Genomic DNA, 45,719 nt, shown 5'->3' with positions numbered 1-45,719 from the left:
TGCCGAATTGTTCTTATAGATGTCAAGGCGCGGCCTGACGGCCGCGCGGGCGGCAGAACGCCGCCCTCCCCTCGCCGGGCATGCGGCCTCCGGCCGGTCCCAGCGAGGAGCGGCAAGCCGCCCATGGCAGAGGATCAGGCACACAGTCACTATCAGATTTAGGGCATATCCGAAACGCCCAAAAATTCCGATCTCCCGCGCCAGGCGACTTTCACGTCTAGACTTGCTTCGATGTAGTCAGGAGGCGCTTTATCGTGTGGCGACGATATCGGGACTGGATATCTAAAATAATGGGAATCGGTCGCCAGAGCCGCGCGCCGATCCCATCCCATTTATTTTTAGAAGACAAGGGCAGAAAGAGGGCGATGGAGGTGATTATTCAATACGAGGAAAGAGTCCGCGCCCTTCTGGAGCAGCTCGATAGAATCGAGCACCAAATCGAAGCCGGTCCACCTCAGGTCGGCGAAGCATTGATAGCTCAAGCCAGTGAGCTTGAGAGGCAAATAAGAGTTTATAGAGATTACTACTGGGAAATTCCAGGAATATTTCCCCCCGAATCGCATGTCGGCCACAACGAACCGGACCGTCGATTGTTTACCAGGAGCATCGAAGATGCGATGCGCCACTCCGCCGATGATGCTCCCGCCCCAATAAATCTCACGGACGTTGGCGACAACGCTGATTCCGTCGCCGCCACCTCTGTTATCGCATCAGGTTTGGATCATCTATTCCAAAGGCTAGGCCCCCCGCCAGATGAAATCCGCTTCGAAGGAGATCCCGTTCCCGTCGCTGGTGATGGGGGGACAGCGCGATGACCTTACCTAAGCGAGATATGCCTCAGACCAGCCTTGAGATCGCTCTTGAGTGGAGCAAGCTACCCCCAAGGCATCTAGAAGTGGCCCTGAAAGCTCTGAATCCACAACTAGAGCGCGAGCATCAACTCCGCCTATTACAGCTTCAACTCGAAGCGCAAGAGAAGAAGGAATCACGCAAACACGCTATGCATATGGTGAGCATAGGGGTCGGCTGCCTAGTAGCTCTTGCAATGCTGGGCGCAGCTGTAGTGCTTGGGATCAATGACCAGCCGTGGTTGGCCGCAATTCTTGCGGGCCCTAGCGTGCTAGCGTTGGTTAAGGTCTTCGTACTACGCCGCACTGATCCGGTAGATATGGAGAAACTCTTTCGGAGCCAACGCGCAGTTCTCAGTGCGATGCCTCAGCAGGCTACTCCTGCTCCCGCACCCGCAGAACCCGGCCAGCCCGCCGCGCCCTAATGTTTCCTTCCCGGACGTCCCAGCGGGAGGGGCAAGGCGCGCTCCTCCTGCTAGAAATCGGCACCTTTACGTCACAATGACCAGGGCAGTTGAGGTTGCCGAACGCTTCCGCTGTCTGGCTAAACCCGTCGGGATCTACCGTCTTCCGTACCACCTTGATTGCCTCCTGCGGGCCCGTGGCAGCGCCGGCCGAACTCGCTCAACGCTCGCCCCTACGGGGTGACCTGCGGTCATTCCGCCGGCCCCGCCACTCCCAGCAAGCTCCAGGCCCGAACCACCATCGCCCGATACACAGCGCCCACATCGCAGCCACAGTTCGTCTGCGCGTCCCTGGCCCTGTCATCCACACCGGCCCAAGCGCGAACACCACACCCCCGCCAGCCCTACCCGCAGACCAGCGCATCCTCGATCAGGTCACCCAACCCCGCGATCACCCACGCGCCGTACGGCGAGACCTCTTCCGGCTCCAGCCCGAACGGGCGGATCAGCGCCGCATACATCCCGCGCAGAATCGGCCCCCGGCAATCCGCGAGCATGCTCGACCCCACCCACACGACCCGGACCGGGCTACACCGCACTGCCGCCGCGACCATCCCGTAAAAGACGTCCTCCGGCTTCCCCACCCCGACCTGACCCGACTGCACGACCACCGCGAACAGGTCCTCAACTCCCGCCGCCCGTAATGCCAACCGCTGATCACACCCCGGCTCACTGTCGTGAGGCCAGCACCAGCCGCACCCGCGCCGCATGCAGAACACGCAACACCTCTGCCTGCTCCGCCTCCACCGGCCGCACCCCCAGCGCCGGATCGACCCGAGTACCACCACCGCTCAACGCGGCATAGTCGAGCACCACACAGCCGACGCCCTCCAGCCAGTTGGCCAGCCGCACCCGCCCACCATCGCCGCGCGGCTCTACCTCCTCCACTCCAACGCCTCCTCTTCTCTCAACCGCGTGCCCAGGTCCTCCAGCGTGTTGCCACACCGGACGTTGGACAGCCCACGGTCCAGGGCCTCTTGCCGAACGAGCTGACGACGAACCGCCGTCCACCCCTCCACGTTGCTGCCGGTGATGTCCCAGCGTCGCCCGTACTTCTCCGCCAGCTCCGCCATCGTCACCACACGACGACCACCATCTGTCATGGCGGGAACCTCCTCCTGTGATCCGCACACACAGCGAAGGCGGGGTGAGGAGCGCCCGGACGCGCTACAACCCACCCCGCCCCCAACCGCCGAACCGATCGCGCATACGGGGGAAGTACGCGATAGGCCCGCCACCTCGGGTCCGCACCCAGTACCCGGAAGGAGAGCCCACCGGCCCGGCGGCCGTCTCAGCCAGCCCCGAGGACCCTCATTTCTCACCGCCGTACAACCGCTGCCGCCAGTAGTCCAACTCCGCTTGGAAGTCCGCCCACTCCTGCGACCAGCGCAGCGCCGTCAACGACGTCGGTCCGTATCCCGGCACCAGTTCCGCCGCCTCAAAGACATCCGAGGCCACCCCGACCGCGCCAGAGAACGCCCCCACGACGTACAGCCCACTCCGAGCGCCGTACATCGCCCACGCGCCAATCTCCCCATCCGAAGACCGGCGAATATGCGCCACCCCCGGAGCGCCGCCGTCGCCCAGGACATAGGTCCCGCGCTCTGCCAGCAAGTCCGCCAGCGCTCCGATCCCTGCCCGCGCCGCCGCACCGTCGATCCACTCAAGCACCTGCTCGACGTCATCCGCCGCGCGGACGGCCGCCGCCCGCAGCGACCTGCTCGACAGGCGAAGAGGCCCCCGCAGCGCCCTACTCAGCGACATCGCCAGCCCCGGGTTCCGCCGACGTACCGGCCAGAAGCGCCGAGACACCGGAGGCCGCCACGATCCTGGCCGCCGCATGTCTGGCATCCATCACCGGCACCACCCGCGAGGCATCCGAACCCGGTCCCAGGAGCTGGAGCATGTACGCCCCGCTACGCGGCCCCATGTAGACCCGGGCCGCCTCCCGCCGATCCCCGGTGAGCACCAGCAAGCCCGGAGTCCCGTTCCGCGCGGCAGCCGTCTCGCACATGTCCGGGATGAAGACCGTGGAGAAATCCCGCGCGTGAAGCAGCTGTCCCAGCGCCCGCAAGTCCGCCGCGTCATCCGGCCCGCCCGCGACCGTGACCTCTCCCGACGCGCTCACAGCTCGGCTCCGATGGTCGCGTATACGACTTTGCCGCCCGTCACCGGACGCCGGTAACCCCAGAGGCTCGCCGACAGCATGTGCACCAGGAGCAGGCCCCGCCCGCTCTCGGAGTCGTCATCTGCCTCCACCAGCCGGGGAGGTTCGGGCGAGCAGTCCCACACCTCTGTGACCACCCGATTGAACATGGGGTAGACGCTCAGACCGATCACCGGCACCGGCGAGCCGCCCCACATCTCCAGGTGCGCGCAGCCCGCCGCCGTCGCCTTGACCGCGTTGGACACCAGCTCACTCGCAACGAGCTGCGCCGTGTCCAGCAGGTCAGGACGCCCGTACATCGCCATCCGAACCTGAACGTACGCCCGCGCCGAAGACGCCGACTCCGGTAGCGCCCGCAAGCGGTAGAACCGCCCCGCTACAGCGCCGAGGGATCCGGTAGCCCCGAACATCTCCCCAATCGCCGGTCCAACGCCCGGTAAGGAGATGCCTTCTAGATCATCTCGCCGAACCCGTGTTGTAGCCCTATCGTGTGCCATGGATCAGGACGACCCTCCTGGTCAAGGGTTCGGCTGGTCGTTCGCAGCGCCAGCCGGACCCGCTACTTGTTGGCGTTCACCAGGCCATAAGGCCGTGGACGCTTCCCCGCATTTCTGGCGATGAGGACAATCCGCCGCTTCCTTCAGATCTGCCAGCAAGCATGTCTAGACTCGGAAGTGAGTTTCTACATGCGGCCTGTTCGCAGCTGTTCGCACCCGCGTTCGCGCCCATGCGAACGCATCACCGACCCGAGATCAGGAGACCCCGACTTGGAGACATTCGGTGCAGCATTACAGCGCCTACGCGGAAAGGTCTCGCTTCGTAGACTCGCGACTCTCGCCAATGTCTCCTACGGCCATATCGCGGACCTTCAATCAGGGCGACGTGCGCCCAGTGCTCAAGTAGCAGCATCACTCGATAAGGCGTTGAATGCCGGAGGGCAGCTAGTCGCCCTGCAAAAATTATCTGCGGAAGGCACCTTCAAAGCGATACAGCAGCAGGACCTCTATGGCCGAGATCTCCATGCCGAAATATCGGCGGGTCAGGACATCACATCGTTCGCCGCATGGATTGAGCAAACGAACGTCGGCAGTTCAACCATTTCGATGCTCGAACACACGGCGAACCTATTTGCAGAAGAGCACACCAAGGTGCCACCCGCCCAACTCCTGAAAGACGTCAACGGCCTGAACATGAAGATTCAGCGCCTACTGACGACAGGAAAGCAGCGTCCGAGAGAAGTTCGCGAGCTGCTGAGAATCGAAGCGCAAGTCCTGGCACAATCGTGTATTCTATTGGGCGATCTCCATGACAACCGCTCCGCAATCGTTCACGGAATCACGGCCGCCTTGTGTGCTGAAGAAGCCGGGATAAGCGTTGCGGCAAGTTTGAGCGCGCAGGCCAAAACCGAGAGATGGCGTGGCAACTATCTTGCATCCGCCGATATCGCGCGACGCGGGTACGAATGCAGCCCAGCCACACCTCTGCGAATCCTGCTGGCATGCCAGGAGGCGAACGCAGCCGGAATCATCAGCGATGCGGAACGAGCCCGCGATGCGTTGCAGCGAGCAGACGATGCGGCCGAAAGGATCGAACAAGACTCCGGCCTGTATCCCTGGTCGTGCCCTCGACCGCGCCAAGCTCTATTCGAGTTGGCCGTCGCCCTCCAGTTGGGCGAAGCCAGATCGGCGATCAAGGCAGCCACGAAAGCCGAGGAGGCATGGGCGTCGGGAGCTCCCTTCGCCCAGCCGACATGGGCACAGATCCGCCTCGGAGCGGCGAACGCTTTCGTGATGATGGGCGACCTGGCCGCAGCAGCGGAACAGATCACCCCCGTCATGGAAATCGAACCCGAGATGCGCATAGCGACCGTTACCAACTATCTCGTTGAGTTGAAAGAACGCCTAAAGGCCCGCAAGTATCAGAACTCGGAAATCGCGACAACTCTGACAAGGCAGATCGAGGACTTCAACTCCCGCGCCTTGTCCGCTTAGGAGAGAGCAGCATGAGCCCTTTGCCGGAGTACATGGTCAACCGCTGGGCGCGCCGGAAAACCTATGCGGCAGGTAAAGGGCAGTTATATTGGCATATGCTCCTAAGCGGAAATGCCCAGATCGACAAGTTGATCAGCGAAGCTCATCAACGGATCTCAGGAATCTCCGGGCTCGATCTGACGCCGCATAAGTATGTGCACCTGACTTTGCTCTTCTGTGGCCCGGCAGATGAGTTCACCGTTGAGCAGACTCAGGTCATGGCATCCCACGCGACAAACGCTCTTGGGGCAATAGCGCCGATCACTTTGGCGTTCGAGCGAGTTCTGTATCACCCTGAAGCGATTGCGGTCGAGGCGCGACCCGCGAGCCAGCTTGAACCCATTATTGCAGCGCTTCAAGAGGTGACATTCTCCGCCGCCGGAAGGCGTGGTGTTATGGCACAGCCCTGGGTTCCTCATGTAACGGTTGCCTACAGTGCGGCAGACGGGCCAGCAGCTCCCATTATCGATGCTCTGGGGAAAAGCCTTCCCGAAACTGTTGCGACCGTAGGGAACGTCAGTCTCGTCTTCCAAGAAGGATCGGAAGATGCGTGGAACTGGCATGAGCTCGCTTCTATCCAGCTAGGGCGCTAGTCATCGGCGGCTCTGCACCCGCCGCCGGATTGTCCGGGTCAGCCGGAACCCGTCAAGGACGGCCGTGCATGTAGGGCAACCAGCGTGCGAGGGAGGTCACGGGGCAATGGAGCACGCGGGGCCATCCTTGAACTGGAGAGTTTCAGGACGTACCCGAGGTTCGGGAACTGCTTCAGGAACGGCTGGCCTGACCGTCGTCGGCCCTTGCAAAAGGCATAGACAGGAAGGCTGAAGCATCACGGGAGAGCGAACATTCGCCCCCGTTGACAGTTCCTCTTTCTTATCAACCGTGCCCGGTTGGATCTCACCGCGTCAGCGACCACCGTTCCGCTTCGCTCCACATCCCAACCGGTCTCCCTGCCCCGCTGCCCAATTGTCCGGGGGCGCGGACGCGACCCTCAAGGGCTGCCGTGCACGACGCGCACTCAGCGCGAGTGGAAGAGGACGGGGCAATGCCACGAGGGGCAGCCCTTGACCGCCGCCGCCGCGCACAGTCCCCGGACCCTGGCAGCTATCCGGGAGCCGGGAGATGAGCGACCAGGCCGCCACGCGAAGGGTCGCGCCAGAGCTCGCCTCAAACCACAAACCGCGCGTGAGGGCAGACCTCCGCGCGCCCGGCTCAGAGCCTTGCAGTTCGACACCGGAGATAGCCAGCTTCAACGGCCCGGGGGTGGCACACAGGCCGAAAGTCCGGGAGCATCTGGATGAATCTTTCTCCGGATCACGCCCGGACCCGCAGACACCACACGAGGTCACGTTTTGGTCACGCTTCAGCATGGCCTATAAGACCAGGTCAGAAGGGGTGAATCTAGGTCACTCTACGAAGGTGCGTTTGTCCAGGCACGGACGCGGCCCCGCCTGTCTAGGCGCAGGCCTCGATGACCTTCTCGACGGCCTCCGACAGCGGGATCTCCGCGCGTTCGCCCGTGGCTCGGTCGCGGAGTTCGACCACGCCGCCGGCCACTCCCCGGCCGACGATCAGGACCGTGGGGAGGCCGAGGAGTTCGCTGTCCTTGAACTTCACTCCCGGGGAGACCTGGGGGCGGTCGTCGAGGAGGACGCGGAGGCCGCGGGACTCCAGTTCTTCGGCGATCCTGGTCGCGATCTCGATCTGGTTCTCCTTGCCGGTGCCGACGATGTGGACGTCGGCGGGGGCCACCTCGCGGGGCCAGGCCAGGCCCATGGAGTCGTGGCGCTGTTCGGCGATCACGGCGACCGCGCGGGACACGCCCACGCCGTAGGAGCCCATCGTGATGCGGACCGGCTTGCCGTCGGGGCCGAGGGCGTCGAGGCCCGCCGCGTCGGCGTATTTGCGGCCGAGCTGGAAGATGTGGCCGATCTCGATGCCGCGGTCGATCGACAGGTCGTTGCCGCAGACGGGGCAGGAGTCGCCCGCGCGGATCTCGGCGGCCTCGATCGTGCCGTCGGCGACGAAGTCGCGGCCGGCGACCACGTGGGCGGCGTGCTTGCCGGGCTCGTTGGCGCCGGTCACCCACTCGCTGCCGTCGACCACGCGGGGGTCGACGAGGTAGCGGATGCCGAGCTCCTTGAGGACCTGCGGGCCGATGTAGCCGCGGACGAGACCGGGGTGTTTCGCGAAGTCGCCGGCCTCGAAGATGGCCGGTTCGCCGGGGGCCAGCGCGGCCTCCAGGCGCTTGAAGTCGACCTCGCGGTCGCCGGGGACGCCGATGACCAGGGTCTCGGCCTCCTTGGCGCCGGGGGTGACCACCTTGACGACGACGTTCTTGAGGGTGTCGGCGCCGGTGATCTGGAGACCGTGGTGCTCGTTCATGTAGGCGACGAGCGTGTCGATCGTGGGGGTGCCGGGGGTGTCGAGGACGACCATGGCCTCGCGCTCACCCGTGAACGCGGCGGGCGCGGGGGTGGTGACGGCCTCGGCGTTGGCGGCGTAGCCGCAGCTGCGGCAGGCCACGAACGTGTCTTCTCCGGTGGGCGCGGGGGCGAGGAACTCCTCGGAGGCCGAGCCGCCCATGGCGCCGGAGGTCGCGAAGCAGATCTTCACGTCGATGTTGAGCCGCTCGAAGATCCGGATGTAGGCCGCGCGGTGGTTCTCGTAGCTGCGCTTGAGGCCCTCGTCGTCGAGGTCGAAGGAGTAGGAGTCCTTCATGACGAACTCGCGGCCGCGCAGGATGCCGGCGCGGGGACGCGCCTCGTCGCGGTATTTGGTCTGGATCTGGTAGAGCGTGACGGGATAGTCCTTGTAGGAGGAGTATTCGCCCTTCACCATGTCGGTGAACATCTCCTCGTGGGTGGGACCGAGGAGGTAGTCGTTGCCCTTGCGGTCTTTCAGCCGGAACAGCGTGTCGCCGTATTCGGTCCAGCGGCCGGTGGCCTCGTAGAAGTCGCGGGGCAGCAGGGCGGGGAAGAGCACCTCCTGGCCGCCCATGGCGTTCATCTCCTCGCGGACGACCCGGGCGACGTTCTCCAGGACGATCTTGCCCAGGGGCAGCCATGAGTAGATGCCGGGGGCCACGCGGCGGACGTAACCGGCCCTGACCAGGAGCTTGTGGCTCGGGACCTCGGCGTCTGCCGGATCCTCACGCAGGGTGCGCAGGAACAGGTTCGACATCCGCAGAAGCACGGCTACTCCTCGATAGGGCTGCTGTAGTCGTAAAAGGCTATCGAGAATTACAGCGTCTGTAGCACCAACCCGTACCCGGCGCTGTAGGCGAGTCCGATCACGGCGCCGTATATGCGGTCGGCGAGGCGGCGGCGGAACAGCACCAGGAAGCCCGCCCACAGGATCGCCGAGGCGCTGAGGGCGTAGGGCCACTCCTGGGTCAGGCCCAGCACCTCCTCGGCGGTGACCGACAGCAGCACCCCCGCGGTGAGGCCGTAGCAGAGGCCGCCGACGCGGTCGCACCGCGTCGCGCCGTACCCCAGTGGGCCCAGCAGGGTGATGATGGCCAGGCCCACGACCAGGCCGCCCGGCGCGGAGCCGAGCCCGGCGAAGGGCGCGTCGTGGTGGATGGCCGAGCCCGCGGTGATCTGGCCGACGAGCGCGCCGAACGCGGCCATGGAGCTGTTGAGCAGCGCCCACCGGTATCCATCGGCACCGGCGCCGACGATCACGGCCAGCACCATGATCATGTACGGATCGTAAACGGCCATGAACCAGAAGGGCACGCTGCCGGAAAGCCCGGCTCCGACGAAGCCCACGAGGGCGCCGCCGACCAGCGCCACCAGCAGATACCACTGGCTGCGCCGGTCGCGCCGGTCAAGTGCGATGAAGTCCTGTTCAGGTCCTACCGGGCTGTGCTTGCGACTACTGAAAGCCCAGACCATCGATTCCCCCGAGCGATGTCCGCCTACAGCACACTCAGTCTATAAGCGGACAAAAAGGATCACCCGCCCAGGAGCTCCTCCCACGGCTGACGCGACCCCGTACGGCGTGCCGGGTCGAGCGCCTCCGACAGGCGCCACACGCCCGGACGGTGCCGCATCCGCTCCAGCCCCAGCGGGTCTATGGCCCGCAGGTCGAAGCTGACGCCCATCACGTCGAGGCGGGCGCAGAGAGGCGTCACGGGGGCCAGCGGGCCGACCAGCGGGCCGGGGAATCCGGGCTCGCGGACCCGCTCGATGAGCAGGTCGGCGACCTCGGTGGCGAAGGGGCCCTCGCGCCACTCGATCTCCCAGCCGTCGGTACCGGGCCACCAGCCCAGGTCGCGGCAGGTCTCCATCATCTCGGGCTCGGTCGCGAAGGCGGCCATCACGCGGCCGAAGGCCTCGTAGCGCCGTGCGCCGATCTCGTCGCGGTGGAATCTCATGTCGGGGAGCGTTTCATCTCCCGTACCGTTCGCACCCGCATTTTCCCCGGTGCGTCGCCGCCGTTTCCCCGATCCGCCCACGAGGTCCAACTGTGATCGCGTAACAGATGTGGCGCAAGCCCCAATATCGCCCCGTATCGCACTGGCTACCGGGCGCCGGATGGGTAAAGAATCGGGGAACGGCTTTCCCGCAAGGAGGCATGTGGTGGCGTTGCGCGTCGCGGTGGTGGGGTCCGGCCCGGCCGGGATCTACACGGCAGAGGCTCTGACCAAGCAGGCTCCCGGTCCCGTGGAGGTCGACGTCCTGGAGCGCCTGCCCACGCCCTACGGGCTGGTGCGTTACGGGGTGGCGCCCGACCACACCTCGATCAAGTCGATCGCGACCTACCTGCGCCGGGTCCTGGAGGCCCCGGGGGTGCGGTTCCTCGGCGGGGTCGAGCTGGGTCTCGATCTCTCTGTCGACGACCTGCTGAGCTGCTACGACGCGGTGGTCTACTGCACCGGCGCGATGGTCGACCGGAAGATGGGCGTACCGGGAGAGGATCTTCCCGGGAGCGTGGCGGCCACCGACTTCGTGAACTGGTACTGCGGCCACCCCGACGCCCCCGACTTCACCCTCGACGCCGAAGACGTCGTGGTGATCGGGGTCGGCAACGTCGCGGTCGACGTGGTCCGGATCCTGGCCAAGTCGGCCGAGGAGCTGCGCTCGACCGACGTTCCCCACAACGTGCTGACCACGCTGGCCTCCTCGAAGGTCAAGCGGGTCCACATGGTCGGCCGCCGGGGCGCCCAGCACGCCAAGTTCACCCTCAAGGAGCTGCGCGAGCTCGGCGACCTGCTGCACGCCGACATCCTCACCTTCCCCGACGAGGTGACCTGCGAAGACCTGACCGAGCTGACCCGCCAGATCAGGGGCAACGTCGACGTCCTCCAGTCGTGGTCGACCCGGGAGCTCCAGAACCGGCCGCGCAGGCTGGAGGTCCGCTTCTGGCTGCGGCCCGTGGAGATCCTCGGGGTCTCCCACGTCGAGGGTGTACGTCTGGAGCGCACCCGCCTCGACGGCAGGCGCGTCGTGGGAACGGGCGAGTTCGAGACGATCCCGGCCGACATGGTGCTGCGCTCGGTGGGCTACCAGAGCGTGGCGCTGCCGAGCGTGCCGTTCTCCGAGGAGACCATGACCGTGCCCAACGTGGCCGGGAGGGTCCGCGACCGCGAGTTCGTGGCGGGGTGGCTGAAGCGCGGCCCGACCGGGGTGATCGGCACCAACAAGTCCGACGCCGCCGAGACCGTCCGCACCCTGCTGGCGACCGTGACCGAGAGCCCCCGGCCCCACCGGGTCGACGCCCTGCTCGCCGAGCGCGGGGTCCGGCCGATCACCTATCCCGACTGGCTCGCGATCGAGCAGGCCGAGGAGAAGCTGGCCCGCACCCTCGACCGGGGCGAGCGGGTCAAGCTGGTGGGGCGGGCGGCCATGCTGGAGGCCATCGGCCGGGGTTAAGGTCGCTGTGTGGAGATCAGCGTCGCGGGTTTCGAAAGTGTCCACCGAATCCAGCAGGCTCGTTTCCCCGTACGGGAGCTCGCCTGGCAGCCGGTCCACACCGTCTACGTTCCGGCGAATCTGCTGACGGCCTCGACGGTCGCCGACTGGGGCGCCGAAGCCACGGCACTGCTCGACATGTTCTCCCGGGAGGAGTTCGCCGACCTCTTCGGAGGCGACGTTTACGACCGGGTGGCCGCGACGCTGGCCCGTGAGCCCGTCCAGGACCTCCGGGTCGATTTCGAAGACGGTTACACGGGTGCCGACGAGGACGCCGACATGGTGCGGGCGGCCGAGGCGGTGGCGGCCATGGAGGTGCTCCCCCGGCGCTGGGGGCTGCGGATCAAGTCGTTCGCCGACGGCGACCCCGGGCGCTCGCTCAGGACCCTGGAGGGCTTCCTCACGACGGTAATCGACCGCAGGGGCGGGCTTCCCGAGGGGTTCGTGATCACTTTTCCCAAGGTGCTGATGGAGTCGTACCTGGGGATGTTCGCGCGGTCGCTGGCCGAGCTGGAACACGACCTGGGGCTGCCGCCGCTGAGTTTCGAGATGCAGGTGGAGGCGCCGCAGACCGTGCTGTTCCTCCAGCGGTCGCCCGATCTGGTGGCCAATCTGCGCGGGCGGCTGAAAGCGGCCCATTTCGGGGTCTTCGACTACACCGCCGCCTGCGGGCTGCCGCCCCACGAGCAGCGGCTCGACCACCCGGCCTGCGACCACGCCCGCCACGTCATGCAGACGGTCCTGCTGCCGGAAGGGGTGGAGCTGTCCGACGGATCTCTGGCCGCCGCACCCGCGTCGACGTCCAGGGAAGACGTGCTGGCTCTGTGGCGGCGCCATGCCGAGACGGTGCGCCACTCGCTGGCCCACGGTTTCTACCAGGGCTGGGACATGCACCCCTCACACCTGGTCAGCCGCTACGCCGTCGTCTACGCCTTCCATCTGGCGACCTACGACGCCTATCGCGCCCGGGTCGACGCCTGGAGGGGGAAACGGCAGGAGGGCGGCGTGCTCGACGAACCCGCCACCATCAAGACGCTCGTCGCGGCCCTGCGCCGGGCCGATCTGGCCCTGGGCCTGGAAAGTTAGGCGTCGAGGAGGGCACGCCAGCGGGCCACCCGGCGCGGGTCGACCGCCGACAGCCACGACTCGCGGGCCGCGCTGCCGATGTGGAAGGCCTTGATCCCGTAGTCGAGCAGCACGGGCACGTGGTCGAACGACAGACCGCCCCCGGCCATGATCAACGCGGCGTCGCCGGCCTCGGCGCGGGTGCGCAGCACCGGAAGACCGTCGCCCACCCCGCGCGGCGAACCCGAGGTCAGGATCGTGGCCAGGTTGGGCAGCAGCCGCACCGCCCGCCAGCCCGCCTGGACGTCGGCCGCGTGGTCGACCGCGCGGTGGAACGTCCAGGGCAGCGGAGCGGCCGCGTGGATCAGCGCCTCGGTGGCCACCAGGTCGACGGCGCCCTCGCCGGTGAGGAAGCCGAAGACGAACCCGGCGGCCCCGGCCTCGGACATCTCCCGCACCTGGGCGCGCAACCGGGCCAGTTCCTCGTCGTTGGCGGTGAAACCGGCCTCCAGCCGGACCATCACCATCTGCGGCAACGTGCACTTCTCGGCGATCGCCGCGACCGTCTCCGCCGGCGGGGTGAGCCCACCGGCGGACATGTCGGCGACGACCTCAAGGCGATCCGCGCCGCCCTCTTCAGCGGCCACGGCGTCGCGCACGTCGAGCGCGATGACTTCAAGCAATGGTCCGGTCATGGGGGAACAGTAGCGGGTCCCATCGCCCCACTTCAGCGGGACTGCAGCACCTTGTTCGGCGCCGTCAGGTCGCGCACCCTGACGTCGGTCCGGCCGCCCCTCAGTCCGGCCGGACGTTCGAATAAGGCGCCCGACGCGCGGTGCGGGAGGTCGACCGTCCGGACGTGGCGGAAGCGCTGGCCCAGGTAGTAGCCCTGGAGGCGGGGGTTCTCCTTGGAGCAGTCGAGCCGCACGTGCCGGCGCCCTGCCGCCAGGGCCCGCAGGCCCGCCCAGTCGAGCATGACCTCGCCGAGGCCCTGACCCGAGCGGGTGCGGTCCACGGCGAGCTTGTGGACGTAGAAAGCCGATTCCGGACGGTCGGCGGGTGTCCAGAACTCGGCGTCGGCGTGGTCGTCGAGGGCCATCACGGCGGCCGTTTCGTCACCGTCGGTCAGAACGTAGAGGACTCCTTCGTCGATGAGCGGGGAGATGCGCGCGGCGGGGAATCCGCCGACCGGCCACTGGCGAACGCCGAGGCCGTTGAGCCACCGGGCCGTCTCCGCGAGAAGAGTGAGCACGTCGGGCAGGTCGCCGTCGCCCGCTCGCCGGAGCACAAGTTCTGCGGAGAGGTTGAGGGTGTCAGAGCGCATGGGGGATCCCTTCGTTGCTGCGGGTTTACATGTGATTACTGAGAGTGACCAATTAGTGCCGCAGGGCGTCCGTCGCCCCTAAAGCGCGACCTGATTGGACGAAATGGGGAGCTAACTGCCCGTAATGAACGGCCCCGGGCGGGCCAGCGTGCAGGCCTGATACCTGCGGTGGCGGCGCTTCCAGCACAAAGCGGCGCCACCCCGGGCACGGCTCGGGGGGCGCTCGCGGCGCGACCACGGAAAAGGCGGTCCTAGACGGACGGCCCGAGTTCGGTCAATGGCGTTCCAGCTCGTACCTGATCAGATGCTTGTCGGCCGGGAGGACCGACACGGCGACCCGGACGGGTGCTTCGTCGGGGTCGTACCCAACACGGACGTATACGACAACTGGTGTACCGGGTTCGAGCTGTAGACGTGAGGATTCATCCGGAGTTGGCATACGTGCCGAAATGTCATCGACAAAACGCACCTGAGCGTGCCCGAGCTCCTCCAGGACCCGATTGGCCCCGCGGGTGATGTTCCCGGGGCGCACGATCTCGGAGTCGGCGACCAGCCGGAGGGGGTAGAAGGAGTCGTTGGTGTTGTACGGCTGCCCGTCCACGTAACGCAGGCGGCGGCGCACGACGGTGAGGGCGTCGTCCTCGGCCAGCGCGAGGCGCGTGGCGACGTCAGGGGGCGGCTGCACGATCTGCACTTCTATGTTCTGGTCGGCCACCCGCCCCTCGGAGGTGACGGCGTGCACGAACGCGTCGAAGCGCGGGAAGTCGCCGCCCAGGGGTAACAGCTCGTCCTGCGGACGCATGAGCAGGGGGCGGCGTTCGCGGACGAACGTGCCACGCCGGCGCATGCGGAGGATGAGGCCCTCGTTCTCCAGTTCACCCAGGGCGAGCCGGACCGTGTTCCGGCTGACCTGATGGCCGTCCATGAGCTCGGTCTCGGTGGGGATCTGATCACCCGGACGGAACTCGCCCGAGTAGATGGCGCGGCGAAGTTCGGCGGCCACCTGCTGGTAGAGCGACGATCGTGCCATCTTTCCTCAATCCACCCTTTTGTGCCAACAAATCTAGACGATCTCGGTCTAACTTGGAACAACCACTTGACCTGGCGGAGCGCGCGCCGCATTATCCAAACGTTGGTACAAATCCATCCAATGGGGGTGGGCCGGTGTTGGCGGTCCGAGCGGGTAGGCCCTACCTGCCCTGGCGCGATCCCTGCGAAGCAACGCGACTCCTGAGGTACGCGCTGCATCGCCAGGGCTTCACCCACACCTACCAGAGCAACGGAAATGGCATGTCCGTTCTGTCGGTATCGGCCGATTTGACCGTTTGGTGCAAACACGGGTCGTTCGTCTGGAATGAGGATGGTCGCGAGATGACCCATCCGTCCGACGACCCGGTGGGCGCGGCCCGGTTGATCCAGCGCCACTACCGAGCACCGCTCGACGAAGACGACGGTGCCCCAGACGGTGCCCCAGTGACTCCGCGCGATTAGCGGCGCCTACGACCCCATCCCTCGCCGGGGTCGTCGGCATCCTCGCCGCGTCGCACGGAGCGGTGCGTGTCCTGGCGGGTCCCCCACGCCCGCCAGGACGCGCCACCGTTAATTTCGAACCTTGACCGAGCGGAATTCTGTAATGTCCGCTGACCTGCGGGACCGTTCCAAACGGCGCAGGGACACAAGGGGCCTTTGTCATCAGGCCGTGTCAGAGGTTCACAAACTTAACTTCTCTGTAGAGGTTATCGCTAGGTATAGTTCACGCCGCGATAACGTCGCCATTCCGCGCATGTCACTAAACTTCATGACGCTTGGCACGTACCAATCCGCGATCACCAGGCACAGCCGTGGGGGACGAGTGGCGATTGTTCCGGATTATCACTTACGTGTGGTGCGATTTCTCCTAGTGGGCGGTTTCTGCTTCGGAGTCCAGTACCTCGCGATGCAGGCAATGGCATCGGCCGGCACCCCCTGGGTCGCCGCCGATGCCATCGGTTTTCTCCTGTCAGCCCAGCTCAACTTCGTGTTGAGCTCGAAGTTCACCTGGGGGGACCGCCGTTTCCCGCTCACCGTCAGGCGATGGTCGAGCTACAACGGCACAGCACTACTCTCGCTCGCTGTCAACACGGGCGTTTTCGCCCTCGTACACCCGTACGTGCCCACTCTCATTTCTGCTGCGGCCGGTGTCCTAATCGGCACGATTGTCACCTATCTCATCTGTGACAAATTCGTATTCGCTACCCGTGAGAAGGCCCGAGAGAAGGCCGAGGCCCTCGCGTGACCCTCGAAATGCACGGCGCGCCACCCCGAGCCGCGCGCTTATACACCGAGGGCGTGACCGTCGTCATGCCCGCGTACAACGAAGAAGAGAACCTCCGGGCAACAGTTGAGGACTTCCTCACGACGCTGGCCGGCATGGAACACAAGGTGGTCGTCGTCAACGACGGCTCCCCCGACGGGACCGGACGGGTGCTCGACGAGCTCGCCGAGCTCTACCCCGGACGCGTCATCGCCGTGCACCACCAGGTCAACCAGGGATATGGCGGGGCGGTCCGCACCGGTATCGCGGCCGCGCTCGACCAGACCGACATGCGGCGGATCCTGCTCACCGACTCCGACGGTCAGTTCAAGGCCGAAGACCTGCTGACCTTCCTCCAGGTGCAGCGCGACGAGCGCGCCGACGGAGTGATCGGCTACCGCAAGCACCGCGCCGACCCGTTCATGCGCAAGGTCAACGCGTGGATCTGGACCCAGATGAACCGGGTGCTGCTGCGCACCCGCAGCCGTGACGTCGACTGCGCCTACAAGCTCCTCGACCGCAAGCTCCTGGACGACCTGACGCTGACCGGCGAAGCCGCCGCGATCTCGCCGGAGCTGCTCGCCAAGATCGGCGCCGGGTACACGCGCATCGTCGAACACCCGGTCAACCACTATCCGCGCCAGCACGGCCACCAGACCGGCGCGTCGATCAGGGTCATCCTGCGCTCGCTCACCAGCCTGGCCAGCGTCTACCGTGATCTGGTCAGGGACGGCCTCAAGTGGCGCCGCACCCGCCGGGCGCTCACCCCGGACGACCCGCTGCTGGCGGTGGTGACCGGTCTCGCCACCGTGCTCTCGGTCGTGGCGGCAATCTATTACTTCAACGAGGGCGTCGTCCTCAGCTATAAGGATGCGGTCTCGCACGTCCTGATCGCGGCGCGCGTGGTGGACAGCCCGACCGCCGGCGTCGCCCAGCTCGGTGGTGTGTGGCTTCCCCTGCCCCACGTCCTCGCGGTGCCGTTCGTGTGGATCGAGTGGTTCTACACGACCGGCATGGCGTCGAGCATCGTGTCGATGGCGTCGTACGTCATCACCGTGCGGTACCTGTACAAGATCGCCAACGGGATGGCCGGCACCCGCTGGGCCGGGGTCGCGGCGGCCGCGGTGTTCGCCCTGAACACCAACGCGCTCTACCTCCAGGCGACCCCGATGACCGAGTCGCTGCTGTTCGCCTGCATCGCGGGCGCGGTCTACCACCTCCAGGAGTGGTGCCAGACCGGACGGTACGGCCAGATCGCCCTCTCGTCGATGTGGACCGTTCTAGCGACCCTGACCAGGTACGAAGGCTGGATCCTCTGCGTCGCGGTGACCTGCGTGGTGGGCTACACCGCACTGCGGCGATGGCGGGGTTACACCCACATCGAGGCGAACCTGATCTTCTTCTCGGTGATCGCCTACAGCGGGATCGCGGCCTGGTGCGGCTGGAACTGGCTCATCTTCGGCAATCCGCTCTATTGGCAGACCGGTGAGTACGCCAAGCCGTCCCTCTGGGTGTCCTCGGGCGACCAGACGGTCGGCGACATCGTCGTTTCGGCCCAGACCTACCTGATCGCGATGGGCGACGACATCGGCTACGTGACCCTCGGTCTCGCGGCCCTGGGCGTGATCCTCTACTTCGTCCGCCACAAGATCCACGCGGCCACGCTGGCGCCGTACGCGCTGCTGGGGTTCCTGCCGTTCTACATCTTCACGCTGTACGCCGGGCAGCGCCCGCTGCACGTGACGGAGATCCACGGCGACCTCTACAACGTGCGGTTCGGCATGGTCATGGCGCTGGGCGCGGCGGTGTTCATGGGGTTCCTGGCCGCGTACATCAAGAAGGCGCAGCCGCTCGTCGCGGTGGCGCTGGCGGCGACGGTGCTCGCGGTGCCGGGCACCAAGACGCTGGAGGAGCCGATGGCCTACCTCGCCTCCCCCGGCGGCCGGATCGACGTCGGCTCGGCCACGTGGCTGAAGGAGAACTACGACGGCGGCCGGGTGCTCATGCAGAACTTCGGCAACGAGCTCGTCACCTTCCAGTCGCAGCTGCCCCTCGGGGAGATCATCTACGAGGGTTCGTTCCGGATGTGGGAACCGGCGCTGGAGGACCCCGTCGAGAGCAAGGTCCGCTGGATCTACATGCGCTCCTCCGACGGCTCGGAGGACGGCGTGTACAAGTCGCTGCACAACACCACGATCCTCAACGAGAACTACCAGCTCCTCTACCAGGACGCCGACCGCCTGATCTACCGCGCCATCCGAACGGAGACCGTGCGATGAACACCACCGCCGAAATTCCCGACGAACTGAGCGCGCGCCGCCTCCTCAGCCGGGGCCAGGCGGTCGCCGGCACCCTGGTGATCGCCCTGCTGGTGGGCGCCGTGGCCCTGCACGTCGCCACCGGCTGGGGCCCCGGCCCCATCTGGTACGGCCAGGCCGCCGTCGCCTTCGTGACCGCGATCTACGTCGCGGTCATCGCGTTCAAGCTGGCCATGGTGTTCGGGGCCTGGGGTTCCGCGGTGCTCCGCTTCGAACCACACGACATCGACACCATCCCGCGCGACGCGCTGCCCCTCTACACCGTCCTGGTGCCGCTGCACCGGGAGGCCGAGGTGCTGCCGTACCTGGTCAAGCGGCTGTCCCAGATGGACTACCCGCAGGACAAGCTGCAGATCCTCCTGCTCATCGAGGAGGACGACGACGCGACCCGGGGCGCCCTGGCCACCCTCGAACTGCTGCCGCAGTTCGAGGTCGTGCTGGTCCCGCACTCGATGCCCAAGACCAAGCCCAAGGCGTGCAACTACGGCCTGCAGATGGCGCGCGGCGAGTTCTGCGTCATCTACGACGCCGAAGACCGGCCCGACCCCGACCAGCTCCGCAAGTCGGTGCTGGCGTTCCGGCTGCTGGCCGACCGCGTGGTGTGCGTGCAGGCCGAACTGCAGTACTGGAACCCGTGGACGAACTGGCTCACCCAGTGCTTCGCGGCCGAGTACGCCACCAACTTCTCGCTGTCGCTGCGCGGCCTCGACCGGCACCGCCTGGCCATCCCGCTGGGCGGCACGTCCAACCACTTCCGCACCGACGCCCTGCGGGCGCTGGGCGGATGGGACCCGTACAACGTGACGGAGGACGCCGACCTCGGCATCCGCATCGCCCGGCGCGGCTGGGACGTGCGCATGATGGTGTCGGTCACCGAAGAGGAGGCCAACAGTCACCTGGGCAACTGGGTGCGCCAGCGGTCGCGGTGGATCAAGGGCTACATCCAGACGTGGCTGGTGCACACCCGCCACCCGGTCAAGCTGTGGCGTGAGCTCGGCACCCGCCGCTGGATCGCCTTCCACCTGACGCTCGGGTTCTCCACGTTCACCACGCTGGTCAACCCGTTCTTCTGGGTCATGACGCTGATCTACATCTTCACCGGTACGCAGTACATCGAGGCGCTCTTCCCGGCCGTCGTGCTCTATCTCGGCGTGCTGACGATGATCCTCGGCAACTTCCTGATGATGTACTGCCTCATGACCGGCTGCATGGAGCGGGGGCTCCATCGTGCCGTGCGGGCCATGCTGACGGTGCCCCTCTACTGGGGCCTCATGAGCGTCGCGGCCTACAAGGCCTTCTTCCAGCTCCTGCGCCCGTCGCGGCGCCACTACTGGGAGCTCACCGAACACGGTCTCGTCGACCACGCGTCGTCGCACGAGGAAGAGACCGTCGTCGACCAGCCCGCGAAGGCTCCCTTACCTGCCCTCACCGACTAGGTACCACCATGCGCATCCTCCCTCGTATTTTCACTGGGTTATTCGTCCTGGCCACCTTCCTCTTCATCCCCGCCACGGCGGCGCAGGCCGCGCCGCCCGTGGAGTTCGACAAGACGCTCATCGCCGACGGTCTCGACATCCCGACGGCCTTCCGGTTCGCGCCGGACGGCCGGATCATCATCGGCGAGAAGAACGGCGCCATCCGGCTGATCAAGAACGGTGTGCTCCAGACGGCGCCGATGATCACCGTGCCGACCGCCAACGCCGACGAGCGCGGCCTGCTCGGGCTCGAACTCGACCCCGACTTCGCCACCAACCACTACATCTATGTGGCCTACACCCGCAGCGACAACTTCAACCGGCTGAGCCGGTTCACCGTCACCGGCGACACCATCTCGGCCGCCTCCGAGCTGGTGCTCGTGCAGTCGAACCAGCAGTCGAACGTGTTCCACCACGGCGGCGAGCTGCGCTTCCTTCCCGACGGCAAGTTGTACTGGTCGCTGGGGATGAACACGTACAACCCGAACTCGCAGAACCTCGGCACGCCGCACGGCAAGATCCTGCGCGTCAACAAGGACGGCTCGATCCCGCCGGACAACCCGTTCGCGGGCACACCGGGCGCCGAGCGGTCGATCTGGGCCTACGGCCTGCGCAACCCGTTCCGCTGGGACTTCGTGCCCAACGGCCCGAACGCCGGGAAGATCCTCACCGGCGACGTGGGCGGCTCGGAGTGGGAGGAGATCAACCTCGTCGAGAAGGGCGGCAACTACGGCTGGCCGCTCGCCGAGGGGTTCTGCGCCGGATGCGGCTACGCCAACCCGGTCTACACCTACCCGCACACCGCTCCCCCGGCCGCGGCCGGGTCGGTGACCTCGCTGGAGGTCTACACCGGGAGCACGTTCCCGGCGGAGTATCAGAACGCGGTCTTCTTCGCCGACTACACGCTCGGGTTCATCAAGTACCTGAAGATGGACGCGGAGTACAAGAGCGTCATCTCGGTCAACGACTTCGACCTGAACGCCGGCACGCCGGTGCAGATCTCGACCGGGCCCGACGGGAACCTCTACCAGCTCAACATCTATCCGGGCGCCTTCTACAAGATCGCCCCCTCGGGCGGCAACCGCGCCCCGATCGCCAAGGCGACCGCCACACCGACCGACGGCCTCGGGCCGCTGGAGGTGCACTTCTCCTCCCTCGGTTCGGGCGACCCCGACCCGGGCCAGACGGTCACCTACCTGTGGGACTTCAAGGACGGCACGACCTCGACGCAGGCGAGCCCGACCAAGACGTACACGACCAACGGCACCTACAACGTGACGCTGACGGTCAGCGACGGCGCGAAATCCACGCAGGCCACGGTGAAGGTCACCGTCGGGAACCGAAGACCGACGGGCACGATCACCGCGCCGATCAACAACGCCAAGTACGACGCCGGTGACACCATCACCTACGCCGCCACCGGCACCGACCCCGAAGACGGCACCCTGCCGGCCTCGGCGTTCTCGTGGTCGGTGATCTTCCACCACGCCGACCACGTGCACCCGTTCCTCGGGCCGGTCAACGGCGTGCGCGGCGGGACGTTCACCATCCCGCGCGTCTCCGACAACGTGGCCACGACGTGGTACCGCGTGCAGCTGACGGTGACCGACGCGGGCGGGCTCCAGCACACGTCGTTCGTGGACGTGAAACCCAACCTGGTCGAGCTGACCTTCACCTCCGATCCGCTCGGGCCGACGTACACGGTCGACGGCGTGCCGTTCACCGGGACCAAGGTCGAGCAGGCGGTCGTGGGCGTCGAGCGGGTGCTGAGCGCGCCCGGCACCCAGTTCTGGAACGGCAAGCAGTACGCCTGGCAGGGCTGGTCGGACGACGGCGAGATCACCCACACGATCGTCACCCCCGACGAGGACACCACCTACGCGGCCGACTTCCTGGAGCTGACCCAGCCTCCGGCGCCGTGGGCCAGCGCCGACATCGGCCCGCGCACCGTCGCCGGGACGACGTTCTACGACGCCGGCTCGTTCACGATCAAGGGCGGCGGCAACGACGTCTGGGACCAGACGGACGAGTTCCGGTACGTCTTCCAGCCCCTCCAGGGCGACGGCACCATCATCGCCAAGCTCACCGAGCAGTCGAACACCCACCCGTGGGCCAAGGCGGGCGTCATGATCAAGGCGTCGGCGACCCCCATGGCCGCCTACGCGGCAGTGGCGCTGACGCCCGAGAACGGGATGCACTTCCAGTACGACTTCCAGGGCGACGGCGGCGGCTACGCCTCCCTCGGCGGCTGGATGAAGCTGACCAGGACCGGCAACGTCTTCACCGCCTACCGCTCCGCGGACGGCGTCGTGTGGACGGCGATCGGCACCACCACCCTGACGCTGCCCGCCCAGGCGACGATCGGGCTCTGGGTCAGCTCCCACGACATGACCGCGCTGAGCGAGGCGGTCTTCGAGAACGTCCAGGTAACGCAGGGTTCGACGGTCGGCCCGGTGCCGTCTCCGTGGAACCGGGTCGACGTCGACGGCGCCACCCCCGCGGGTTCGGCGACCTACGACACGGCGACCGGGACGTACACGGTCAACGGCGGCGGCACCGACGTGTGGGCCGACACCGAGGAGCACTCGTTCCTCAACCGCCCGCTGACCGGCGACGGCTCGATCACCGCCCGGATCACCTCGCAGTCGGAGACGGCGCCGTGGGCCAAGGCGGGTCTGATGATCAAGGGCCCGGCGTCGTACGCGGACCTGTTCGTCACCCCCGAGAACGGCATGCACTTCCAGACCTCCGACCCGTCGTCGGTGGTCGGCGGCCCGTTCACCTTCCCCGACGCGTGGGCCCGCCTCACGCGCGAGGGCGACGTGATCAAGGCCTACCGTTCACCCGACGGGACGAACTGGACGTTGGTCGGCCAGCACACGCTGCCCGGCCTGCCGGAGACGGTCGCGGCCGGCATGTTCGTGACCGCCCACCGGGACGGAACCGTCCTGGGCACGGCGACCTTCGACCACGTGGCCTTCGAGTCGGCCGACGACAACGGCCTCCCGGCCCTGTGGACGGGCGGCGACGTCGGCAACCCGGTTCTGGCCGGATCGTCCGGCGAACTGGGCGGGGTCTTCTCCATCTCGGCCGCCGGAGACGACGTCTGGGGCACCACCGACCAGATGCACTTCGTCCGCCGCTCGCTCACGGGCGACGGCACCATCGTCGCGAAGGTCAACTCGCTGACCCGCGCCGAGGCCTGGACGAAGGCCGGAGTCATGTTCAAGGAGACGACCATCTCGGGGTCTCCGTACGCCGCCCTGCTGGTGAGCGCCGACCACGGCGTCCACCTCCAGACGACGGGTGAGCAGGACGTAGCCGGATCGGACGTCGAAGCCCCGGTGTGGCTGAAACTGGTCCGCGCCGGGAACACGTTCACCGCCTTCGACTCCGACGACGGCGTGACCTGGACCCGTCTCGGCGCGCGGACGGTCGCCATGGCCTCTGCCGCGCAGGTCGGCCTGTTCGCGGTCTCCCACGACGGCAGCCAGCGCACGACGGCGACCTTCTCGGACGTGACGGTCACCCCGGCCAACACGACCGGGCTCCCCTCGGGATGGAACTCCGTCGACGTCGGCGGACCCGCCCTGGCGGGCACGGCGAGTGTGAACGGACGGACCTTCACGATCTCCGGCGCGGGCGGAGACGTGTGGGGGACGGCCGACCAGATGCACTACGTCTACCGGGACCTCCCGGCGAACGGGACGATCGTGGCCCGGGTGATCAGCCAGGAGAACACCGACGGCTGGGCCAAGTCGGGCCTGATGATCAAGTCTGCGGCGACGGCGCTGTCTCCGTATTCCGGGGTGTTCCTGACTCCGGCGAACGGGATCCACCAGCAGGCGAACTTCAACTCCGACGTCGACGGAGGCGCGGCGACGGCACCGGTGTGGCTGCGGGTGTCGCGGGTCGGGTCGACGGTGACGACCTATAGGTCGGCGAACGGCGAGGACTGGACGGCGATCGGGACGGCGACCATCGCGGGAGCGGCGACGATCGGGCTGTTCGTGTGTGCGCACGAGGCGGGACAACTCAACACGACGGTCTTCGACCAGGTGCTGGTGAGCTGAACCGCTTGTTGTATATGCCGGGCGTCTTCTCTTCGGGGAGGGCGCCCGGCCCCTTTTTCCGGCCACACAATGGCCAATTAGGAGCGGCATTTAGTTGTCGCCGAACTTCCCAAAAAGGGCGTATCCGACCCCTGACCTGCATAAGCACCGAATGCGATTCACGAAAATACGTGCGGATCGTCGTGCACGGCCGACATGAAAGGACAAACGGCCCCATCGGCATGCGTGGGAAAGCTAATCTCTTGGTGCCGAAGGAGCAGTCGACAGCGAGGGATCACGCATGCTGGACTCTCGCAACCACCAGGGCAAGTTCGGCCAGGACTACGTCCGCGCCATCGCGTCCGCCGCCGGCCTGCTCGTCTACCAGTACGACCTCGACTACGACGGCATCGACCTCGGCTTCCGCTACCCGGGACGGACCGGGGAGGTCGCCTCACCGGCGATCGAGGTCCAGGTGAAGTCCTGGTCGGTCCCCCGCGTCGACGGGCCCGACCTTCAATTTCGCGGGCTGAACGAGGTTCAGTACAACAAGCTCGTGCACGGCCCCTTTCTCGTCCCGCGATTCCTTTTCGTGGTCGTCGTCCCACGGGAGACCAGCCGGTACGTCCGGGTGGAGACCGAAGGCCTCATCCTGAGCCGACTCTGCTACTTCAGGGAATTCGAAGGCGAACAACCGATCGAATTCCCCGACGTCAAGAAGCACGTATCCGTCGACATCCCTCTGGGAAATGTCCTCACGGTCCGCGCCCTGCGTGAACTCGTCGGTGCACCGGCGGAGTCGCCCGCGTGAGCGAGCCACTCTCGGTCGCCGACATCAACACCTATCTCGCCGTGAGCGGATGGACGCGTCAGCCGGAGGCCTGGCGGGGGGCGGCCGTGTGGATCCATCGCGACGACCACGAGATCCTCGTACCGGGGTCCGACCACATGGGGGACGGTCCCCGCCGGATCAGGGAGATCGTCTCGCTGCTCGCCCGAGTGGAGGGACGGTCGGCCGAACACGTCGTCACCGACATCGCCACCCCCATGGCCGACATCCAGTGGTATCGGACGCCGATCGCCCCGAACCACGGCCGCGCCCGCCTCACGGACGCGGCGGGCGCGCTCGCCGGTGCGCACGAGGCACTCACGATGACGGCGCGGGTGGTGCTGGCGGGTCCCCGAGCGGTGTTCGACGGAACAACGCCCGCAGAAGTCCGCGCACTCCTCTCCAGCGTCCAGATCGGTCCGGTCGTCCCCCCGGACGATCTACTCACCCTGCTGGTGCCAGTGGACGACGGCGCTCCGCTGGCCCGCCGGACGCTGATGCTCCTGCATCGGACCTCCGTCATCCTGCGGGACGCCAGCGTCCATGTCGCCCAGACCGGAGAGATGCGCGTCTTCGACGATGCCGTGGCCGACGGGGTCTCGGCCGACCTGTGTCTCGCCCTCGCCCGATTCGCCGGACCGGACAGCGTCGCACCCTTCGAGGTCGGCTTCCGATGGGCACGCGGTCTGCCCGCCTCCTCACCCGGCGACACGGTGATGTTCCAGGCCGGTGCCGGAGCCGTGCTGCGCAGGGCGGGTCATCGGCTGCGGAGGCTGAACGAGAACCCGGCCTCGGCCACCGGGCGCATCGGCATCCTGATCGACAACGGCGGCGCCGACCGCTTCCGGGTCCAGATCCGGGGCGACGTTCGGATCGGCGCCGATGACCGCCGTCGGCAGATTTGGGTGCGGCTCCCCGACGAGCCGACCTATGACCTGGCCGTCCAGGCCCATCGTGACGGAGCCACAGTCCACGCCACCGGCCCGGCGAAAGAAGTGAGCCGGCGGCTGGAACTGCAGGCGGCGACTTTCACCACCTCCATCGACGATCAATCTGAGGAGACCTGACCATGGGAAACATCGCCTTGAGCACCAAGGAGCGGGCGCTGCTTCTCGGTCTGATGACGCTCGGCGGCACGGCGTCCAATCCCGAACTCAAAGCGCATATCGGCGACACGCTCGACGGAGCGCCCCGGCTCCGGCTGAACAAACTGAGTCTCGTCGAGAGCGTCAGGCCGGGCAGAGCCTTCGTGCACACGATGACCGAGAACGGCTGGGCCTGGTGTGTGGACGAGTTGTCAGCCGACGCCCCCGAACGGGCGGGCTCTCCGCTCGCCCGAGTTCTTTACAGCCTGCTGGGCGTGCTCAACGGATATCTGGACGCGGCCGACCTGAGCCTCGCCGAGTTCGTGGGCACGGCGCTCGGCGAGCCCACGGGCAGCCTCGAAGACACGGCGGCGGCGATCCGGGACGCGTACTGGAAGCTGGCCCGCGAACCTCAGGACTGGGTGCGCCTGACACTGATGCGCCCGCTGCTGGGGGGAATCCCGGTGCAGCAGGTGGACGACATGCTCCGCGAACTGGCACGGACCGCTCAGATCGTACTCATCCCCCAAGCCGACCAGAAGACCCTGACCGACGACGACAGGAGAGCCGCCGTGTACGTGGGTGGAGTGGACAAACACCTGATCGCGATCGAGGCCTGATGAGCGAATCGGAGCAGCGGGCGCTACGGGCCATCTCCGGTGTGCTCGACTGGGCGGCGACGGCCGAGCACGCCTGGAATCCACCGCCCTTCCACGTCGACGGCATGCACCCCGGCGCCGAACGGCTCATCAGCGACGGCATCGAGGACGCGGCGAAGAGTGCGTGGACCAGCCCGCTGGGAGTGGTGATCCAGGGCGAGGGCGGTTCGGGCAAGACCCATCTGCTCAGTTGGGTCCGGGAACAGGTCACCGCTGCGGGTGGCTACTTCTTCCTTGTCGACTTCAGTGCGGGCGAGGACTTCTGGCGCCGCACCGCGCGAGCGATCGTGCAGGACCTCGGGCGCCCGGCGGGCGGAACCGGCGCACCGATCCAGGCCCTCGTGGCTCTCCGGAGGATCGCCGAACGCGCCGGGGTGAGCGACCGCATCGAGACGGCGATCAGGCGGAACACCGGTCTGGAACGTGACGATCTCGACGCCCTGGTCGACGGGGTACTGGCCCTCGACCGCCGGCTCGTCAGCTGCATGGACAGCATCAGGGCGCTGGCCCTCTACGCGATCGGCACCGGCACCGCGTTCGGAGTCGCCCACGACTATCTGAAGTCCGCCGACGATGCCGGAGACGGCGTCCGGCAGAAGTGGGGCATCGGCAAGAGCGTCAAAACCTCCCATGACATCGCGAGCGAGCTTTCGATGCTGCTCGGGCTGACCGGCCCCAGCATCGTCGCCGTCGATCAGATCGATGAGGTCCTCAATGCTTCCGAGACGCCCACCGCCGATGGCACCTTGAAGGACCTGACGGGCGAGATCGCCTCTGGGCTCATGGGCCTGCGGAACACCATGCACCGGACTCTCTGCCTCGTCGCCTGCCTTCCCGAGTCGTGGATCCGGCTCCGAGGTCGAGCGGTCGGCACCGCCCACGACCGGTTCCGTATCTCGCCGGTCCTCAAGCCCATCCTCAGCGAGGAGATCGCCAGAAAACTCGTTGCGCGGCGCTTCGACGTAGCCTTCGAAGAGGCGGGATTCACGTCGGACAGTGAGGTCTGGCCGATCCATCCTGAAGCGTTCGCCACCGCGACCGCGTTCACGCCCCGGATGCTCTTGAGACGGGTCAGTGAGCACATCGACGCCTGCCGTAACACGGGAACGGTCACTCTGCTCGAACGCTTCGACCGCGACCAGCCCGGCCGTGTCGCCGTGCCGTCGGACGACAGACAGGAATCTCTCGTCTCTGACGACGATCTCAAGCGCCTGGACGGGCGTTTCGACGAATTACGCGACCGCGCGAACATCTCCGACCCCACGGACTCCCAGCACGAGGACGCCCTCGGCCCCGTTCTGCTGTCCGCCGGGCTCAAGGCGTACATCAAGGAGCTCGGCGAGGTGGACCGGGCGCACTCCGTCGATCCTCCTCCCGGTCAGCGCCGCCCCGACCATCACGCGCGGCTCCGGCTCGCGCTGAACCCCGACTCGGACGAGCAGCGGCACTGGACGTTCCGGCTGATCAACGCGACGAACGCCCGAGCAGCCTCGGCCCGGCTCAAAGACGGTGTCGAGGCCTCCGGCCTGGGCAAGCCCGACCGCAACTTCATCGTCCTGCGGAATCACGAGTGGTCGGCAGGACAGGCCACGCAGACCCAGTTCGCCCAGTTCAAGGCCGACGGTGGACAATCCCTGCCGCTGCTCAGCGGGGACATCCGGGTGTTCGACGCCCTCCACCAGATGGCGGAGGACGCGGACCCGCACCACGACGCCTGGTTGCGAAGTCGCCGTCCCGCCGGTCGCACCGAACTGTTCTGCGCCGTCTTCGGCCCGCCCGATGAGCCCACACCCGACATCCCCGAGCCGACCCCCACCACCGCAACGCCGAGCACGACCATTCCGGTGGGCAAACGCATCGGCGACGGCACGGACCTCGAACTGAACCTCGGCATCCTGGCCCGTCACACGGCCGTCTTCGCCGGTGCCGGGTCGGGGAAGACCGTCTTCCTCCGGCGGCTCATCGAAGAGTGCGCGCTGAACGGTGTCTCGTCGATCGTGCTCGATCCCAACAACGACCTCGCCCGCCTCGGTGATCGATGGTCGGCTCCGCCCACCGGCTGGGAGCCCGGCGACGAGGCGAAAGCCGACCGCTACTTCGCCGGAACCGAGGTGGTCGTCTGGACTCCGGGGAGGTCACGGGGGCGTCCTCTCAGTTTCCGTCCGCTCCCCGACTTCGACGCCCTGCGCGACGACCCCGACGACCTGGCCTCGGCCATCGGGCTGGCCGTGGACACGCTCGCGCCCCGGGCCAACGTCCACGGCGCGGGGAAGAAGGCGGTTCTCGGAAAGGCCGTGCTGCGCGAGGCGCTGACGCAGTTCGCGAAGAGGGGCGGGGGTGACTTCGGTTCCTTCCTCACGCTGCTCGCCGCGTTGCCGTTCGAGGCCAGCCAGATGGAGAACGCCGACCAGATCGCCGCGGAAATGGGCCAGCTTCTCAAGGCCGCCACGATCAACGACCCCCTGTTCGCGGGCGCCGGAGAACCCATGGATCCGGCGGTGCTGCTCACACCCTCGCCCGGCAAGCACGCCCGCGTCTCCGTCATCAGTTTCATCGGCCTGAACGAGGGGGCGAGACCGGGGTTCGTCAGCCTGTTGCAGACCGCCCTGTTCTCGTGGATCAAGCGCAACCCCGCCCGAGGCCGTCCGCTGAGCGGCCTGTACGTCATGGACGAGGCGCAGTCCCTGGTCCCGCCCTCGCCTCACACCGAAGCACTCTCCAGCGCTCTGACGTTGGCGTCGCAGGCTCGCAAATATGGTCTCGGTCTGGTCTTCGCGACGCAGTCGCCCAAGGGCGTCCACAACAAGATCGCCGGTAACGCCACCACCCAGTTCATCGGCCGCATCAACAGCCCGGCGCAGATCGCCGTCGTCCAGGAGCTGGCACGTGCCCGGGGAGGGAGGGCGGAACGGGTGGCGAGGTTGAGCGCCGGGCAGTTCTACGCCGCGACCGAGGGGGTCTCCGAGGCCTTCATCCGTACGCCCTACTGCCTGAGTCACCATCCGTCCGATCCGCTCATCGACGAAGAGATCATGCAGCGGGCATCCTTGTAACCCGGACCGGGCGTCTCCTGCGGGGCGCCCATACTGGACAGGTGCTGACCGTCTCCGGCCTGTGCAAGTCCTACTCCGGCGTCCCGGTGCTGACCGGCGTCACCTTCACCCTGCTCCCCGGTGAGGCCGTCGCCGTCGTCGGCCCGAACGGCGCGGGCAAGACCACGCTGCTGAAATGCGTGGCGGGCCTGGAGGAGCCCGACTCCGGCGCCGTCGAGCTCGACGGCGCGGTCCTGCGCGAGTCCGATCCGGCGGTCCGGGCCGCGATGGCGTGCCTGCTCGACGACGCCGACTACTTCCCCGACCTGTCGGTCGTCGACCACCTCACCCTCTACGCCCACGCCCACGGCACCTCCGACGTTCCCGGCACGGTCACTTCCGTCCTGCACGAGCTCGACCTGCCCGCCGACCAGCTCCCCGTCACGCTGTCGAGCGGCCAGCGGCACCGCCTCGGCCTCGCCTCCTGCCTGGTGCGTCCCCGGCGTCTCCTCCTGCTCGACGAGCCCGAGCAGCGGCTCGACAACGCGGGGCGGGCGTGGCTGGCCGAGCGGCTGGCCAAGGAGAAGGCGTCCGGGGTGGCCGTCCTGTTCACCTCGCACGACCCCGGCCTCATCGAGGCGGTCGCCGACCGAACGGTGGAGATCACCGCGTGATCCGATACGCCGAACGGGCCGTCTACCTGGTCGTTCTCGGGGCGATCGCCGCCGAGGCCGTCGCGGCGGGGCTGGCGGGCGGGTCCGCTCCCCCGATCGCCGAAGGTGTCGCGGCGGCACTCGCCGCACTGTGCGTGGTGCTGCTGGCCAAAGGGTTACTCGGGTTCGGTCCCCTGTACGCCGGTGCGCCCGCCCGCACCTGGATCCTGAGCACCCCGCTCGACCGGGGCAGGGCCCTGCGCAAACACCTCGCCACGGCCATGGCGGCGGGCGCGGCGGGGTGTCTGTTCCTCGGGTTCGCCTACGTCGCGGTGACCCGGTCGACCGTGGCGGTCGCGCCCTGGTTCGCGGTCTGGGCGGCGGCCGGGGTGGTGGTGGCGTGCGGGTGCGTGCTGGTCCAGTCGGGGTACGGCGAGACGCGCCTCGTCCAGCGCGGGCTGACCGTCATCGCCTGGCTGCTGGCCGCGGCCGCCGTGGTGGCGGGTCCGGGCTGGGACCTCGTCATCCCCGTCCCGGTCGCGGTGGCCTGCGCGGTCGCGGTGGGAGTGCTCGCGTGGTCACGGTTGGGCACGATGACGCGCGGCCGGTTGTCGTCCGGCGCCGAACTCGCCACGGCGACCCAGGCGTCGGCGCTGTCCCTCGACGTCACGATGTTCTGGGCGATCGTGCTGGAGCGCCGGGCCCGGAGCATCGGCCGGGTCCGCCCGGCGGCCATCCGCGGAACCCGCTTCACCGCTCTGGTCAGGGCCGATCTCGCGAGGATCCGGCGCACCCCGACAGGGCTGCTCCTCTGGGCCGCGCTGGTCGCGGTGCCCTACGGCGCCGCGGTGACGCCGTTCCTTCCCGCCGTCCACGTCGTCGCGGGGTTCGTCGCCGTCGACCGGCTGGCGGCGGGGCTCCGGGTCGTCTCGCGGGCGCCCGCGCTGCGGCGGGCGCTGGGCGGGTCGGATCGGGAGCTCGCCCTCGCCCACCTGGTCCTGCCGGGCATCGGGGCGGTCATCTGGTCGCTGGCGACCCTGCTGGTCGTCCCCGGCGTCACCCCGCTCATGGCCGCGATCACCACGGCGGGGGTGCTCGCGGTGGTCTACCGGGTCGCCACCCGGCCGCCGCTCGACTACGCGGCTCCGGTGATCGACGTCGGGCTGTTCGGGCCCACCCCGATCGGGCTGCTCACGCAGCTCTCGCGGGGGCCCGCGCTGCTGGCGGGGCTGGCGCTGCTCCAGACGGCGGTGGCGTGACGGCGCGGGAACCCGGCGCTGGTCCGTCGCTTCCGTAGCGTCTCTGACATGCGAGTTCTCGTCACAGGAGGAGCCGGGTTCATCGGCTCGCACATCGTCACCGCGCTGGCCTCGGCCGGGCACGAACCGGTCGTGTACGACGCCCTGCTGCCCGCCTCCCATCCCGGGGACCCATCGCCGCCCGACGCCGAGTTCGTGCGCGGTGACGTCCGTGACGGCGACGCCCTCGAAAAGGCGATGAAGCGGGTCGACGCGGTCTGCCACCAGGCGGCGATGGCCGGGCTGGGCCGGGACTTCGCGGACGCGCCCGACTACGTCTCGTGCAACGGCCACGGCACGGCCGTCCTGCTGGCCGTGATGGCGAAGCTGCGGAAGACCCGGCTGGTCCAGGCCGGATCGATGGTCGTGTACGGCGAGGGCCGCTACTCCTGCCCGCTGCACGGCGTGGTCCGGCCCGGTCCCCGGGACGTCGCCGACCTGGAGGCGGGGCGGTTCGAGCTGCGGTGCTCGTGGTGCGGGGCCGACCTCGAACCCGGGCTGGTCGGGGAGGACTCCCCCGTCGACCCGCGTCATGTGTACGCCGCCACCAAGCTCGCCCAGGAACATCTGGCCGCCTCCTGGGCCCGCGCGACCGGCGGGACCGCGATCTCGCTGCGCTACCCCAACGTCTACGGGCCCGGGATGCCCCGCGACACCCCGTACGCGGGGGTGGCGTCGTTCTTCCGGTCGGCCCTCTCCCGGGGTGAGGCGCCCCGCGTGTTCGAAGACGGCGGGCAGCGGCGTGACTTCGTGCACGTCACCGATGTGGCGGCCGCGAATCTGCGGGCGCTGGAGGGTGTCGGCGAGCGGCCCGAGGGGACCCATGCGGCGTACAACACCGGAAGTGGCGAGCCCCGCACGGTCGGGGAGATGGCGGCGGCGCTGGCCGGCGCGGTCGGCGGGCCGGTGCCGGTGGTGACCGGGGAGTACCGCCTCGGGGACGTGCGGCACATCACGGCCGACTCGGCGCGGCTGCGGCGCGAGCTGAACTGGGCGCCCCGGGTCGCGTTCGCCGAGGGGATGGCCGCGTTCGCCCACGCGCCGCAGCGCGCGTCGGCGGGCGCCTACTGAGCGAGCGCCTCGCGCAGGGAGACGGGCGGGCGGCCGAGGAGTTTCGCCAGGTCGTCGCTGGTGGTCTCCAGGTTGCCCGCCGCGATCCCGAGGTCGATGTCGACCACGAAACCGGCGATCCCCTCGGGCAGGCCGGAGGACAGGAGCACCTCCCGGTACTGGTCGGCGGTCAGCGGTGCGTAGGAGACCGGTCGTCCCTTCACCTCGGCGATCGCCTCGGCCAGGCCGGCCAGGGTGAAGACCTCGGCGGCGAGTTCGTACACCCCCTTGTCGGGCTCCTGGGTGAGGACCGCCGCGGCCGCGTCGGCGTAGTCGGCGCGGGCGGCGGCGCTGACCAGGCCGTCACCGGCCGCGCCCGCGACGCCATGTTCGAGGTAGGTGGGGAGCTGTGCGGTGTACACCTCGTAGTACCAGGCGTTGCGCAGGAAGACCGTGCGCAGCCCCGAGTCGGTCAGCAGCTTCTCGGTGGCCTGGTGCTCCTTGCCCAGCTCCATCGTGTTGGCGGGCGCGTTGAGAATGCTCGTGTACGCCACCAGCTCCACCCCCGCCTCGACCAGCGCGGCCACGACGTTCGCGTGCTGCTCCAGCCGCCGGCCCACTTCCGAGCCCGACACGAACAGCACCTTGGTCGCGCCCTCGAAGGCGAGGCGGAGCGACTCGGGGTCGTCGTAGTCGGCGTGGCGGATCTCCACACCCAGGTCGGCGGACTTCTCGATCTGGCGCCCGAGACCCCTGATCCGCCCGGCGGGGACGCCCCGGCGGAGCAGGCTCTCGATGGCGAGGCGGCCGAAGGGCCCGGTGGCGCCGGTGACGACGTAGGTCATCTCTGGTTCCTCTCATTGGTTCGGTAACCGAGGGAACAGGGCAGGTCAGAGCTTACTTCCCAAGTGATAGAGGGCACCTTGAAGTGCGGTACGCACCTGGAGGATAGTGAGCAGGTGACACGTATGCACGACTGCGCGAGCCGACAGTTGCTCGACCGGATCGGCGACGCCTGGAGCGTGCTGATCGTGAGCCATCTCCGTGGCGGGCCGCTCCGCTTCACGGAGCTGTCGCGGAAGATCGACGGCGTGACCCCGAAGATGCTGACGCAGACGCTCCGGGGCCTCGAACGCGACGGCCTGGTGACCCGGACCGTCTACCCGGTGGTGCCGCCCCGGGTCGACTACGAGCTCACCCCCCTGGGCCGCAGCCTCGAAGGTGTGGTCGACGCCATCACGACCTGGGCCGACCTGAACATCGGCGACGTCCTGGCCGCCCGCGACTCCTACGACGAGAAGCTGTCGATGGCGAAGAATCCGTCGTAGCCGCCGCATCCGGCCGGGGGCGTGGCGGCGCCGTTCGACGGCACCCACGACCCGCCCGTCGTGAAGGTGTCGCCGTCGAGGAGCTCGCCCCTGCCGGGCACGGTCACGCCGCGCCTGCCGTCGGGGGCGCGCAGCGGCGTGGTGCCGCCGGGCCAGAGCGGGACGGCGGTCAGGCCGTCGAGGGCGACGACCAGGCACGAGGTGTCGCCGAGCCACGAGAGCCGGGCGTCCAGCGACAGGAAGTTCGCGTCCGCCAGGTCGTGGACGAGAATCGCCGGGTCGGTGCCGACCTGACAGGTGTACGACGCGCACGCGATCTGGTCGGCCGGCGGCCGCACGGAGGAGTCGGCGGCGCTGCAGGCCGACAGGGCCAGGACGCAGGCGAGAGCGGTGATCCTCATGGTGAGTGCACCCTAGTGACGGGCCGTCCCGCTTCCTCCGTACGTGGCTTTCCGCGGCCGGATATTTGTCGGTCACACGGGCTAGCTTGTGCTTGTCCTTGATCACGTGACCGTTGCGAGGTACCGGCATGACCACCGAAGACCGCTTCACGATGCCGCCCACGTGGGTGCGCGAGCTGCATCCCCGGCGGGGTGGCGTGCCGGTGCCCGTGGAACCGCTCGACGCGTCTTCGATGATCGCCGAAGCCCTCGACGAATACCGTCAGACGATCCCCCAGTGCCTGGCCCGGTGCGCCGACTCCGACATCGTCGAAGCGGGCACCGCCTACCTGGCCGGAGACCCCGAGAGCCCACCTTTGGGCGCCGCCGTGGTCGCCGAGATCGTCGGCACCTTCCGCGACTGGCGTGACACGACGACGCCGCCCGCGTTCGCCGACGTGTGGCTGGCCGAGCGCGGCCCGGCGTTCGCGGCGGCGGCGGTGGCCGAGCTGAGCTCGCTGAAATGCGGGCTCGACGACCTCGACGGCGACCTCACCCGGCCAGGCCTGCCGGTGCGGCGGCTCACCGCGACCGAGGGCGCCGCCCACGGGTGGTGGGGGCACCGGGAGAAGCTGCCCCGCCGGGTCAGGGCCGCGCTCGCGGCGGCGTCCGGCGCCGACTACGCCGAGGCGGTGGCCGCGCTGGCCCGGTGCCGCGCGGGCGGGCCGCACCATCGGGTGGCCGCCTCCTACCTGGTGCCGACCGAGACCGCGTGGGTCGACGCCGACTGCGCCGAGGTCGTCGGGCTCGACCAGGGGCTCGCCCGCATCCTGGTCGCCGCGATCAGCACCCCGGGCCAGGCCGACCTGCTCGCCCATCACGTGAACCTCTACTCCCTGGCCCATTCCCTCACCCTTCCGGCCACGCTGGTCGACGGCATGGGTGAGGAGGCGGCGGTGCCGGTGCTGGCCCGCTGGCTCGACGACGCCTACGGCGTGGAAGACCAGCGGCGGCTCCAGATGATGCTCGCCGAACTGCCCACCGACGCGGCGATGCGGGCGCTGATCGACCGGGTCGGGCACAAATACGGCCAGCCGCCGGTGGCGCGGGCGGCGGCCCGCTACCCGCGCCGGGCGATGCGGCTGCTGGCCGAATCCGGCGGCAAGATCGCGGGCGACCTGCTGCGAGCCCACGTGCTGGGCCACCCCGACCTGGCCGGCGAGGTGCGCGACGAGGTGAGCGCCGCCGCCGCGCAGCGGATCGACGCCGCCGCGGCCGTCGCATCCGTCGACTACGCGCCGTCCGAGGCCCTGCCTCAGGTGCTGGTCAGCCCGCCGTGGACCCGCCCCGGCGTGGTCCGCAAACCGGTGGTGGTCAACGGGCTGGTGTGCGCCGACGGGCCGACGGTGGTGTGGGCGCCGGGCGAGCGGGAGTCCTGGCTGCACTCCGCGGCGGGCTGGAGCGGCGGCCACCTCCGGAACTGGACGAAGGTCGCCGCCTCCATCGCCCAGGCCCCGCAGAGCCGGGGCGGCTCGTGGGAACAGGCGTGCTTCTTCGTCACCGGGCCCGAAGAACTGGCCGCTCCGCTGATCGGCGCGTGGCGTCCGGGCGACGTCTGGGGCAACTGGTATTGGATGCGGGCGGTGGTCGCCCGGTTCGAGATGGCCGCGCTGCCGATGGCCGTCGACCAGGCCCCGAAGGTGCCCAAGCACATCGCCCCGGCGCTGCTCCCCTTCGCCAGTCCGGAGATCGCCGTGCTGATGGCCGAGTGGCTGGCCCGGTTGAAGACGGTGCGGCCGACCGCGCTGGCCTGGCTGGCGCGGCACCCCGAGGCCGCCGCCCGCGCGCTGATCCCCCGGGCGCTGGGCAAGGCCGGTCCGGCCCGCCGCCAGGCGGAGCAGGCGTTATGCCTGATCGACCGCGACACGGTGACCACGGCCGCTGCCGGTTATGGCCCGGCCGCCGAGAAGGCGATCACCGAGTTGCTCGCGACCGACCCGCTCGACCTGGTGCCCGCCAAGGTGCCGGTGGTCCCCGCGTGGGCCGATCCCGCGTTCCTGCCGCCGATCCGGCTGCGCGGCGGCGGCGGTCTCCCGCCCGAGGCGACGCGTCATGTGGTCACGATGCTGGCGATCTCGAGGCCCGGCGAGCCCTACGCCGGGGTCGTCCCGGTCAGGGAGGCCTGCGACGGGCGCACGCTCGCCGAGTTCGGCTGGGCGCTGTTCCAGCGGTGGCAGGCGGCCGGATATCCGTCCAAGGAGAGTTGGATCCTCGACGGCCTCGCGCTGCTCGGCGACGACGAGACCGTGCGGAGGCTGGCCCCGCTGATCCGGGTCTGGCCCGGGGAGGGCGGGCACGCCCGTGCGGTCGCCGGGCTCGACGTCCTGGCCACGCTCGGGTCGGAGGTCGCGCTGATGCACCTCCACGGCATCGCCGAGAAGGTCAGGTTCGCCGGGCTGAAGAGCAAGGCCGGGCAGAAGATGGCCGAGGTCGCCGAGCGGCTGGGGCTGGAACCGCAGGAACTGGCCGACCGCCTGGTGCCGGGCTTCGGGCTGGCCGACGACGGCAGCCTGACCCTCGACTACGGCCCCCGGCGGTTCGTCGTCGGCTTCGACGAGCAGCTCAAGCCCTATGTCGTCGACTCCACGGGCAAGCGGCTGAAGACCCTGCCGAAGCCGGGCGTCAAAGACGACGCGGAGCTCGCCCCGGCCGCCTACCAGCGGTTCGCCGGGCTGAAGAAGGACGTCCGCACGGTGGCGGCCGACAACATCCGCCGGTTGGAGCAGGCGATGGTGCTGCGGCGGCGCTGGAGCGTCGACGACTTCACCCGGCTGTTCGTCGGCCATCCGCTGCTGTGGCACATCGTGCGGCGGCTGGCGTGGGGTTACCACGACGCCTCGGGCGACCTGCTCGGCGTGCTGCGCGTGGCCGAAGACCGCACGTTCGCCGACATCGGCGACGAGACGCTGACCCTGCCCACCGATGTGACGGTCGGGATCGTCCACCCGCTGGAGCTCGGCGGGGCGCTGAGCGCGTGGGCCGAGGTGTTCGCCGACTACGAGATCCTGCAGCCGTTCCCGCAGCTCGGCCGCGAGGTCTTCACGTCGGTCGCCGAGTTCGATTTCGACCGGCTCACCGGCATCCCGACCGGCCGGGTGCTGGGCCTGGAACGGCGCGGCTGGCGGCGCGGCGCCCCGCAGGACGCCGGTGCCCAGTGCTGGATCGAGCGCGACGTACCCGGCGGCACGATCGTCACGGTCCACCTGGATCCCGGCGTCTCCATCGGCTGGATCGACATGGACGAGGAGCAGGCCCTGCGCGTCTCCAAGGAACTGTTCGACGGCCTCGACCCCGTCACCACCTCCGAGATCATGCGCGATCTGTCGGAGCTGGTCCGATGAACGATCAGGTGCAGCGGCCCCCGGCCGAGGTGCGTTACGCCGACGAGCTGGACCGGCTGCGCAACACCGACGACGGCCCCCGGCCGCCGGGCTGGGCGCTCAGCCTGCGGGCGGCCCGCCGCTTCGTCATCGGCGACGAGAACCTCGGCGTCTCCCGCAAGTTCGTCGGCGACCCGTCGCTGATCGACCGGGCCCTGGTCACGCTCGCCACCAACCGGGGCCTGATGCTGGTCGGCGAGCCGGGCACCGCGAAGTCGCTGCTGTCGGAGCTGCTCGCGGCGGCGGTCAGCGGCACGTCCACCCTCACCATCCAGGGCGGTGCGGCCACCACCGAAGACCAGATCAAGTACTCGTGGAACTACGCGCTGCTGGTCGCCGAGGGTCCGTCGGCCCGGTCGCTGGTGGCCGCGCCGCTGCTGCGCGGCATGGCCGAGGGCAAGGTGGTGCGCTTCGAGGAGATCACCCGCTGCCCCCTCGAAGTGCAGGATTGCCTGCTGTCGCCGCTGTCCGACCGGGCGCTCGCGATCCCCGAGCTGACCGGCCCCGAGGCGATGGTGTTCGCCCGCGAGGGCTTCACCGTGATCGCCACGGCCAACACCCGCGACCGGGGCGTCAACGAGATGAGCGCCGCGCTCAAACGTCGCTTCAACTTCGAGACCGTCTTCCCGATCGCCGACTTCGACACCGAGCTGTCGCTGGTGGAGGCCGAGGCCACCGCGCTGCTGAAGCGTTCGGGGGTCGGGGCGGCGCCGCGCCGCGACGTGCTGGAGGTGCTGGTCACCGCGTTCCGCGAGCTGCGCCAGGGCCAGGGCGACCGGCTGTCGGGGGTGATGAGCACCGCCGAGGCCGTCTCGGTCGCCCACGCGGTCGGCCTGCGCGGCTGGTTCCTGCGCGGCGAGCCGGGCACCGCCGAAGACCTGGTCACCTGCCTGGCCGGGACGGCGGCCAAGGACAGCCCCGACGACCTGGCCAAACTCCGCCGCTACCTGGAACACCGGCGCTCCGGTCCCCTGTACGACGCCCGCCACCACCTCCCCGGCTGACGATGACCGCCACGTTCCTCGGCGTGCGCCACCACAGCCCCGCCTGCGCCCGGCTGGTCGCCGACACGATCACGAAGTCGCGTCCGGCCTACGTGCTGGTCGAGGGCCCCGCCGACCTGAACCACCGGCTCGGCGAACTGCTGCTCGGCCACGACCTGCCGATCGCGGTCTACACCGGCTACCGCGACGCCGAGCGCAGGCACGGCTCGTGGGCCCCGCTGTGCGACTACTCCCCGGAGTGGACGGCCCTGACCTCGGCCGATGCCGTCGGCGCCGAAGTCAGGTTCATCGACCTCCCCGCCTGGCATCCGGCCCTGGCCGGAGTGCGCAACCGCTACGCCGACGCCGAGGCCCGCTACGCCGAGGTGACGGAACGCCTCTGCCGCACCTTCGCCGTCGACAACGCCGACGCCCTGTGGGACCACCTCTTCGAGATAGAGCCCGCAGAGGGGCTGGCCGAACGACTGGCCACCTATTTCGATCTCGTACGTGGTGACGCACTCCCCGGCCCCGACGACGTGGCCCGTGAGGCGTACATGGCTCAGTGGATCCGGGCCGCCGTCGCCGACGCGGGCGACCGGCCGGTCGTCGTGGTGACCGGCGGCTTCCACCGTCCGGCGCTGATCCGGCTGGCCTCGGAAGGTGACTCGACGTGGCCGGAGGTGCCCGCACCCCCCGCCGACGCGGTCGTGGGCAGCTATCTGGTGCCCTATTCGTTCCGGCGGCTGGACGCCTTCGACGGCTACCAGTCGGGCATGCCGTCACCGGCCTACTACCAGCACGTATGGGAGTCGGGCCCGCGTGAGGCCGCCCGCGAGCTCGTCCAGGCGGTCGCCGCCCGCCTGCGCGCCCGGCGCCGGACGGTGTCCACCGCCGACCTGATCGCCGCCCGCGCCACCACCGACGGCCTGGCCCTCGTGCGCGGCCACCGGCATCCCGCCAGGGTCGACGTGCTCGACGGCCTGGCCGCCGCGCTGATCGGCGAGGCGCTGGACACCCCGCTCCCGTGGGCCACCGGCGGCAGGCTGCGGGAAGGGACCCACCCGGTGATCGTCGAGATGGTCGCCGCGCTCAGCGGAGACCGGGTGGGGCGGCTGCATCCGTCGACGCCGCTGCCGCCACTCGTCCACGCGGTCACCGAGCAGTTGAGCGGTCACGGCCTCGACGGCACCCGCGACCTCCGCCTCGACCTCGGCGAGGAACGCGACCGCAGCCGCCTCCTGCACCGGCTGCGGGTGCTGGCGATCCCCGGTTTCGTCTGCGCGTCGAGACCCCGTGATCTGGTCGAACACTGGACACTGACCGATTCCGACGACCGCCTGCCCGCCCTGATCGAGGCCGGCGGCTACGGAGTCGACCCGCAGGAGGCCGCGGCGGCCTTCTTCACCGAACGCGTCGCCGCCGCGTCCGCGGACATGAACGAGCTCACCGACCTGCTCTTCGACCTGGCGCTGTGCGGCCTCGGCGACCTGACCGGCCGGGTCCTCGACGACCTGGCAGGGGCCGTCGGCACCGCCACCGACCTGGGCTCCCTGGGCCGGACCCTCGCCGTCGCCCTGGAGATGTGGCGCCACGATCCCGGTCTCACCTTGGGCACGGTCGTCGCCGCGGCCACCCGCCGCGCGTTGTGGCTGGCCGAGGGCGTCCGCGGCGGCCCCGCACCGGCCGACCCGAGGCGGATCGACGCCGTGGTCGCCGTCCGCGACGCCCTGACCCACGCGGGCACCCCGCTCGACCTCGACACCGAAGCGGCGCTGGGCGTCGCCGACCGGCTCGCCGCCTCCCCCGACGTGCCCCCCGACCTGCGCGGCGCCGCGTTCGGCCTGGCCTGGTCCCTGCGCGGCACCGCCACCGCCGACCCCGCCGACGCGGTGCGCGGCGCCTTCACCCCGGCATCGGCGGGCGACTGGCTGGCCGGACTGTTCGCCCTCGCCCGCGAAGAGGTCCTGCACGCTCCCGGAATGCTCGACCTGCTCAACGAACTGGTCGGCGCGATGACGGCTCACGACTTCCTGGTCGCGCTGCCCGCGCTCCGCCAGGCGTTCGCCTACTTCCCCCCGCGTGAACGTCACCACATCGCCACCCGCCTGGCCCAGGGCATCCAGATCCCGATCCGCCTGACGGCACCCCCGGAGCTGGTGGCCGCCGGCCTGGCCCTCGACGAACGCGTCGACACCCTGCTCCGCCGCGAAGGACTGATCACGTCATGACCCTCGAACGCTGGCGCCTGCTCCTCGGCGAACCCGGCGCCGCCTGCCTGGGCGAACAGCGTCTCACCCCGGAAGCGGCCGCCCGCGACACCGCCCTCGACTGGCTCTACGGCCGCGACGACGACCTGCGCCGCCGGGGTGTACGACAGGCCGGTCTGGGCCCATCGGCGGTGACCACGGTCGACTGGCTCGACGACATCACCCGCCTGTTCCCGAAGGAGACCATCGAACGGCTGCACCGCGACGCCGTCGAACGCTACGAGATCCACGACGTGGTGACCGACCCGGCGGTCCTGGAGCGCATCGAACCCAACCCGACCCTGCTCAAAGCGGTGCTGCGCACCAAGCACCTGATGAACCCGCAGGTCCTGCTGCTGGCCCGGCGCATCGTCGAAACGGTCGTCCGGCAACTGACCGACAAACTCGCCACCGAGGTCCGGACCGCGTTCTCCGGCGCCAAGGCCCGCCGCCCCGGCCGCCTGCGCCAGGCCCGCAACTTCGACCTGACCCGGACCCTGCGCGCCAACCTGGGCCGCTACCGCCCGGAGACCGGCAAGGTCGTGATCGAAACTCCGTATTTCTTCACCCGCACCCGCCGCCACCTGGAGCAGTGGCAGGTCATCCTGCTCGTCGACCAGTCGGGCTCCATGGTCGGCTCGGTGATCCACTCGGCGGTGACGGCGGCCTGCCTGTGGGGCCTGCCCGGCGTCCGCACCCACCTGGTGGCCTTCGACACGGAGGTCGTCGACCTGACCGCCGACGTCGACGACCCGGTGGAACTGCTGATGAAAGTCCAGCTGGGCGGCGGCACCGACATCGCCCGCGCGGCCACCTACGGCGCCGGCCTGGTCGACCAGCCCCGGCGGACCATCGTCGTGCTGATCTCCGACTTCTACGAGGGCGGCGACCCCAACCGGCTGGTCCGCGTGGTGCGCGGCCTGGTCGCACAGGGCACCAAGGTGCTGGGCCTGGCCGCCCTCGACGAACAGGCGAACCCCGACTACGACCGGGCCCTGGCCCAGCGTCTGGCCGACGCGGGCGCGCACGTGGGCGCGATGACACCGGGCGAACTGGCGGAGTTCGTCGCGGAACACGTGGGCCGATGAGAACCGACCTCCTCGCCCTGACCCTCGACTCCCTCGCGGCCTTGACCAACCGAGGCCTGGTCAAACGCGCCACCAAGGATCTGGACACCGCCGCCCCTGGCTTACGCACCGACCCCGACGGCACCCTTCACGGCGATTTCCCGAACGGCCCGACGGCCACCCTGCCCCCGGGCGGCCTCGACAGCGGCCACTGCACCTGCGGCGCCACCGCGGCCTGCCGCCACCTGCTCGGCATGATCCTCGCCTACCAACGCGCAGCCCAAAGCCCAGACCTGAGCACGAGTCTGTCTTGGTCGCCAGGGCAGGTGACCGATGACGAGCTCACCGTCAGGATCGGTGTCCGGATGATGGCCGCCGCCCGACGGATCGAGCGGGCCGGGTACACCGCCAGGGTCCGCCGCGCCACGGCCGCCGATCCGGTGCCGCAGGTCGAGCTGACCAGCGCGACCGTGCGCTTTCTGGTGCCGGGCGACCTGGGTTTCGTGCACACCGATGCCGCCGACGGGAGTCGTGACGACGTCATCGCGCTCGCGGTGTGGGCGTTCCGGGCCGCCGATGACGGGCACCCGGGCGCGGCGGATGTGCGGGTCGAGGTCGGGGGCGCCGTCGAGGCCGGGGCCGGTTCGGGAGTGGAGCGGGCGCTCGGGCTGGCGAGCATGGTCCTGTACGAAGGTGCGACCCACCTAGGCCCCGGTCTTGAGGCCACGATCACCCACGTCAAGCGCCACCTCGACGACGCCGGGCTGCGCTGGCCCCTGCTGGCCGTCACCGATCTCGCCGACCAGCTGGCCGCCTATCGCGACCGCGCCGCCCACTACCGCCCCGAGCTGCTCGCGAGCCACCTCGCCGAACTGCACGCCCGCCACCGCGCCGTGATCCACCCTGACGCCACCCTGCGCACCAGCGTTCTGGGCACCACCGAAGCTGCCGAGACCCCGCTGCGCCGGGCCCGCCTCGACGGCCTCGGCTGCCGGATCAGAGCCCTGGGCGGACAGCGGATCGCCGAGGTCTACCTCGCCCACAGCTCCGGCGTGCTGGTACTCCGCCGCCACTGGGACGGCGACGACGACGGCCCGGCCCTGGCCCGGCGCCGGATCGGCACGACCACCCTGGCCGCCCTCGCCACCGGCAACCTCGTGACCGAATCGGCGATCCGCAGCGCCAGCCGGACGGTCCGCCTGGCCACCGGCCGCATCGCCAAGACCACCATCACCCCGTCCCGGGGCACATGGGACGAACTCCCACCCTCATTGGTCGCCACCGACGTCGCCGCACTCGCCACCGAACTCGACGCCCTCCCCCCACGCCCGATCCGCCCCCGGGTCGAGGCGGAGCTCGTCAGGGTCGTCGCCGTCGCCGAAGTGAGAACCATCACCTACGCCCCCGGCGACCAGCGCCTCGACGCGGTGATCGCCGACCGTGCGGGCCACACCGCCGTCATCAGCGCCACCCACACCAGCGCGACCCCCGGCCGCCTCGACTCCCTGGCGACCGCGCTGGACAGCGACCCACGTTTCGTCAGCGGCATCGTCCGGCGCACGGGCGGCACCGTCGTCATCGAACCGATCGGCCTGTCCGTCGGCGACCGCGTCGTGGCCCCCGACCTGCAACCGACGAGCGGGGCCGGCTACCTCTCCCCCTCAGACGACACCCCGCAGGAACCACTGACCGCGACCCTCATCGACACGCGGGACCTCCTCGCGGAGACGGCCCATCGCGGCCTGCGCCACCTGCCCCCGTCCTACCGCGACCGGCTCGCGATCGCGGCGGAACGGCTGACCACACTCGGCCTGCACCGCATGGCCCGGGCCGTCACGACCTTCGCGGCCACACTGACCCGCGAGGGCGACCAGACGGCAGAAGACGCCTGGGTGGACGCGTATCTACGCCTTGAGGTCGCCGTCGAGCAGGAGTGGCGACGCGTCAGTTGATCGGCCGGCAGGGCACGGTCTGGAGGACGACGCCGTCGAGGAAGTTGCCGGTGGCGCCACCATCCGCCGAGGAGACGGCCTGGAAGGAGAAGCGGGTCGTGGTCTGTCCCGGCGCGACGAAGTAGGTCCCCGAGTACCGCCGCCAGGCGGTGCCGTCGGTGGCGATGTCACGTGAGGTCGCCCCGTCCGGGGTCTGGGCCACGGTCGCGCCCGGTGCGCCGATCAGGACCCGCATGACGTCGGTGCCCGCGCCGCCCCGGTGCCACATCGACCAGGGCATGGACCTTCCGGGCACGGTCCGCACGTCCTGGTAGACGGCCGAAGGCCCGGTGGCGCCGAGTTCGGCGAACTGCCGCCCCTCGGCCGAGTACACACCCTGGAAACCGCCACGCCGGATCGTCAGCATGCCGCCGGAGGCGGTGGTGCGCCATCCGGCCGCCGGGTCGGTGGCGGCGTCGGGGACGTCCCGCCGGCCCGAGTCGACGTACGGGGACTCGAAGCCGCCGTTCGCCAGGGTCATCGGGTCGGCGGCGCAGGTGACGACGACGGTGACGGTCCCCGTGCCGGTGCCGCAGGGGGTAGTGATCGTGTACGTGAACGTGTCGGTGACGCTGCCGGGCGGCGGCGAGTACATGATGCGGTCGCCGGAGAGCATGGCGGTGCCGCGGGCGGGCCTGCCGACGGCGGTGATCATCACGCCCATGGCCGTGCCGGCGTCGTTGGCCAGGACCGGGATGGCGACCGCCGTGTCGTGCCTGGTGGTGGCGGTGTCGTTCACGGCGGTGGTGGGTGAGATGGACCGGCCGTCGGCGATCTGGATCTGAGGGGCGGGAGTGTTGCCGGCGAACTGTCCGAAGAGGCCGTAGCTGGTGATGTCGCGCGGTTTGACGGCCATGCCGCGCCCGGCGGTGCCCTGCTTGACCCGGAAGGTGATGACCTTGGGCTCGGAGTCGATACCGAGGTGCGACGAGATCGTCAGGACGCCGCCGCCCACGGTCCCGTCGCCCGACTGGCTGATGATGTCGGCGTTGGCCACGAGTGAGCTGATGTCCCACGTGCTGGTGTAGCCGACCCCCGGCCACCTGAAGGTGGTGTGCGCGATCCGCAGCGTGAAGGTCGAGCCGGGCGCGATCTGGCCGCCCCACAGCGCGGGCGTGGTCTCCACCGTCGCCCTGCCAAGACCCTGCTGCGCGCCGGAGCCGTCCTTCCATTCGTAGTCCACCGGGTATTTCGCCTGGCCGGCCCGTACACACGGACTCGGGGCCTGGCGCGCCTCGGCGGCCCCGGTGGCGGTCGCGGTGACGAGGGCGAGCAGGGCCACCGCGAGGGCGAGGGCACGCCGTTGTGACATCAAGACGGAGCTCCGGATTCAGTGGATCAACTCGGCGGACACTACTCCCGGTGATTTTAGGATCGCCGCGAGTGATCTCGCGCCACGGTCTCCACCCCGCGCTCCACCCTTCGGAGGTCCCGCTCCACCCCGACCGGTTCCTACCGTCTCGGGCATGGACAAACGCAACTGGCTCGCGCTGCTGCACCGGGTCGTGGACGCCAATGGGGGAAAGTTGAACGGCAGGCTGCTGCTCGCGATCGTCGTCGTCGCCGCGCTGGTCATCGTCGGCTTCGTCGCGTTCCGGATTATCTTGGTCGACATGATTCTGACGGTGAAGGACTCCCGCTAGGTGTACTCGGCCATCAGGTTGGTGACTCGCCGTAGCTGATGCTTGATCAAATGGAAGACCTCCGGATGTGGTGGAGAT

At 69.0% G+C, this 45,719-nt stretch carries 38 protein-coding genes; 23 read left to right on the top strand and 15 right to left on the bottom strand.

What is annotated here, in order from left to right; translation table 11 throughout:
- The first annotated feature begins 254 nt into the window (after window positions 1-254).
- A complete protein-coding gene (locus tag ACYQ78_RS39135; RefSeq protein WP_459806063.1) occupies window positions 255-815 on the top strand; it encodes a hypothetical protein in 561 nt (186 codons plus the stop codon).
- A gap of 841 nt (window positions 816-1,656) precedes the next feature.
- On the opposite strand, the gene ACYQ78_RS39130 is transcribed toward ACYQ78_RS39135, so the two are convergent.
- The 6 genes from ACYQ78_RS39130 to ACYQ78_RS39105 form a co-directional block, all read right to left on the bottom strand.
- Window positions 1,657-1,962, bottom strand: coding sequence for an HAD family hydrolase (locus ACYQ78_RS39130; RefSeq protein WP_459806062.1), 306 nt, complete (start codon window positions 1,960-1,962; stop codon window positions 1,657-1,659).
- 19 nt (window positions 1,963-1,981) lie between these two features.
- Window positions 1,982-2,200 (bottom strand): hypothetical protein, encoded by a 219-nt coding sequence (locus ACYQ78_RS39125; protein WP_459806061.1) that lies wholly within the window; start codon window positions 2,198-2,200, stop codon window positions 1,982-1,984.
- On the bottom strand, window positions 2,188-2,385 hold the full coding sequence (locus ACYQ78_RS39120; RefSeq protein ID WP_459806060.1) for a hypothetical protein: 198 nt from the start codon (window positions 2,383-2,385) through the stop codon (window positions 2,188-2,190). The genes ACYQ78_RS39125 and ACYQ78_RS39120 overlap by 13 nt, the downstream gene beginning before the upstream one ends.
- A 238-nt stretch (window positions 2,386-2,623) precedes the next feature.
- Window positions 2,624-2,983: a hypothetical protein gene (locus ACYQ78_RS39115; protein ID WP_459806059.1), complete on the bottom strand. Its 360-nt coding sequence runs from the start codon at window positions 2,981-2,983 to the stop codon at window positions 2,624-2,626.
- Window positions 2,984-3,062: 79 nt separating this feature from the next.
- Window positions 3,063-3,440, bottom strand: coding sequence for a hypothetical protein (locus tag ACYQ78_RS39110; RefSeq protein ID WP_459806058.1), 378 nt, complete (start codon window positions 3,438-3,440; stop codon window positions 3,063-3,065).
- Window positions 3,437-3,889, bottom strand: a complete 453-nt coding sequence (locus tag ACYQ78_RS39105) for an ATP-binding protein (protein WP_459806057.1) — start codon at window positions 3,887-3,889, stop codon at window positions 3,437-3,439. Before ACYQ78_RS39105 ends, ACYQ78_RS39110 begins: the two co-directional genes overlap by 4 nt.
- A 357-nt stretch (window positions 3,890-4,246) precedes the next feature.
- Here ACYQ78_RS39105 and ACYQ78_RS39100 point away from each other — a divergent pair, with 357 nt between their 5' ends.
- Window positions 4,247-5,470, top strand: a complete 1,224-nt coding sequence (locus tag ACYQ78_RS39100; RefSeq protein ID WP_459806056.1) for a helix-turn-helix domain-containing protein — start codon at window positions 4,247-4,249, stop codon at window positions 5,468-5,470.
- 11 nt (window positions 5,471-5,481) lie between these two features.
- Window positions 5,482-6,102: a 2'-5' RNA ligase family protein gene (locus ACYQ78_RS39095; RefSeq protein WP_459806055.1), complete on the top strand. Its 621-nt coding sequence runs from the start codon at window positions 5,482-5,484 to the stop codon at window positions 6,100-6,102.
- Between the two features lie 862 nt (window positions 6,103-6,964).
- Here the strand turns inward: ACYQ78_RS39095 and ACYQ78_RS39090 are convergent.
- From ACYQ78_RS39090 to ACYQ78_RS39080, 3 genes are read right to left on the bottom strand one after another with little or no spacing between them, the layout of a single operon-like run.
- A complete protein-coding gene (locus ACYQ78_RS39090) occupies window positions 6,965-8,704 on the bottom strand; it encodes a proline--tRNA ligase (protein ID WP_459806054.1) in 1,740 nt (579 codons plus the stop codon).
- 47 nt (window positions 8,705-8,751) lie between these two features.
- Entirely contained in the window at window positions 8,752-9,408 is a 657-nt protein-coding gene (locus ACYQ78_RS39085) for a hypothetical protein (protein ID WP_459806053.1), read from the bottom strand.
- Window positions 9,409-9,467: 59 nt separating this feature from the next.
- The gene (locus ACYQ78_RS39080) at window positions 9,468-9,890 is read right to left on the bottom strand and encodes a hypothetical protein (protein ID WP_459806052.1); all 423 of its coding nucleotides are present in this window, start codon (window positions 9,888-9,890) and stop codon (window positions 9,468-9,470) included.
- A 160-nt stretch (window positions 9,891-10,050) separates the two neighbouring features.
- Here ACYQ78_RS39080 and ACYQ78_RS39075 point away from each other — a divergent pair, with 160 nt between their 5' ends.
- Window positions 10,051-11,388: an FAD-dependent oxidoreductase gene (locus tag ACYQ78_RS39075; protein ID WP_459806051.1), complete on the top strand. Its 1,338-nt coding sequence runs from the start codon at window positions 10,051-10,053 to the stop codon at window positions 11,386-11,388.
- 9 nt (window positions 11,389-11,397) lie between these two features.
- The gene (locus ACYQ78_RS39070; protein WP_459806050.1) at window positions 11,398-12,513 is read left to right on the top strand and encodes a DUF6986 family protein; all 1,116 of its coding nucleotides are present in this window, start codon (window positions 11,398-11,400) and stop codon (window positions 12,511-12,513) included.
- On the opposite strand, the gene ACYQ78_RS39065 is transcribed toward ACYQ78_RS39070, so the two are convergent.
- The 3 genes from ACYQ78_RS39065 to ACYQ78_RS39055 form a co-directional block, all read right to left on the bottom strand.
- Window positions 12,510-13,187, bottom strand: coding sequence for a copper homeostasis protein CutC (locus ACYQ78_RS39065; RefSeq protein WP_459806049.1), 678 nt, complete (start codon window positions 13,185-13,187; stop codon window positions 12,510-12,512). The genes ACYQ78_RS39070 and ACYQ78_RS39065 overlap by 4 nt on opposite strands.
- A 32-nt stretch (window positions 13,188-13,219) precedes the next feature.
- On the bottom strand, window positions 13,220-13,816 hold the full coding sequence (locus ACYQ78_RS39060; RefSeq protein ID WP_459806048.1) for a GNAT family N-acetyltransferase: 597 nt from the start codon (window positions 13,814-13,816) through the stop codon (window positions 13,220-13,222).
- Window positions 13,817-14,090: 274 nt separating this feature from the next.
- Entirely contained in the window at window positions 14,091-14,846 is a 756-nt protein-coding gene (locus tag ACYQ78_RS39055; protein WP_459806047.1) for a GntR family transcriptional regulator, read from the bottom strand.
- A gap of 822 nt (window positions 14,847-15,668) precedes the next feature.
- Here ACYQ78_RS39055 and ACYQ78_RS39050 point away from each other — a divergent pair.
- The 11 genes from ACYQ78_RS39050 (at window position 15,669) to ACYQ78_RS39000 (ending at window position 32,581) form a co-directional block, all read left to right on the top strand.
- Window positions 15,669-16,091 carry a GtrA family protein gene (locus ACYQ78_RS39050; RefSeq protein WP_459806046.1) on the top strand — a complete coding sequence of 141 codons (423 nt, stop codon included), beginning with the start codon at window positions 15,669-15,671 and terminating at the stop codon, window positions 16,089-16,091.
- The gene (locus ACYQ78_RS39045; RefSeq protein ID WP_459806045.1) at window positions 16,088-18,388 is read left to right on the top strand and encodes a glycosyltransferase family 2 protein; all 2,301 of its coding nucleotides are present in this window, start codon (window positions 16,088-16,090) and stop codon (window positions 18,386-18,388) included. Before ACYQ78_RS39050 ends, ACYQ78_RS39045 begins: the two co-directional genes overlap by 4 nt.
- Window positions 18,385-19,863, top strand: coding sequence for a glycosyltransferase (locus ACYQ78_RS39040; RefSeq protein WP_459806044.1), 1,479 nt, complete (start codon window positions 18,385-18,387; stop codon window positions 19,861-19,863). The genes ACYQ78_RS39045 and ACYQ78_RS39040 overlap by 4 nt, the downstream gene beginning before the upstream one ends.
- 8 nt (window positions 19,864-19,871) lie before the next feature.
- On the top strand, window positions 19,872-23,975 hold the full coding sequence (locus ACYQ78_RS39035; protein WP_459806043.1) for a PQQ-dependent sugar dehydrogenase: 4,104 nt from the start codon (window positions 19,872-19,874) through the stop codon (window positions 23,973-23,975).
- Window positions 23,976-24,255: 280 nt separating this feature from the next.
- Window positions 24,256-24,765 (top strand): DUF4365 domain-containing protein, encoded by a 510-nt coding sequence (locus ACYQ78_RS39030; RefSeq protein ID WP_459806042.1) that lies wholly within the window; start codon window positions 24,256-24,258, stop codon window positions 24,763-24,765.
- On the top strand, window positions 24,762-25,850 hold the full coding sequence (locus ACYQ78_RS39025; protein WP_459806041.1) for a hypothetical protein: 1,089 nt from the start codon (window positions 24,762-24,764) through the stop codon (window positions 25,848-25,850). Before ACYQ78_RS39030 ends, ACYQ78_RS39025 begins: the two co-directional genes overlap by 4 nt.
- A 2-nt stretch (window positions 25,851-25,852) precedes the next feature.
- Complete coding sequence (locus ACYQ78_RS39020; RefSeq protein WP_459806040.1) at window positions 25,853-26,488, top strand: hypothetical protein; 636 nt, start codon at window positions 25,853-25,855, stop codon at window positions 26,486-26,488.
- Window positions 26,488-29,580 carry a helicase HerA domain-containing protein gene (locus ACYQ78_RS39015; RefSeq protein WP_459806039.1) on the top strand — a complete coding sequence of 1,031 codons (3,093 nt, stop codon included), beginning with the start codon at window positions 26,488-26,490 and terminating at the stop codon, window positions 29,578-29,580. The genes ACYQ78_RS39020 and ACYQ78_RS39015 overlap by 1 nt, the downstream gene beginning before the upstream one ends.
- 41 nt (window positions 29,581-29,621) lie before the next feature.
- Window positions 29,622-30,233: an ABC transporter ATP-binding protein gene (locus ACYQ78_RS39010; protein WP_459806038.1), complete on the top strand. Its 612-nt coding sequence runs from the start codon at window positions 29,622-29,624 to the stop codon at window positions 30,231-30,233.
- On the top strand, window positions 30,230-31,471 hold the full coding sequence (locus tag ACYQ78_RS39005; RefSeq protein WP_459806037.1) for a DUF6297 family protein: 1,242 nt from the start codon (window positions 30,230-30,232) through the stop codon (window positions 31,469-31,471). Before ACYQ78_RS39010 ends, ACYQ78_RS39005 begins: the two co-directional genes overlap by 4 nt.
- A gap of 48 nt (window positions 31,472-31,519) precedes the next feature.
- Entirely contained in the window at window positions 31,520-32,581 is a 1,062-nt protein-coding gene (locus ACYQ78_RS39000; protein ID WP_459806036.1) for an NAD-dependent epimerase/dehydratase family protein, read from the top strand.
- Here ACYQ78_RS39000 and ACYQ78_RS38995 read toward each other — a convergent pair.
- On the bottom strand, window positions 32,575-33,405 hold the full coding sequence (locus ACYQ78_RS38995; RefSeq protein WP_459806035.1) for an NAD(P)H-binding protein: 831 nt from the start codon (window positions 33,403-33,405) through the stop codon (window positions 32,575-32,577). The genes ACYQ78_RS39000 and ACYQ78_RS38995 overlap by 7 nt on opposite strands.
- A gap of 123 nt (window positions 33,406-33,528) precedes the next feature.
- On the opposite strand from ACYQ78_RS38995, the gene ACYQ78_RS38990 reads away from it, so the two are divergent.
- Window positions 33,529-33,888: a winged helix-turn-helix transcriptional regulator gene (locus ACYQ78_RS38990; RefSeq protein WP_459806064.1), complete on the top strand. Its 360-nt coding sequence runs from the start codon at window positions 33,529-33,531 to the stop codon at window positions 33,886-33,888.
- On the opposite strand, the gene ACYQ78_RS38985 is transcribed toward ACYQ78_RS38990, so the two are convergent.
- Complete coding sequence (locus tag ACYQ78_RS38985; protein ID WP_459806034.1) at window positions 33,849-34,289, bottom strand: hypothetical protein; 441 nt, start codon at window positions 34,287-34,289, stop codon at window positions 33,849-33,851. The two genes, ACYQ78_RS38990 and ACYQ78_RS38985, sit on opposite strands and share 40 nt — an antisense overlap.
- A gap of 128 nt (window positions 34,290-34,417) precedes the next feature.
- Between ACYQ78_RS38985 and ACYQ78_RS38980 the strand changes: the two genes are divergently transcribed.
- From ACYQ78_RS38980 to ACYQ78_RS38960, 5 genes are read left to right on the top strand one after another with little or no spacing between them, the layout of a single operon-like run.
- A complete protein-coding gene (locus tag ACYQ78_RS38980; protein WP_459806033.1) occupies window positions 34,418-37,669 on the top strand; it encodes a DUF4132 domain-containing protein in 3,252 nt (1,083 codons plus the stop codon).
- Window positions 37,666-38,712 (top strand): ATP-binding protein, encoded by a 1,047-nt coding sequence (locus ACYQ78_RS38975; RefSeq protein WP_459806032.1) that lies wholly within the window; start codon window positions 37,666-37,668, stop codon window positions 38,710-38,712. Before ACYQ78_RS38980 ends, ACYQ78_RS38975 begins: the two co-directional genes overlap by 4 nt.
- Window positions 38,713-38,714: 2 nt before the next feature.
- A complete protein-coding gene (locus tag ACYQ78_RS38970) occupies window positions 38,715-40,922 on the top strand; it encodes a DUF5682 family protein (protein WP_459806031.1) in 2,208 nt (735 codons plus the stop codon).
- Complete coding sequence (locus ACYQ78_RS38965) at window positions 40,919-42,028, top strand: VWA domain-containing protein (RefSeq protein WP_459806030.1); 1,110 nt, start codon at window positions 40,919-40,921, stop codon at window positions 42,026-42,028. The genes ACYQ78_RS38970 and ACYQ78_RS38965 overlap by 4 nt, the downstream gene beginning before the upstream one ends.
- Complete coding sequence (locus ACYQ78_RS38960) at window positions 42,025-43,959, top strand: hypothetical protein (protein WP_459806029.1); 1,935 nt, start codon at window positions 42,025-42,027, stop codon at window positions 43,957-43,959. Before ACYQ78_RS38965 ends, ACYQ78_RS38960 begins: the two co-directional genes overlap by 4 nt.
- On the opposite strand, the gene ACYQ78_RS38955 is transcribed toward ACYQ78_RS38960, so the two are convergent.
- Entirely contained in the window at window positions 43,952-45,310 is a 1,359-nt protein-coding gene (locus tag ACYQ78_RS38955) for an Ig-like domain-containing protein (protein ID WP_459806028.1), read from the bottom strand. The genes ACYQ78_RS38960 and ACYQ78_RS38955 overlap by 8 nt on opposite strands.
- A gap of 154 nt (window positions 45,311-45,464) precedes the next feature.
- Here ACYQ78_RS38955 and ACYQ78_RS38950 point away from each other — a divergent pair, with 154 nt between their 5' ends.
- Window positions 45,465-45,641, top strand: coding sequence for a hypothetical protein (locus ACYQ78_RS38950; protein ID WP_459806027.1), 177 nt, complete (start codon window positions 45,465-45,467; stop codon window positions 45,639-45,641).
- Window positions 45,642-45,719: the final 78 nt, after the last annotated feature.

This window comes from Herbidospora sp. RD11066, from assembly GCF_054661255.1.
Note: the sequence above shows the minus strand (reverse complement) of the source record. Positions and strands in the feature narration are given on the sequence as shown.

Coding starts and splice junctions, on each gene's coding strand:
- ACYQ78_RS39060 (WP_459806048.1), bottom strand. CDS start 13,816: ATGCGCTCTGACACCCTCAACCTCTCCGCAGAACTTGTGCTCCGGCGA.
- ACYQ78_RS38950 (WP_459806027.1), top strand. CDS start 45,465: ATGGACAAACGCAACTGGCTCGCGCTGCTGCACCGGGTCGTGGACGCC.
- ACYQ78_RS38985 (WP_459806034.1), bottom strand. CDS start 34,289: ATGAGGATCACCGCTCTCGCCTGCGTCCTGGCCCTGTCGGCCTGCAGC.
- ACYQ78_RS38990 (WP_459806064.1), top strand. CDS start 33,529: ATGCACGACTGCGCGAGCCGACAGTTGCTCGACCGGATCGGCGACGCC.
- ACYQ78_RS38980 (WP_459806033.1), top strand. CDS start 34,418: ATGACCACCGAAGACCGCTTCACGATGCCGCCCACGTGGGTGCGCGAG.
- ACYQ78_RS38955 (WP_459806028.1), bottom strand. CDS start 45,310: ATGTCACAACGGCGTGCCCTCGCCCTCGCGGTGGCCCTGCTCGCCCTC.
- ACYQ78_RS39120 (WP_459806060.1), bottom strand. CDS start 2,385: ATGGCGGAGCTGGCGGAGAAGTACGGGCGACGCTGGGACATCACCGGC.
- ACYQ78_RS39015 (WP_459806039.1), top strand. CDS start 26,488: ATGAGCGAATCGGAGCAGCGGGCGCTACGGGCCATCTCCGGTGTGCTC.
- ACYQ78_RS39040 (WP_459806044.1), top strand. CDS start 18,385: ATGAACACCACCGCCGAAATTCCCGACGAACTGAGCGCGCGCCGCCTC.
- ACYQ78_RS39065 (WP_459806049.1), bottom strand. CDS start 13,187: ATGACCGGACCATTGCTTGAAGTCATCGCGCTCGACGTGCGCGACGCC.
- ACYQ78_RS39055 (WP_459806047.1), bottom strand. CDS start 14,846: ATGGCACGATCGTCGCTCTACCAGCAGGTGGCCGCCGAACTTCGCCGC.
- ACYQ78_RS38975 (WP_459806032.1), top strand. CDS start 37,666: ATGAACGATCAGGTGCAGCGGCCCCCGGCCGAGGTGCGTTACGCCGAC.
- ACYQ78_RS38965 (WP_459806030.1), top strand. CDS start 40,919: ATGACCCTCGAACGCTGGCGCCTGCTCCTCGGCGAACCCGGCGCCGCC.
- ACYQ78_RS39105 (WP_459806057.1), bottom strand. CDS start 3,889: ATGTTCGGGGCTACCGGATCCCTCGGCGCTGTAGCGGGGCGGTTCTAC.
- ACYQ78_RS39000 (WP_459806036.1), top strand. CDS start 31,520: ATGCGAGTTCTCGTCACAGGAGGAGCCGGGTTCATCGGCTCGCACATC.
- ACYQ78_RS39035 (WP_459806043.1), top strand. CDS start 19,872: ATGCGCATCCTCCCTCGTATTTTCACTGGGTTATTCGTCCTGGCCACC.
- ACYQ78_RS39075 (WP_459806051.1), top strand. CDS start 10,051: ATGGGTAAAGAATCGGGGAACGGCTTTCCCGCAAGGAGGCATGTGGTG.
- ACYQ78_RS38960 (WP_459806029.1), top strand. CDS start 42,025: ATGAGAACCGACCTCCTCGCCCTGACCCTCGACTCCCTCGCGGCCTTG.
- ACYQ78_RS39080 (WP_459806052.1), bottom strand. CDS start 9,890: ATGAGATTCCACCGCGACGAGATCGGCGCACGGCGCTACGAGGCCTTC.
- ACYQ78_RS39030 (WP_459806042.1), top strand. CDS start 24,256: ATGCTGGACTCTCGCAACCACCAGGGCAAGTTCGGCCAGGACTACGTC.
- ACYQ78_RS38970 (WP_459806031.1), top strand. CDS start 38,715: ATGACCGCCACGTTCCTCGGCGTGCGCCACCACAGCCCCGCCTGCGCC.
- ACYQ78_RS39020 (WP_459806040.1), top strand. CDS start 25,853: ATGGGAAACATCGCCTTGAGCACCAAGGAGCGGGCGCTGCTTCTCGGT.
- ACYQ78_RS39095 (WP_459806055.1), top strand. CDS start 5,482: ATGAGCCCTTTGCCGGAGTACATGGTCAACCGCTGGGCGCGCCGGAAA.
- ACYQ78_RS39085 (WP_459806053.1), bottom strand. CDS start 9,408: ATGGTCTGGGCTTTCAGTAGTCGCAAGCACAGCCCGGTAGGACCTGAA.
- ACYQ78_RS38995 (WP_459806035.1), bottom strand. CDS start 33,405: ATGACCTACGTCGTCACCGGCGCCACCGGGCCCTTCGGCCGCCTCGCC.